48 protein-coding genes, 3 rRNA genes and 3 pseudogenes (2 of these 54 cut by a window edge) are annotated in these 56822 nt (G+C 69.6%); 21 read left to right on the top strand and 33 right to left on the bottom strand.

The features are described from left to right. Positions 1 to 325, top strand: the 3' portion of a protein-coding gene (locus tag V4Y04_RS06990) for a sterol-binding protein (protein WP_332426420.1). 23 nt of this gene lie to the left of the window's left edge; 325 of the gene's 348 nt are visible here — the last part of the coding sequence; its start codon lies off the left edge, out of view; it ends in the stop codon at positions 323 to 325. Here V4Y04_RS06990 and V4Y04_RS06995 read toward each other — a convergent pair. From V4Y04_RS06995 to V4Y04_RS07010, 4 genes are all read right to left on the bottom strand, one after another. Then, positions 309 to 1316 (bottom strand): ABC transporter ATP-binding protein, encoded by a 1008-nt coding sequence (locus V4Y04_RS06995; protein ID WP_332426421.1) that lies wholly within the window; start codon positions 1314 to 1316, stop codon positions 309 to 311. The two genes, V4Y04_RS06990 and V4Y04_RS06995, sit on opposite strands and share 17 nt — an antisense overlap. After that, positions 1313 to 2350 (bottom strand): FecCD family ABC transporter permease, encoded by a 1038-nt coding sequence (locus V4Y04_RS07000; protein WP_332426422.1) that lies wholly within the window; start codon positions 2348 to 2350, stop codon positions 1313 to 1315. The genes V4Y04_RS06995 and V4Y04_RS07000 overlap by 4 nt, the downstream gene beginning before the upstream one ends. Next, on the bottom strand, positions 2347 to 3393 hold the full coding sequence (locus tag V4Y04_RS07005; protein ID WP_332426423.1) for a FecCD family ABC transporter permease: 1047 nt from the start codon (positions 3391 to 3393) through the stop codon (positions 2347 to 2349). The genes V4Y04_RS07000 and V4Y04_RS07005 overlap by 4 nt, the downstream gene beginning before the upstream one ends. A gap of 126 nt (positions 3394 to 3519) precedes the next feature. Next, positions 3520 to 4551 carry an HAD hydrolase-like protein gene (locus V4Y04_RS07010; RefSeq protein ID WP_332426424.1) on the bottom strand — a complete coding sequence of 344 codons (1032 nt, stop codon included), beginning with the start codon at positions 4549 to 4551 and terminating at the stop codon, positions 3520 to 3522. Between the two features lie 71 nt (positions 4552 to 4622). Here V4Y04_RS07010 and V4Y04_RS07015 point away from each other — a divergent pair, with 71 nt between their 5' ends. After that, a complete protein-coding gene (locus tag V4Y04_RS07015; protein ID WP_332426425.1) occupies positions 4623 to 5915 on the top strand; it encodes a DUF1015 domain-containing protein in 1293 nt (430 codons plus the stop codon). Between the two features lie 113 nt (positions 5916 to 6028). On the opposite strand, the gene V4Y04_RS07020 is transcribed toward V4Y04_RS07015, so the two are convergent. The 7 genes and pseudogenes from V4Y04_RS07020 to V4Y04_RS07050 form a co-directional block, all read right to left on the bottom strand. Beyond that, positions 6029 to 6853, bottom strand: coding sequence for a tetratricopeptide repeat protein (locus tag V4Y04_RS07020; protein WP_332432737.1), 825 nt, complete (start codon positions 6851 to 6853; stop codon positions 6029 to 6031). 615 nt (positions 6854 to 7468) lie between these two features. Next, positions 7469 to 8359, bottom strand: a pseudogene (locus tag V4Y04_RS37695) (hypothetical protein); the annotation flags it as partial. Between the two features lie 140 nt (positions 8360 to 8499). Beyond that, a 5S ribosomal RNA gene (gene rrf, locus V4Y04_RS07030) occupies positions 8500 to 8616 on the bottom strand. 103 nt (positions 8617 to 8719) lie between these two features. After that, positions 8720 to 11840: ribosomal RNA gene (locus V4Y04_RS07035) — 23S ribosomal RNA — on the bottom strand. Positions 11841 to 12149: 309 nt separating this feature from the next. After that, a 16S ribosomal RNA gene (locus tag V4Y04_RS07040) occupies positions 12150 to 13678 on the bottom strand. Together the 16S, 23S and 5S rRNA genes form the textbook arrangement of a ribosomal RNA operon. 740 nt (positions 13679 to 14418) lie before the next feature. Further along, positions 14419 to 15030, bottom strand: coding sequence for a DNA-3-methyladenine glycosylase (locus tag V4Y04_RS07045; protein ID WP_332426426.1), 612 nt, complete (start codon positions 15028 to 15030; stop codon positions 14419 to 14421). Between the two features lie 14 nt (positions 15031 to 15044). Further along, a pseudogene (locus V4Y04_RS07050) lies at positions 15045 to 15302 on the bottom strand (DNA-3-methyladenine glycosylase); the annotation flags it as partial. 162 nt (positions 15303 to 15464) lie between these two features. Between V4Y04_RS07050 and V4Y04_RS07055 the strand changes: the two are divergent. The 3 genes from V4Y04_RS07055 to V4Y04_RS07065 all read left to right on the top strand — a co-directional run bounded on the left by V4Y04_RS07055 (position 15465) and on the right by V4Y04_RS07065 (position 17533). After that, a complete protein-coding gene (locus tag V4Y04_RS07055) occupies positions 15465 to 16247 on the top strand; it encodes a sporulation protein (protein WP_332426427.1) in 783 nt (260 codons plus the stop codon). Positions 16248 to 16291: 44 nt separating this feature from the next. Beyond that, positions 16292 to 16831: a YbhB/YbcL family Raf kinase inhibitor-like protein gene (locus V4Y04_RS07060; protein ID WP_332426428.1), complete on the top strand. Its 540-nt coding sequence runs from the start codon at positions 16292 to 16294 to the stop codon at positions 16829 to 16831. A gap of 195 nt (positions 16832 to 17026) precedes the next feature. Continuing rightward, positions 17027 to 17533 (top strand): HNH endonuclease, encoded by a 507-nt coding sequence (locus V4Y04_RS07065; RefSeq protein WP_332426429.1) that lies wholly within the window; start codon positions 17027 to 17029, stop codon positions 17531 to 17533. A gap of 103 nt (positions 17534 to 17636) precedes the next feature. Here the strand turns inward: V4Y04_RS07065 and V4Y04_RS07070 are convergent, their stop codons facing one another. From V4Y04_RS07070 to V4Y04_RS07080, 3 genes are all read right to left on the bottom strand, one after another. Further along, on the bottom strand, positions 17637 to 18590 hold the full coding sequence (locus tag V4Y04_RS07070) for an SPFH domain-containing protein (RefSeq protein WP_332426430.1): 954 nt from the start codon (positions 18588 to 18590) through the stop codon (positions 17637 to 17639). 181 nt (positions 18591 to 18771) lie between these two features. After that, positions 18772 to 19203 (bottom strand): NfeD family protein, encoded by a 432-nt coding sequence (locus tag V4Y04_RS07075; protein WP_332426431.1) that lies wholly within the window; start codon positions 19201 to 19203, stop codon positions 18772 to 18774. Between the two features lie 175 nt (positions 19204 to 19378). Beyond that, complete coding sequence (locus tag V4Y04_RS07080) at positions 19379 to 20176, bottom strand: ABC transporter ATP-binding protein (RefSeq protein WP_332426432.1); 798 nt, start codon at positions 20174 to 20176, stop codon at positions 19379 to 19381. A 151-nt stretch (positions 20177 to 20327) separates the two neighbouring features. Here V4Y04_RS07080 and V4Y04_RS07085 point away from each other — a divergent pair, with 151 nt between their 5' ends. Next, positions 20328 to 21116: a hypothetical protein gene (locus V4Y04_RS07085; RefSeq protein ID WP_332426433.1), complete on the top strand. Its 789-nt coding sequence runs from the start codon at positions 20328 to 20330 to the stop codon at positions 21114 to 21116. A 128-nt stretch (positions 21117 to 21244) separates the two neighbouring features. Here V4Y04_RS07085 and V4Y04_RS07090 read toward each other — a convergent pair whose 3' ends face one another. The 3 genes from V4Y04_RS07090 to V4Y04_RS07100 form a co-directional block, all read right to left on the bottom strand. After that, positions 21245 to 21490 (bottom strand): chaplin, encoded by a 246-nt coding sequence (locus V4Y04_RS07090; protein WP_332426434.1) that lies wholly within the window; start codon positions 21488 to 21490, stop codon positions 21245 to 21247. 437 nt (positions 21491 to 21927) lie between these two features. Then, positions 21928 to 22569: a response regulator transcription factor gene (locus tag V4Y04_RS07095; RefSeq protein WP_332426435.1), complete on the bottom strand. Its 642-nt coding sequence runs from the start codon at positions 22567 to 22569 to the stop codon at positions 21928 to 21930. After that, positions 22562 to 23743 (bottom strand): GAF domain-containing sensor histidine kinase, encoded by a 1182-nt coding sequence (locus V4Y04_RS07100; protein WP_332426436.1) that lies wholly within the window; start codon positions 23741 to 23743, stop codon positions 22562 to 22564. The genes V4Y04_RS07095 and V4Y04_RS07100 overlap by 8 nt, the downstream gene beginning before the upstream one ends. A 465-nt stretch (positions 23744 to 24208) precedes the next feature. On the opposite strand from V4Y04_RS07100, the gene V4Y04_RS07105 reads away from it, so the two are divergent. After that, a complete protein-coding gene (locus tag V4Y04_RS07105; protein WP_332426437.1) occupies positions 24209 to 24994 on the top strand; it encodes a transglycosylase SLT domain-containing protein in 786 nt (261 codons plus the stop codon). A 113-nt stretch (positions 24995 to 25107) separates the two neighbouring features. On the opposite strand, the gene V4Y04_RS07110 is transcribed toward V4Y04_RS07105, so the two are convergent. Further along, the gene (locus V4Y04_RS07110; RefSeq protein ID WP_332432738.1) at positions 25108 to 27630 is read right to left on the bottom strand and encodes an ABC transporter ATP-binding protein/permease; all 2523 of its coding nucleotides are present in this window, start codon (positions 27628 to 27630) and stop codon (positions 25108 to 25110) included. A gap of 251 nt (positions 27631 to 27881) precedes the next feature. Between V4Y04_RS07110 and V4Y04_RS07115 the strand changes: the two genes are divergently transcribed. Both V4Y04_RS07115 and serB read left to right on the top strand, forming a co-directional pair. Further along, positions 27882 to 29972, top strand: coding sequence for a streptophobe family protein (locus V4Y04_RS07115; RefSeq protein WP_332426438.1), 2091 nt, complete (start codon positions 27882 to 27884; stop codon positions 29970 to 29972). A gap of 133 nt (positions 29973 to 30105) precedes the next feature. After that, positions 30106 to 31314: a phosphoserine phosphatase SerB gene (serB, locus tag V4Y04_RS07120; RefSeq protein ID WP_332426439.1), complete on the top strand. Its 1209-nt coding sequence runs from the start codon at positions 30106 to 30108 to the stop codon at positions 31312 to 31314. 170 nt (positions 31315 to 31484) lie between these two features. On the opposite strand, the gene V4Y04_RS07125 is transcribed toward serB, so the two are convergent. From V4Y04_RS07125 to V4Y04_RS07140, 4 genes are all read right to left on the bottom strand, one after another. After that, positions 31485 to 32003 (bottom strand): SixA phosphatase family protein, encoded by a 519-nt coding sequence (locus V4Y04_RS07125; protein WP_332426440.1) that lies wholly within the window; start codon positions 32001 to 32003, stop codon positions 31485 to 31487. A 64-nt stretch (positions 32004 to 32067) separates the two neighbouring features. Beyond that, complete coding sequence (locus V4Y04_RS07130; protein WP_332426441.1) at positions 32068 to 32274, bottom strand: hypothetical protein; 207 nt, start codon at positions 32272 to 32274, stop codon at positions 32068 to 32070. A gap of 177 nt (positions 32275 to 32451) precedes the next feature. Further along, on the bottom strand, positions 32452 to 32568 hold the full coding sequence (locus V4Y04_RS07135; RefSeq protein WP_095534108.1) for an SGM_5486 family transporter-associated protein: 117 nt from the start codon (positions 32566 to 32568) through the stop codon (positions 32452 to 32454). Positions 32569 to 32649: 81 nt separating this feature from the next. Next, a complete protein-coding gene (locus V4Y04_RS07140; protein ID WP_443079969.1) occupies positions 32650 to 34086 on the bottom strand; it encodes a CynX/NimT family MFS transporter in 1437 nt (478 codons plus the stop codon). A 73-nt stretch (positions 34087 to 34159) separates the two neighbouring features. On the opposite strand from V4Y04_RS07140, the pseudogene V4Y04_RS07145 reads away from it, so the two are divergent. After that, positions 34160 to 34852, top strand: a pseudogene (locus V4Y04_RS07145) (FadR/GntR family transcriptional regulator). Here V4Y04_RS07145 and V4Y04_RS07150 read toward each other — a convergent pair. From V4Y04_RS07150 to V4Y04_RS07170, 5 genes are all read right to left on the bottom strand, one after another. Further along, a complete protein-coding gene (locus V4Y04_RS07150) occupies positions 34830 to 35210 on the bottom strand; it encodes a hypothetical protein (RefSeq protein WP_332432739.1) in 381 nt (126 codons plus the stop codon). The pseudogene V4Y04_RS07145 and the gene V4Y04_RS07150 overlap by 23 nt on opposite strands. 190 nt (positions 35211 to 35400) lie before the next feature. Then, positions 35401 to 36168 (bottom strand): enoyl-ACP reductase FabI, encoded by a 768-nt coding sequence (fabI, locus tag V4Y04_RS07155; RefSeq protein ID WP_332426443.1) that lies wholly within the window; start codon positions 36166 to 36168, stop codon positions 35401 to 35403. 5 nt (positions 36169 to 36173) lie between these two features. Next, positions 36174 to 36878: a 3-oxoacyl-[acyl-carrier-protein] reductase gene (gene fabG, locus V4Y04_RS07160; RefSeq protein WP_332426444.1), complete on the bottom strand. Its 705-nt coding sequence runs from the start codon at positions 36876 to 36878 to the stop codon at positions 36174 to 36176. Between the two features lie 160 nt (positions 36879 to 37038). After that, the gene (locus V4Y04_RS07165; RefSeq protein WP_332432740.1) at positions 37039 to 37425 is read right to left on the bottom strand and encodes a type II toxin-antitoxin system VapC family toxin; all 387 of its coding nucleotides are present in this window, start codon (positions 37423 to 37425) and stop codon (positions 37039 to 37041) included. Between the two features lie 5 nt (positions 37426 to 37430). Next, a complete protein-coding gene (locus V4Y04_RS07170) occupies positions 37431 to 37715 on the bottom strand; it encodes a type II toxin-antitoxin system Phd/YefM family antitoxin (RefSeq protein WP_332426445.1) in 285 nt (94 codons plus the stop codon). Positions 37716 to 37789: 74 nt separating this feature from the next. Between V4Y04_RS07170 and V4Y04_RS07175 the strand changes: the two genes are divergently transcribed. From V4Y04_RS07175 to tyrS, 4 genes are all read left to right on the top strand, one after another. Beyond that, complete coding sequence (locus tag V4Y04_RS07175; protein ID WP_332426446.1) at positions 37790 to 38050, top strand: DUF397 domain-containing protein; 261 nt, start codon at positions 37790 to 37792, stop codon at positions 38048 to 38050. 65 nt (positions 38051 to 38115) lie between these two features. Then, the gene (locus V4Y04_RS07180) at positions 38116 to 39639 is read left to right on the top strand and encodes a TldD/PmbA family protein (RefSeq protein WP_332426447.1); all 1524 of its coding nucleotides are present in this window, start codon (positions 38116 to 38118) and stop codon (positions 39637 to 39639) included. After that, a complete protein-coding gene (locus V4Y04_RS07185; RefSeq protein ID WP_332426448.1) occupies positions 39636 to 41039 on the top strand; it encodes a metallopeptidase TldD-related protein in 1404 nt (467 codons plus the stop codon). Before V4Y04_RS07180 ends, V4Y04_RS07185 begins: the two co-directional genes overlap by 4 nt. Positions 41040 to 41120: 81 nt before the next feature. Further along, positions 41121 to 42389 carry a tyrosine--tRNA ligase gene (gene tyrS, locus V4Y04_RS07190; RefSeq protein WP_332426449.1) on the top strand — a complete coding sequence of 423 codons (1269 nt, stop codon included), beginning with the start codon at positions 41121 to 41123 and terminating at the stop codon, positions 42387 to 42389. A 179-nt stretch (positions 42390 to 42568) separates the two neighbouring features. On the opposite strand, the gene V4Y04_RS07195 is transcribed toward tyrS, so the two are convergent. Then, positions 42569 to 42847, bottom strand: a complete 279-nt coding sequence (locus V4Y04_RS07195) for a GlsB/YeaQ/YmgE family stress response membrane protein (RefSeq protein WP_332426450.1) — start codon at positions 42845 to 42847, stop codon at positions 42569 to 42571. Between the two features lie 277 nt (positions 42848 to 43124). Here V4Y04_RS07195 and V4Y04_RS07200 point away from each other — a divergent pair, with 277 nt between their 5' ends. Both V4Y04_RS07200 and V4Y04_RS07205 read left to right on the top strand, forming a co-directional pair. Continuing rightward, positions 43125 to 43553 carry a DUF3099 domain-containing protein gene (locus tag V4Y04_RS07200; RefSeq protein ID WP_332426451.1) on the top strand — a complete coding sequence of 143 codons (429 nt, stop codon included), beginning with the start codon at positions 43125 to 43127 and terminating at the stop codon, positions 43551 to 43553. Between the two features lie 259 nt (positions 43554 to 43812). Beyond that, positions 43813 to 44037, top strand: a complete 225-nt coding sequence (locus V4Y04_RS07205) for a hypothetical protein (protein ID WP_332432741.1) — start codon at positions 43813 to 43815, stop codon at positions 44035 to 44037. A gap of 48 nt (positions 44038 to 44085) precedes the next feature. On the opposite strand, the gene moaA is transcribed toward V4Y04_RS07205, so the two are convergent. The 3 genes from moaA to V4Y04_RS07220 all read right to left on the bottom strand — a co-directional run bounded on the left by moaA (position 44086) and on the right by V4Y04_RS07220 (position 47224). Next, a complete protein-coding gene (gene moaA, locus V4Y04_RS07210; protein ID WP_332426452.1) occupies positions 44086 to 45075 on the bottom strand; it encodes a GTP 3',8-cyclase MoaA in 990 nt (329 codons plus the stop codon). A gap of 167 nt (positions 45076 to 45242) precedes the next feature. Then, a complete protein-coding gene (locus tag V4Y04_RS07215) occupies positions 45243 to 46871 on the bottom strand; it encodes a solute symporter family protein (protein ID WP_332426453.1) in 1629 nt (542 codons plus the stop codon). Further along, entirely contained in the window at positions 46868 to 47224 is a 357-nt protein-coding gene (locus V4Y04_RS07220; RefSeq protein ID WP_332426454.1) for a DUF485 domain-containing protein, read from the bottom strand. The genes V4Y04_RS07215 and V4Y04_RS07220 overlap by 4 nt, the downstream gene beginning before the upstream one ends. A gap of 265 nt (positions 47225 to 47489) precedes the next feature. On the opposite strand from V4Y04_RS07220, the gene V4Y04_RS07225 reads away from it, so the two are divergent. Beyond that, entirely contained in the window at positions 47490 to 49052 is a 1563-nt protein-coding gene (locus V4Y04_RS07225) for a S8 family peptidase (RefSeq protein ID WP_332426455.1), read from the top strand. Positions 49053 to 49271: 219 nt separating this feature from the next. Here the strand turns inward: V4Y04_RS07225 and V4Y04_RS07230 are convergent, their stop codons facing one another. Further along, positions 49272 to 50477, bottom strand: coding sequence for an RNA-guided endonuclease InsQ/TnpB family protein (locus V4Y04_RS07230; RefSeq protein ID WP_332426456.1), 1206 nt, complete (start codon positions 50475 to 50477; stop codon positions 49272 to 49274). 148 nt (positions 50478 to 50625) lie between these two features. On the opposite strand from V4Y04_RS07230, the gene V4Y04_RS07235 reads away from it, so the two are divergent. Both V4Y04_RS07235 and V4Y04_RS07240 read left to right on the top strand, forming a co-directional pair. Further along, positions 50626 to 52113, top strand: a complete 1488-nt coding sequence (locus tag V4Y04_RS07235) for a CoA transferase (RefSeq protein ID WP_332426457.1) — start codon at positions 50626 to 50628, stop codon at positions 52111 to 52113. Positions 52114 to 52227: 114 nt separating this feature from the next. Beyond that, on the top strand, positions 52228 to 53235 hold the full coding sequence (locus V4Y04_RS07240; RefSeq protein ID WP_332426458.1) for a CopD family protein: 1008 nt from the start codon (positions 52228 to 52230) through the stop codon (positions 53233 to 53235). Between the two features lie 122 nt (positions 53236 to 53357). Here the strand turns inward: V4Y04_RS07240 and V4Y04_RS07245 are convergent, their stop codons facing one another. Next, positions 53358 to 54038, bottom strand: a complete 681-nt coding sequence (locus V4Y04_RS07245; protein ID WP_332426459.1) for a VIT1/CCC1 transporter family protein — start codon at positions 54036 to 54038, stop codon at positions 53358 to 53360. Between the two features lie 316 nt (positions 54039 to 54354). Here V4Y04_RS07245 and V4Y04_RS07250 point away from each other — a divergent pair, with 316 nt between their 5' ends. After that, complete coding sequence (locus V4Y04_RS07250) at positions 54355 to 55341, top strand: DEDDh family exonuclease (protein ID WP_332426460.1); 987 nt, start codon at positions 54355 to 54357, stop codon at positions 55339 to 55341. A 983-nt stretch (positions 55342 to 56324) separates the two neighbouring features. Further along, on the top strand, positions 56325 to 56822 hold the beginning of the coding sequence (locus V4Y04_RS07255; RefSeq protein ID WP_332426461.1) for a metallophosphoesterase family protein. Its footprint extends 771 nt past the window's final position; the window shows 498 of its 1269 coding nt (coding positions 1-498); it begins with the start codon at positions 56325 to 56327; its stop codon lies beyond the right edge, outside the window.

Here is a 56822-nt window from a genome sequence, read left to right on the forward strand (position 1 = left end):
TGCCGCACTCGGCAGACTGTCCGACTCCATGCAGCGTGCCGAGGGCGACGTCGGCGCGGCCGCGGCGATGGACCGCTCGGTCAGCTGCCATGTCACCGACCTGGATGTGACCTTCGCCGGCCGGCTCACCGGCGGGCGGATCGAGGTGCGCGAGACCCTCGAGGGCCCTCCGCGTGAGCGGGCGCAGCTCAGGCTCGCCATGCGGGGGGACGACCTGCTGGCCCTGGTCGACGGCGAACTGCACTTCGCCAGGGCATGGGGGTCGGGCCGGGTGAAGCTGGAGGCAGGTCTGCGCGACCTGCTCCACCTCAGGAAGCTTCTCTAGCTCCCACCTTCGCCGTGTTCTGCTTGCCCATAGCCTGCTCGACCGTCGCCTGCTCGACCGTCGCCTGCTTGTCCGTCGCCTGCTCGACCGTCGCCTGCTTTGCCGCGGTCGCGGTCCGCTTCCTGCGGGCGGCCGGCACGATCAGGGGCGTACCCGTCTCGGGGTCGTCGATCACCTGGCAGCTCAGACCGAAGACCTGCTCGACCAGATCTGCGGTGACGATCTCCTTCGGAGCGCCCTGCGCGATGACCTTCCCTTCGCGCAGGGCGATGAGGTGGGTGGCGTACCGGGCGGCGTGGTTGAGGTCGTGCAGGACGGCGACGAGGGTGCGGCCCTGTTCCTCGTGCAGTTCCGCGCACAGGTCCAGTACGTCGATCTGGTGCTGGATGTCCAGATAGGTCGTCGGCTCGTCGAGCAGCAGCAGCGGGGTCTCCTGGGCGAGTGCCATGGCGATCCACACGCGCTGCCGCTGCCCGCCGGAGAGTTCGTCGACATGGCGTTCGCCCAGGTCGGCGATGCCGGTCCGGGCCATCGACTCCTGGACGACCCTCTCGTCCTCGGTGGACCACTGGCGCAGGATGCCCTGGTGCGGATACCGGCCGCGCCCCACCAGGTCGGCGACGGTGATCCCGTCGGGCGCGATCGACGACTGGGGCAGCAGTCCGAGGGTGCGGGCGACCTTCTTCGCGGGCATCGACTGGATGACCTGACCGTCCAGCAGCACCCGCCCGTGGCTGGGCTTGAGCATTCGGGAAAGCGCCCGCAGGAGCGTCGACTTGCCGCAGGCGTTCGGGCCGACGATCACGGTGAAGGAGTTGTCCGGTATCTCCACCGACAGCCGCTCGGCGATGACACGCTGGTCGTAGGCGAGGGTGACGTCCTCGGCGGACAGTCGGTTCACGGTGCTCCTTCGGTTGTTCGGCCCACCGGTCCGCCGGTCGGCCGGTCCGTTGCTCGGTCCGCTGGCCGGTCCGCTGGTCGGTCGCTTCATATCCGGCCCGCCCTGCGTTCGGTGACCAGGAGCCACAGCAGGTAGACGCCGCCGAGCACGCCGGTGACCACGCCCACGGGCAACTGTCCGGCCCCGAAGGCCCGCTGCGAGATCCAGTCGGAACTCACCAGCAGGGCGGCCCCCATGCACATCGACGGCACCAGGTTCGGTCCGGGCGAACGGGTCAGACGCCGGGCGAGCTGCGGCGCGGTGAGCGCGACGAAGCCGACCGGCCCGGAGGCGGCCGTCGCCGCCGCGGTGAGCAGGACCGCGGACAGCATCAGCACCAGCCGTACGCGCTCGACCCGGACTCCGAGGGCGTAGGACACGTCGTCGCCCATCTCCATCATCCTGAGCCCACGGGAGTTGGCGAGGACCAGCGGTACGAGGACGGCGCACAACGCGAGCAGGGGCCAGACCTGGTCCCAGTCACGGCCGTCGAGGGAACCGGTCATCCACACGACCGCGCGGGCCGCGTCGATGATGTCGGACTTGGTGAGCAGATAGCCGTTGACGGCGGTGACGATCGCGGAGACACCGATACCGACCAGCACCAGCCGGTATCCGTGCACGCCCCGCTTCCAGGCGAGCACGTAGATGGCGAACCCGGTCGCCAGTCCGCCGACCAGCGCGCCGAGGGCGACCTGGTTGGCGCTCCCGGAGAACAGCACGATCATCACGAGCGCACCGGCCGTGGCGCCCTGCCCGAGGCCGAGGACGTCCGGACTGCCCAGCGGGTTGCGGGAGATGGACTGGAACAGCGCGCCGGCGAGACCGAGCGAGGCGCCGACGAGGAGTCCGACCAGGACCCGGGGCAGCCGTAGTTCGGTGACGATGAACTCCTGGCCGGGGTCACCCTCGCCCAGCAGTGTCCGGACCACGTCGGCGGCCGGTATCGGGAAGTCACCGGTGCCGATCAGCACCACGCTCGCGGTGAGCGCCACGAGCAGCAGCAGGGTGCCGACGACGAGAGTCCGCACGTCCACCCGGAGCGAGAGGCCGCCGGGGGTACGCACGGCACGGTTGGTCTTCACAGCTGGGCCGTCCTCCGCCGTCGTACGAGATAGATGAACACCGGGCCGCCGATGATCGCGGTGACGATGCCGACCTGGAGTTCGGCGGGCCGGGCCAGGACGCGGCCGATCACATCGGCGCCGAGCAGCAGTACGGGCGACAGGACGGCCGTGTACGGCAGGATCCAGCGCATGTCGGGTCCGGTGAACGAGCGCACCACGTGCGGCACCATCAGGCCGATGAAGGCGATCGGCCCGCAGGCGGCCGTCGCGGCCCCGCAGAGCAGGGTCGCGGCGAGCATGGCCAGCCCTCGTGTGCGGTTCAGGTTGGCGCCCAGGGCCTTGGCGGTGTCGTCGCCCATGGCCATGGCGTTCAGCGGCCGGGCCAGCAGCGGCATCAGGAGGAAGCCGGCCAGCAGGAACGGAAGTACCTGCTGGATGATCGAACCGTTCGCCGAGGACAGCGATCCGACCGTCCAGAAGCGCATCCTGCCCAGGGCGGCCTCGTCCAGGATCATGACCGCCTGGAGGTAGCCGAACAGCGCGGCGGTGATCGCGGTGCCGGCGAGGATCAGGCGCACCGGTGTGGCGCCCCGGCTGCCGCCCAGGAACCACACCAGTGCCCCGACCGCCGCCGCCCCGCAGAACGCGAACCACACGTAGCCGGACAGCGAGGTGACGCCGAAGAAGGTGATGGCCGTGACGACCGCCGCGGACGCGCCCGCGTTGATGCCGAGCAGTCCAGGATCGGCCAGCGGGTTACGGGTCAGCGCCTGGAGCACCGCTCCCGCCAGGCCGAGTGCGGCACCGGCGAGCACGCCGAGAACGGTCCGTGACAACCGGTCGGCGACGACGGCATCGCCGTAGGTGCCCGAATCCTCGAACAGGCCGTGCCAGACCTGCTGCAGGGACAGGTCCTTCGCCCCGATCGCGATACTCGCCAGGGCGACGAGCACCAGGATCACGGCGGAGAGGAACAGCCCCAGGACACGGAGCAGCGCCCGGCGGTTCGGATGCGCGGGGACGGTGTCCGCGCGCTGTTCGGGGGGACTCTCGACCAACACCCGGTTAGGTTAGCCTACCCTCCTATTCGATCACGATTCCTCGGATCCCCGGGGATCGGGGGATCGGGTACGGGGCGTTCGGATGCCGGGCGTTCGGATGCCGGGCGTTCGGATGCCGGGCGTCCCTCACAGTCCCAGCCGTGCCAGCGCCTTCCCGCCGTCCAGCCGGCACCCGCCGTCGCCCGCCGCCGTCCACGCCGCCGCGCACAATGCCCGCAGCCCGTCCAGAGCCGTACCCTCCCCGTCCAGCTCCAGGCGCTCACCGGCCGCCGTCGCCGTCCAGCCGTCGCACCGGAACCCGCCGCCGTCCGCCGCGACGACCTCCGGCTGCCCGGTGAGCATCCCGCGCAGATCGGCGTCGACGAAGGTCGGACGGTGCTGTGGCGGCGCGGCCAGCAGCTGCGCCCCGTCGGTCACGCCCGTGAGCACCAGCAGGGAGTCGACACCGCCGTTGAACGCGCCCTCGATGTCCGTGTCCAGCCGGTCGCCCACCACCAGCGGCCGCTCGGCGCCCGTCCGCAGAATGGTCTCCCGGTGCATCGGCGGCAGCGGCTTGCCCGCCACCTGCGGCTCGGCTCCCGTCGCGATCCGTACGACCTCCACCGCCGCCCCGTTCCCCGGCGCGATGCCCCGGCCGCTGGGGATCGTCAGATCCGTGTTGGACGCGAACCACGGCACCCCACGCGCGATCGCGTAACTCGCCTCCCCGAACCGCCCCCACGGGAAGTCGGGACCGCCGTACCCCTGCACCACCGCCGCCGGGTCGTCGTCCGCCGACTCCACGGGCGTCAGCCCGCGCTCGCTCAGCGCCACCCGCAGGCCCTCGCCACCGATCACCAGCACCCTGGCCCCCGGCGGCACCTGTTCGCTCACCAGCCGCGCGACCGCCTGCGCCGATGTGATCACATCGCCGGCCTCCGTCGGTATTCCCAGCTCCGTCAGATGCGCGGCGACGGTGTCCGGTGTGCGCAGGGCGTTGTTCGTCACGTACGCCAGGTGCATGCCCCCGGCGCCGGCCACGGCCAGCGACTCGACCGCGTGGACGATCGCCTTCCCACCCGCGTACACCACACCGTCGAGGTCCAGCAGCGCCGTGTCGTACGCCTCACTCAGGGCCTGCCCACTGCCCCCGGGCCTCGTCCTGACGCTTCGGCTCATTGTGCATCGCTCCTCGCTCGACGGCTTTCCCCGATCATCCCCCATGTCACCGGCACCCGTACGATGCCTGGATGAAGACTGCAGGTCCCTCGGAAGCGAAGGCGCGCCGAGGCCTGGAACTCACCCCGTTCCGAGGCCTTCGTTACGACCCCGACCGGGTCGGCAGCCTGGCCGCCGTGACATCCCCGCCGTACGACGTCGTCGTCCGCCCCGACGGTCTGCATCACCTGCAGTCCGCCGACCCGTACAACATCGTCCGGCTGATCCTGCCCGAGGCCGACACCTCCGAAGCCCGCAATGCCCAGGCCGCCGAGACCCTGAACCGCTGGCGGGCCGAGGGCGTCCTGACCACGGACCCCGAACCCGGTCTCTACGTCTATGAACAGCGCGACGGCGACGGTCTGCTGCAGCGCGGGATCATCGGCGCCCTGCGCGTGTCGGACCCCGACGAGCAGCTGGTCCTGCCGCACGAGGACGTCATGCCGCACATCGTCGCCGACCGCGCGGCTCTCATGCTGGCCGCCTCGGCGAACCTCGAGCCTCTGCTGCTGACCTACCCCGGCGACGGATCGGCAGCCGCCACCGCCGACCTGATCGAGCGCACGGCCAAGACGCCTCCCCTCCTCGCGACCACCACGGAGGACGGCTTCCACCACCGGCTGTGGTCCCTCACCGACCCCGAGGACCTGGCCACCGTACAGACCGACCTGGCCGGCCTGCAGGCGCTCATCGCCGACGGCCACCACCGCTGGGCGACCTACCGCCGCCTGCGCGCGCAGCACCCCTCCCCCAGCCCTTGGGACCACGGCCTGGTGCTCCTCGTCGACACGGCCCGCTACCCGCTGCGCGTCCGCGCCATCCACCGCCTGCTGCACGGCCTGCCCGTCACGGACGCGTTGGCGGCCCTCGACGGCCTGTTCCGGGTCCGCCGCGTCGACGCCGCGTTGCCGGAGGCCATGGAGGTGCTGGCCGAGGCGGCCGGTGCGGGCAACGCCTTCCTCCTGGCCGGCGACGGCGCCTTCCACCTCGTCGACCGCCCGGACCCGGATCTGCTGGCCCGCACGGTCCCCGCCGACCGCCCGGAAGCCTGGCGCACCCTGGACGCGACGGTCCTGCACTCCACGCTCCTGGAACAGGTGTGGCACGTCCCCGAGGACTCCCCGGCCCACATCGCCTACATCCACGACACGACCGCGACCGTCGAGAAGGCGGAACGCGACGGCGGTACGGCGGTGCTGATGCATCCGGTCCGCGAGGAGGTCGTCCGCGACCTCGCCCGCCAAGGTGTCACGATGCCCCGCAAGTCGACGTCCTTCGGCCCCAAGCCGGCCTCGGGGCTGGTGCTGCGCGCGTTCGACACGTGACGCGCCGCCGGTAACGTACGAAGGGGTGGGATCCCCGGTCACCGACCGGGGATCCCACCCCTTCGTACGTCCGGACGCACAGGCGCCGGGTGGCAGGCTTCAAGCCTCAGATGTCAGTCCTTGTCGACGTCGGTCTCGGCCTTGGCGGCGTCGGTCTCGGCCTTGTCCGCACCGCCGTTGTCCGGGTCCGTGCGCACGTCCTCGGTCTCGGCCTCGTCGGCCGAGGTGTCGGAAGCGGCGTCGACGTCCGCGTCGGCCTCGTCATGCACGTCGATGAACTCCACGCCGTCCATCTCGGCCAGCCGGTCCGAGGCGTCGGTGCTGCCGTCCCGGTCGGCCTCCACGGCCTTCGCGAACCACTCCCGGGCCTCGTCCGCCCGGTCGGCGGCGAGAAGCGCGTCGGCGTACGCGTACCGCAGCCGCGCGGTCCACGGCTGTACGGCGTGGGACGCCAGCTCGGAGCTCTGGAGCGTCACAATGGCGGCGTCCAGTTGCCCCATGTCGCGCCGCGCACCGGCCGCGACGAGCCGCATCTCGACCTGCCCGGCCTTGTCCAGCTTCTGCACCTCGGGGGCACCTGCCATGTCCAGCGCCTTCTCCGGCCGCCCGAGCCCACGCTCGCAGTCGGCCATGAGGGGCCACAGCTCCGTGGTGCCGGTCATCCTCCGCGCCGCCCGGAACTCGGCCAGCGCCTCGGAGTACTTCTGGTTGGCGTACGCGGCGAAGCCGGCGGCCTCCCGTACGGCGGCGACGCGCGACGCCAGCCGCAACGCCACCTTGGAGTAGCCGTACGCGCCCTCGGGGTCCTCGTCGATCAGCCGGGCGACCATCACCAGGTTCTTGGCAACATCCTCCGCGAGCGTCTTGGGCAGGCTCTGCAACTCCTGCCGTACGTCCTTGTCGATCTCCTCGCCCGTGACCTCCTCGGGGATCGGCAGCCGCTTGATGGGCTCCCGGTCCCGCTCCCGCTCCTCACGGAACCCGCCGCCACCATGCCGGTCATCGCGCCCACGGAACCCACCGGACCGCTCGCCCCGGTCGTCCCGGCCACGGAATCCGCCCCGGTCGCCGCCACGGCTGTCATCGCGACGGAAACCACCACGGTCTCCACCGCGGCTGTCGCCTCGACTTTCCTCCCGGCCACGGAACCCGCCCCGGTCACCACCGCGGCTGTCGCCCCGGCTGTCGTCCCGGCGGAAACCACCCCGCTCGCCGCCGCCCCGGTCGTCCCGGCCACGGAATCCGCCCCGGTCGCCGCCACGGCTGTCATCGCGACGGAAACCACCACGGTCACCACCGCGGCTGTCACCACGGCTGTCGTCCCGGCGGAACCCGCCCCGCTCGCCGCCACGGCTGTCACCGCGGCTGTCGTCCCGGCGGAACCCGCCCCGGTCACCACCGCGGCTGTCACCGCGGCTGTCACCACGGCTGTCGTCCCGGCGGAACCCGCCCCGGTCACCACCGCGGCTGTCACCGCGGCTGTCCTCGCGACGGAACCCGCCCCGCTCGCCGCCGCGGCTGTCACCACGGCTGTCCTCGCGACGGAACCCGCCACGGTCACCACCGCGGCTGTCACCACGGCTGTCCTCGCGACGGAACCCGCCCCGCTCGCCACCGCGGCTGTCACCACGGCTGTCGTCCCGGCGGAACCCGCCCCGGTCACCACCGCGGCTGTCACCACGGCTGTCCTCGCGACGGAACCCGCCCCGCTCGCCACCGCGGCTGTCGTCCCGGCGGAACCCGCCCCGGTCACCACCGCGGCTGTCACCACGGCTGTCGTCCCGGCGGAACCCGCCCCGCTCGCCGCCACGGCTGTCACCACGGCTGTCATCGCGACGGAAACCACCACGGTCACCACCGCGGCTGTCACCACGGCTGTCGTCCCGGCGGAACCCGCCCCGCTCGCCGCCACGGCTGTCACCACGGCTGTCATCGCGACGGAAACCACCACGGTCACCACCGCGGCTGTCACCACGGCTGTCGTCCCGGCGGAACCCGCCCCGCTCGCCGCCACGGCTGTCACCACGGCTGTCATCGCGACGGAAACCACCACGGTCACCACCGCGGCTGTCACCACGGCTGTCGTCCCGGCGGAACCCGCCCCGCTCGCCGCCACGGCTGTCACCACGGCTGTCATCGCGACGGAAACCACCACGGTCACCGCGGTCGTCACTGCGCCGGTCACCACGGTTGTCATCGCGGCGGAACCCGCCCCGCTCGCCACCGCGGCTGTCACCCCGGTTGTCGTCACGCCCGCGGAAACCGCCCCGCTCCGGCCGGCCGGCGCCTCGGTCGTCGCGCCGATCGTCCCGGCGGACCCCACGGTCGCGGTCGCTGGATCGACGCGGGTCGGCACCCCGCTGGCCGCCTCGGTCCGAACGGTCACCACTGTCCCGTCGCCGCTGGTCGCGCTCCGGTCGGTCGTCGGGAGAGTTGGTGGACATCGATGACTCCTGTCTTCGGTACCGCATTTCTTCGGTACCGCAAATATTCTCGCGCAGCCGAACATCCGGCGCGCTCCAGAAAATACAAAAGGACCCATGGTCCCAGCTGAACGCTGGGACCATGGGTCCTTCCAAAGATTGTTCGGCGGCGTCCTACTCTCCCACAGGGTCCCCCCTGCAGTACCATCGGCGCAATAAGGCTTAGCTTCCGGGTTCGGAATGTAACCGGGCGTTTCCCCTACGCTATGACCACCGAAACCCTAATGGTTTCGAGCGAACAAGCACACTTTTCTTTTATGTTCTGCTCAAAGCCGACAACCGTTCGTTGTCTCAGAACTAACACAGTGGACGCGAGCAACTGAGGACAAGCCCTCGGCCTATTAGTACCGGTCAACTCCACACGTTACCGTGCTTCCATATCCGGCCTATCAACCCAGTCGTCTACTGGGAGCCTTACCCCATCAAGTGGGTGGGAGTCCTCATCTCGAAGCAGGCTTCCCGCTTAGATGCTTTCAGCGGTTATCCCTCCCGAACGTAGCCAACCAGCCATGCCCTTGGCAGGACAACTGGCACACCAGAGGTTCGTCCGTCCCGGTCCTCTCGTACTAGGGACAGCCCTTCTCAAGACTCCTGCGCGCGCAGCGGATAGGGACCGAACTGTCTCACGACGTTCTAAACCCAGCTCGCGTACCGCTTTAATGGGCGAACAGCCCAACCCTTGGGACCGACTCCAGCCCCAGGATGCGACGAGCCGACATCGAGGTGCCAAACCATCCCGTCGATATGGACTCTTGGGGAAGATCAGCCTGTTATCCCCGGGGTACCTTTTATCCGTTGAGCGACGGCGCTTCCACAAGCCACCGCCGGATCACTAGTCCCGACTTTCGTCCCTGCTCGACCCGTCGGTCTCACAGTCAAGCTCCCTTGTGCACTTACACTCAACACCTGATTACCAACCAGGCTGAGGGAACCTTTGGGCGCCTCCGTTACTCTTTAGGAGGCAACCGCCCCAGTTAAACTACCCATCAGACACTGTCCCTGATCCGGATCACGGACCCAGGTTAGACATCCAGCACGACCAGACTGGTATTTCAACGACGACTCCCCCACCACTGGCGTGATGGGTTCACAGTCTCCCAGCTATCCTACACAAGCCGAACCGAACACCAATATCAAACTGTAGTAAAGGTCCCGGGGTCTTTCCGTCCTGCTGCGCGAAACGAGCATCTTTACTCGTAGTGCAATTTCACCGGGCCTATGGTTGAGACAGTCGAGAAGTCGTTACGCCATTCGTGCAGGTCGGAACTTACCCGACAAGGAATTTCGCTACCTTAGGATGGTTATAGTTACCACCGCCGTTTACTGGCGCTTAAGTTCTCAGCCTCGCCACCCCGAAGAGTGACTAACCGGTCCCCTTAACGTTCCAGCACCGGGCAGGCGTCAGTCCGTATACATCGCCTTACGGCTTCGCACGGACCTGTGTTTTTAGTAAACAGTCGCTTCTCGCTGGTCTCTGCGGCCACACCCAGCTCACCGAGTAAATCGGATCACCGGACATGGCCCCCCTTCTCCCGAAGTTACGGGGGCATTTTGCCGAGTTCCTTAACCATAGTTCACCCGAACGCCTCGGTATTCTCTACCTGACTACCTGAGTCGGTTTAGGGTACGGGCCGCCATGAAACTCGCTAGAGGCTTTTCTCGACAGCATAGGATCATCCACTTCGCCACAATCGGCTCGGCATCGGGTCTCACCCCCATGTCATCCGGATTTACCTGGATGACGGGCTACACCCTTACCCCGGGACTACCACCGCCCGGGCTGGACTACCTTCCTGCGTCACCCCATCACTCACCTACTACAAGTCTGGTCCGCCGGCTCCACCACTTTCCTTTCCCCGAAGGGTCCGGAACGGCTTCACGGGCTTAGCATCGCCTGATTCAATGTTTGACGCTTCACAGCGGGTACCGGAATATCAACCGGTTATCCATCGACTACGCCTGTCGGCCTCGCCTTAGGTCCCGACTTACCCTGGGCAGATCAGCTTGACCCAGGAACCCTTAGTCAATCGGCGCACACGTTTCTCACGTGTGTATCGCTACTCATGCCTGCATTCTCACTCGTCAACCGTCCACCACTGCCTTCCGGCGCGGCTTCACCCGGCAGACGACGCTCCCCTACCCATCACAGCGGGCGTTGGCCCTATAGCTGCAATGACACGACTTCGGCGGTACGCTTGAGCCCCGCTACATTGTCGGCGCGGAATCACTAGACCAGTGAGCTATTACGCACTCTTTCAAGGGTGGCTGCTTCTAAGCCAACCTCCTGGTTGTCTGTGCGACTCCACATCCTTTTCCACTTAGCGTACGCTTGGGGGCCTTAGTCGATGCTCTGGGCTGTTTCCCTCTCGACCATGGAGCTTATCCCCCACAGTCTCACTGCCGCGCTCTCACTTACCGGCATTCGGAGTTTGGCTAAGGTCAGTAACCCGGTAGGGCCCATCGCCTATCCAGTGCTCTACCTCCGGCAAGAAACACGCGACGCTGCACCTAAATGCATTTCGGGGAGAACCAGCTATCACGGAGTTTGATTGGCCTTTCACCCCTAACCACAGGTCATCCCCCAGGTTTTCAACCCTGGTGGGTTCGGTCCTCCACGAAGTCTTACCTCCGCTTCAACCTGCCCATGGCTAGATCACTCCGCTTCGGGTCTTGAGCATGCTACTGAGACGCCCTGTTCGGACTCGCTTTCGCTACGGCTTCCCCACCCGGGTTAACCTCGCAACACACCGCAAACTCGCAGGCTCATTCTTCAAAAGGCACGCAGTCACGAGAATGAGGCAAGCCTCATTCCGACGCTCCCACGGCTTGTAGGCACACGGTTTCAGGTACTATTTCACTCCGCTCCCGCGGTACTTTTCACCATTCCCTCACGGTACTATCCGCTATCGGTCACCAGGGAATATTTGAGGCTTGGCGGGTGGTCCCGCCGGATTCACACGGGATTTCTCGGGCCCCGTGCTACTTGGGTGTCTCTCAAACGAGCCGTTGACGTTTCGGCTACGGGGGTCTTACCCTCTGCGCCGGACCTTTCGCATGTCCTTCGCCTACATCAACGGTTTCTGACTCGTCTCATGGCCGGCAGACCATGAAAGAGAGATCCCACAACCCCGTAGGCGCAACCCCTGCCGGGTCTTGCACGCCTACGGTTTGGCCTCATCCGGTTTCGCTCGCCACTACTCCCGGAATCACGGTTGTTTTCTCTTCCTGCGGGTACTGAGATGTTTCACTTCCCCGCGTTCCCTCCGCATACCCTATGTGTTCAGGTATGGGTGACAGCCCATGACGACTGCCGGGTTTCCCCATTCGGACACCCCCGGATCAAAGTCTGGTTGACGACTCCCCGGGGACTATCGTGGCCTCCCACGTCCTTCATCGGTTCCTGGTGCCAAGGCATCCACCGTGCGCCCTTAAAAACTTGGCCACAGATGCTCGCGTCCACTGTGCAGTTCTCAAACAACGACCGACCACCCGTCACACACCGCTTGCGCGGTGCTGTACCGGGGTCGGCATCGAGGAGCGGGCCTTGCGGCCGTGCCCTCAGACACCCAACAGCGTGCCCGGCACCCCCTGGCGTCTCCTCCGCCGTTCCACGCCCCGAAGGGGCAGTACTGGAAGGAGAAGACGAGCGGGAGTGCCGAAATAATCAACGTTCCACCCATGAGCTGACCACCGCCGGACGGATGCCGGCGTAGTGGCTCTGGCCGCCTTGCGGCAGCTAGATGCTCCTTAGAAAGGAGGTGATCCAGCCGCACCTTCCGGTACGGCTACCTTGTTACGACTTCGTCCCAATCGCCAGTCCCACCTTCGACGGCTCCCTCCCCGCAAGGGGTTGGGCCACCGGCTTCGGGTGTTACCGACTTTCGTGACGTGACGGGCGGTGTGTACAAGGCCCGGGAACGTATTCACCGCAGCAATGCTGATCTGCGATTACTAGCAACTCCGACTTCATGGGGTCGAGTTGCAGACCCCAATCCGAACTGAGACCGGCTTTTTGAGATTCGCTCCACCTTGCGGTATCGCAGCTCATTGTACCGGCCATTGTAGCACGTGTGCAGCCCAAGACATAAGGGGCATGATGACTTGACGTCGTCCCCACCTTCCTCCGAGTTGACCCCGGCGGTCTTCTGTGAGTCCCCATCACCCCCGAAGGGGCATGCTGGCAACACAGAACAAGGGTTGCGCTCGTTGCGGGACTTAACCCAACATCTCACGACACGAGCTGACGACAGCCATGCACCACCTGTACACCGACCACAAGGGGGCGCCTGTCTCCAGACGTTTCCGGTGTATGTCAAGCCTTGGTAAGGTTCTTCGCGTTGCGTCGAATTAAGCCACATGCTCCGCTGCTTGTGCGGGCCCCCGTCAATTCCTTTGAGTTTTAGCCTTGCGGCCGTACTCCCCAGGCGGGGAACTTAATGCGTTAGCTGCGGCACCGACGACGTGGAATGTCGCCAACACCTAGTTCCCACCGTTTACGGCGTGGACTACCAGGGTATCTAATCCTGTTCGCTCCCCACGCTTTCGCTCCTCAGCGTCAGTATCGGCCCAGAGATCCGCCTTCGCCACCGGTGTTCCTCCTGATATCTGCGCATTTCACCGCTACACCAGGAATTCCGATCTCCCCTACCGAACTCTAGCCTGCCCGTATCGACTGCAGACCCGGGGTTAAGCCCCGGGCTTTCACAACCGACGCGACAAGCCGCCTACGAGCTCTTTACGCCCAATAATTCCGGACAACGCTCGCGCCCTACGTATTACCGCGGCTGCTGGCACGTAGTTAGCCGGCGCTTCTTCTGCAGGTACCGTCACTTTCGCTTCTTCCCTGCTGAAAGAGGTTTACAACCCGAAGGCCGTCATCCCTCACGCGGCGTCGCTGCATCAGGCTTTCGCCCATTGTGCAATATTCCCCACTGCTGCCTCCCGTAGGAGTCTGGGCCGTGTCTCAGTCCCAGTGTGGCCGGTCGCCCTCTCAGGCCGGCTACCCGTCGTCGCCTTGGTGAGCCGTTACCTCACCAACAAGCTGATAGGCCGCGGGCTCATCCCTCACCGCCGGAGCTTTCAACCCCCGTCCATGCGGACGCGGGTATTATCCGGTATTAGACCCCGTTTCCAGGGCTTGTCCCGAAGTGAGGGGCAGATTGCCCACGTGTTACTCACCCGTTCGCCACTAATCCCCACCGAAGTGGTTCATCGTTCGACTTGCATGTGTTAAGCACGCCGCCAGCGTTCGTCCTGAGCCAGGATCAAACTCTCCGTGAATGCTTTCCCGGCGGTGTCCGGTTAAGGACTGCCGGAAGAACACACACGAGAGCGGAACGGTCGGGCGGAATAGGCCCGGCCGTTCACAGCGTCCTCGCTGTGTTTTTTTCAAAGGAACCTCGCCCCGGCCGTGGGCCGGGAACGGGGTATCAACATAATCTGGCGTTGATTTTTGGCACGCTGTTGAGTTCTCAAGGAACGGACGCTTCCTTTGTACTCACCCTCTCGGGCTTTCCTCCGGGCGCTTCCCTTCGGTCTTGCGTTTCCGACTCTATCAGATCTTTGTGATCCGGTTTCCTCGGGGTTTCGCCTTCCGGGTTTCCGCTTTTCGCGTTTCCCTTTCCGGCGGCTCCGACCCTATCAGACTCTTTCGGGCCTGATTCCCAGTCGATGGGGTTGTCGGTACGCTTTGGGCTTTCGCCTGTCGGCCTTTCGACATTCACTACGCTAGCCGATTCCCTCGCTCGATTCATAATCGGGCTTCACCGGTTCGAAATTCAGACATGAGGACATGACGAATTCGACCCTCTTGAGGGTGATCTTGAGTAGTGGGTTGACCGCTTCCGGCTGCAGGCGAACGCCGTACCCGGTTCAGCGGCTCGGACCACACTACGCATCTTCCGAAGCCGAGTCAACTTCTTCGGCGCTTCGGGCCATGGGCCCGATACCGGCTCACGGTCGGGTCCCCGGCCGCCCCAGAACCGACTCACCGGCGAGCTGCAGGCGAGGCGTACAACGGCTCAGGCTCCGGCGGACGGCTTGGCTCTCGGGCTCAGTCGGTACGCCGAGACCGTTGGATCGTCGGCGAGGTAGAACCGGTGCTGCCAGTCGTGGGCTCTGCTCACGCCTACCCGAGGGCCGGCCCGGATGAGTGCGGCGGGTACTGGCTCGCCCTCGGACAGCGCGACCGAGGCGCCTGTCAGTAGGTCCGTGCCGTTGTGCTCTGCCGCGATGCCGAGCGCTCGGCAGAAGTTCCCCGGCCCCCGCGCGAGACGTGGACTCTCGACCTTGTCCCCTCGCCGCTTGCGTGCCAGGCCTTCCCCTTCGATGACCCTGCCTGCCCGGATGAGGACAGCTGAAGCGATGCCGTCTGTCCCGGTGACGATGTTGGCGCACCAGTGGAGGCCGTGAGACCGGTAGACGTACAGGTGTCCTGCGGGTCCGAACATGACGGCGTTTCGGGGTGTCCTGCCTCGGTAGGCGTGGGAGGCGGGGTCGGCCGTACCGGAGTACGCCTCGGTCTCCGTGATGGTGATGCTCACGGTTCCCTCGGGGGACTCGTGGGTGAGGATGGCGCCGAGCAGCTTGGGGGCGACTTCTTCAGCGGGGTGAGCGAGATCCACAACGTTCATACCGACCGCCTTGCCATGCCATAGGTGAAGCAGACGTACACAGGGCCGGGCGGACCGAACATCACGCTGTTGCGGGCGGTGCGACCCCGGTAGGCGTGGGAGCCGGGATCGTTGGGGCCGTCGTATGCCTCGGCCTCCGTCGGGCGGAGGGCTGTCGGACCGTCCGGCGTGCTACGGACGACGAGCCGACCGAGCAGGTCGGGGGCGACCTCGAGGACGGGGCGGTCGAAGAACTCCCTGGGCGGAGGCGTACGGTCGGGGGTCGCGATCATGGCGTCCGAGAGTACTCCAGGCGGGTTCCGCCACAGGGTGGTCACAGAACGCCGCGCTTGCAAGGGTGACGGACACGGAACCGGCCAGAGCCGGATCGCGTTGTTAGGGATCGAAGGTCCACATGTGGCAACGACGCGATAGAGAACAACAAGGGGAGAGACATGGCGTTCAAGAAGCTGCTCGCGAGCCTGGGAGCCGGCGGGGCTTCGGTCGAGACGGTGCTGCACGAGGTCAACGTCGTTCCGGGCGGGGTCGTCCAGGGTGAGGTACGGATCCAGGGCGGGTCCGTGAATCAGCAGATCGAGGGTCTGGCGGTCGGGCTGCAGGCGAAGGTCGAGGTCGAGAGCGGCGACGAGGAGTACAAGCAGAACATCGAGTTCGCCAAGTCGCGGCTCGGTGGCGCCTTCGAACTCGAGGCCGGTGCCGTCCACGCGGTCCCGTTCGGGCTGGAGATCCCCTGGGAGACGCCGATCACGACGATCGACGGGCAGCCGCTGCGCGGGATGAACATCGGTGTGACCACGGAACTCGCGATCGCGCGGGCCGTGGACTCCGGTGACCTGGACCCGATCAGTGTGCACCCGCTGCCGGCGCAGAAGGCGATCCTGGACGCGTTCATCCAGCTGGGCTTCCGGTTCAAGAGCGCGGACATGGAGCGCGGCCATGTCCGGGGCACCCGGCAGAAGCTGCCCTTCTACCAGGAGATCGAGTTCTTCCCGCCGCAGCAGTACCACGGGCTGCAGCAGGTCGAGCTGACCTTCGTGGCCGACGACCAGGCGATGGATGTCGTGCTGGAGATGGACAAGAAGCCCGGTCTGTTCAGTGAGGGCAGCGACACCTTCCGGTCCTTCAAGGTGGGGCTGAACGACTACCAGGGCACCGACTGGGCCGCCTACCTCAACCAGTGGCTGTCGGAGGTCGGCAGCAAGCGGAACTGGTTCTAGGCTCGGTTCCCACCGAACGTAGGCGATCAGCAGGAGGTACCGAGGTGACCGAGCTCGAGCGACGTCCGCTCCCCCATGACTTCCACCCGCCCGTGCCGTCGTTCACGGTGACGAGCGGGGAGGTCGAGGAGGGTGCCACGCTCCAGGAGGCCCAGGTGTACGCGGGCGGCAACACCTCGCCGCAGTTGCGCTGGACGGGCTTCCCGCCGGAGACCAGGAGCTTCGCCGTGACCTGCTACGACCCGGACGCCCCGACGGGGAGCGGGTTCTGGCACTGGGTGGTGTTCGACATCCCGGCCTCGGTGACCGAGCTGCCGACCGGTGCGGGCAGCGGCGGGTTCGCGGGGCTGCCCGAGGGCACGATCCAGGCTCGCAACGACTACGGCACCAAGGACTTCGGCGGTGCGGCGCCGCCGCCCGGTGACGGACCGCACCGGTATGTGTTCACGGTGTACGCGGTGGATCAGGAGAAGCTCGGTCCGGGCTCGGACGCGTCCCCTGCGGCCGTGGGCTTCAACCTGCGTTTCCACACGCTCGCGCGGGCCCGGCTGATCGGTGAGTACGAGGTGCCCGCCGGCTCCTGACCCGATCCCGGCGTTCACGGAACGTTTGCCCGCCCCTGGTCTTGGAATTGATCAGGGGCGGGCATTTTTGTTGCCGGGGGCGGGGGACACCTCCCGTGAAGCAGCAGATATTGCGTTGTCCATCTCGGCGTGCCCGGCCAGAGTTGATCCCAGTCCGCCGAGGGGTGGGCCGGTGGGCACGGAAGGTGGGCTGACATGCGGGACACGCTGGTACTGAACGCGAGCTTCGAGCCGTTGTCGACGGTGACGTTGAACCGAGCCGTCGTTCTGGTGCTTCAGGACAAGGCGGTCGTCGAGCAGGCCCATCCCGAGCTGCGGATGCGGGGAGCCGCGGTCGACATACCGGCGCCGCGGGTGATCAGGCTCTGCCAATACGTCAGGGTGCCGTTCCGAAGACGGGCGCCATGGTCGAGGCGGGGTGTGCTGGTGCGTGACCGGAACCGGTGCGCGTACTGCGGGCGGCGGGCCACCACCGTGGACCACGTGGTGCCGCGGTCGCACGGTGGTCGGGACACCTGGCTGAACACGGTGGCCTCGTGCGCGGAGGACAATCACCGCAAGGCGAACCGGACTCCGGAGCAGGCGGGGATGCCACTGCTGCGGCAGCCGTTCGAGCCGACTCCGGCGGACGCGATGCTGCTTGCTCTGGGGCGGGAGGACTTGGAGGCGCTGCCGGAGTGGCTGGCTCAGCCCGCGGCCTAGACCTGTTTCTCGTACGAGTACGGCGGGGCCCGCTTCCCTGGGGAAGCGGGCCCCGCCGTACTTCCGGCCTCGTGCTGCTCGTCGCGTTCTGCCCGTCGTCGGGTCAGTCGATGGAGGGCTTCTCCCGGCGTTCCGTGGTGGCGCCCGAGTCGCCGTTGCCACCGCCCTGGCCGCCCCCGCCGAAGTTACCGAAGTTGCCCATGGCGCCGGACAGGCCCTTGAGCGCGTCGCCGATCTCGCTGGGGACGATCCAGAGCTTGTTGGCGTTTCCCTCGGCGATCTTCGGGAGCATCTGGAGGTACTGGTAGGAGAGCAGCTTCTGGTCGGGGTCGCCCGCGTGGATCGCCTCGAAGACCGTCCGGACGGCCTGGGCCTCGCCCTCGGCCCTGAGGGCCGCCGCCTTGGCCTCGCCCTCGGCCCGCAGGATCTGGGACTGCTTCTCGCCCTCGGCGCGCAGGATCTCGGACTGCCGGACGCCTTCGGCCTGGAGGATCGCGGCGCGCTTGTCGCGGTCGGCGCGCATCTGCTTCTCCATCGAGTCCTGGATGGAGGTGGGCGGCTCGATCGCCTTGAGCTCGACGCGGTTGACGCGGATGCCCCACTTGCCGGTGGCCTCGTCGAGGACGCCGCGCAGGGCCGCGTTGATCTCCTCGCGGGAGGTCAGGGTGCGCTCGAGGTCCATGCCGCCGATGATGTTGCGCAGGGTGGTGACAGTGAGCTGCTCGATCGCCTGGATGTAACTGGCCACCTCGTAGGTGGCGGCCCGCGCGTCGGTCACCTGGTAGTAGATGACGGTGTCGATGTTGACGACCAGGTTGTCCTGGGTGATCACCGGCTGCGGTGGGAACGGGACGACCTGTTCGCGCAGGTCGATCCGGTTGCGAATGGTGTCGATGAACGGGACGACGATGTTGAGGCCCGCGTTGAGGGTGCGCGTGTAGCGGCCGAAGCGCTCGACGATGGCCGCGCTCGCCTGCGGGATGACTTGGATCGTCTTGATCAGGGCGATGAAGACCAACACCACCAGGATGATCAGAACGATGATGACCGGTTCCATCGTCGGTTCCCCGTACCCTTCTTCGTCTCGGCGCCTTCGGAAGATCTTATGCCTGTTGAAGATCTTGCTGGTCGAGTCTGCCAGACCGTAGTACAACTCGCTGGCGGTTCGGTCCAGTTGTTGTCCCGTGGGAGCACGTCGTACGAGGTCGATCGCACAGGTCGTGCGGTCGGTCGTGCGGTCACATGACGATCGCCGTGGCTCCCTCGATCTCCACGACGTCCACTTCCTGGCCGACTTCGAAGGCGCGGCCGGCTTCGAAGGCGCGTGCGGACCAGATCTCGCCGGCGAGTTTGATCCGGCCGCCGGAGCCGTCCACCCGCTCCAGTACGACCGCCTGTTTGCCCTTCAAGGCGTCCACGCCGGTGGCGTATCGGGGGCGTTGTGTGCGTTGTCGCTTCGCGATGGGCCGTACGACGGCGATGAGAGCGGTCGAGACGACGGCGAAGACCACGACCTGGAGCACGGCACCGCCACCGAAGACGCCGGAGACCACCGCGGCGGCGACTGCGCCCACCGCGAGCATGCCGAGTTCGGGCATCGCGGTGATCACCAGCGCGATGCCGAGTACAGCCGCGCCGATCAGCCACCAGAGCCATGCGTCGATGTCCACATCGTCATGGTAGGACCGCGCACCGGCCACCGACAGAGCGCCGGGGTATGAACGGACCTTCTCGGCCCGGTGTTTGAGGAGGACCTGTCCCGACGTGTCCGTGAACTCCTGGGCCTGCTGCTCCCTGAATCCCCCAAGAGCAGAGCAGGGCCGGGCCCGGTTCGGGTCACCGGCCTCAGGCCATCGGAAGCCCCTGTGCCGTCCAGCGGTCACCGACCTGCTCCACGACCAGCGGAAGGCCGAAGCAGAGGGAGAGGTTGCGAGAGGTGAGCTCGAGTTCCAGCGGGCCGGCGGCGAGAACCTTTCCCTGACGGATCATCAGCACGTGGGTGAAGCCCGGGGCGATCTCCTCGACGTGGTGCGTGACCATGAGCATGGAGGGGGCGATCGGGTCGCGGGCGAGGCGGCCGAGACGGCGTACGAGGTCCTCACGGCCTCCGAGGTCGAGGCCGGCGGCGGGCTCGTCGAGGAGCAGCAGCTCCGGGTCGGTCATCAGCGCGCGGGCGATGAGGGTGCGCTTGCGCTCGCCCTCGGAGAGGGTGCCGAATGTGCGGTCCACGAACTCGGACATGCCCAGACGGTCGAGGAAGGCGTGGGCGCGCTGCTCGTCGACCTCCTCGTACTCCTCCTGCCAGCCGGCGGTCATGCCGTAGGCGGCGGTCAGTACGGTCTGCAGGACCGTCTGGTTCTTGGGGAGTTTGTCGGCCATGCCGTTGCCGGCGATACCGATGCGCGGGCGCAGTTCGAAGACGTCGGTGCCGGGGGTGCCGAGGGTCTCGCCGAGAACGGTGGCGGTGCCGCTGCTGGGGAACAGGTAACTGGAGGCGATATTGAGGAGAGTGGTCTTGCCGGCGCCGTTGGGGCCGAGGATGACCCAGCGCTCGCCCTCCTTGACCGACCAGGACACCTGGTCCACCAGAGCCCGGCCCTCACGGACCACGGATACGTCCTGAAGCTCCAGAACATCGCTCATGAGCGCGTTGTCTCCCCTTGCAGTGTGGCCGGGTCCCGGCTGTGTCGTACGCCTGTGATCGGTCCGCCGCCCCCGTGGGCGCAGCCCTCCATGAAATCTACGCCACCGGTCGGCCCGGACATCCCATAGGTCCTGTCCTTAGGGTGGAGGCATGCTCTCCGAACCACGTTCAGGACGTCTCACCTCATGGGGAAATGCCCTTTTCTCCGGTCTTGTCTCCCCTGATGACGCCGTGCTCGCCATCGTCGGCGACGACGCGGTGCACCGGGTGGAGGGAGTGCCGGGCGAGCCCGCGCCGGTGGGCCTCACGCTGGCGCTGGGCCGGCTGCGGGCGCTCGGGGTGACCGGGCTGCGGATCGCGCTGCCCACTCCTGGGCATCCGCTGGGGCTTAGCGGGCCGCCGGAGTTCAACGCGCGGGCGCTGGAGGCCGGGGAGGCGGTGGTCGGTCACGGGGCCGCCCTGGGGTTGGTGCCCGAGGTCCGGGAGGCCGGGCCCGAGGGTGATGTGCGTGTGGAGGTCGTCTGGCACTGCCTGCCGGTGCGGGAGGCACCGCCCGCCGATGTGCCCTCGCTCGGCGAGGCGGAGCGGGAGCTGGCGGAGGCGCTGCGGGAGGCGACCGAGGTCCTGACGCGGCTGGACGTGGCCGGGTCGGGGCCGGTGGCCGAGGCGGCGCTCGACGCCTACCGGGCGCGGGTGGAGCCGGGGCGTCAGGTGCTGGCGCCGGGATATCCGCCGCGGGCGGTGCGGGTGCTGGAGCTGGCGCAGCGGGTCGGGGCGCTGGTCTCGCTGGCCCGTACGAACGGGCACGGGGGTGCGGTGAGCGCATCGGAGATGGCGGCCCGCGGGGAGGCTCTGCGTCCGGTGGAGCGGACGGCCCGGCGGGCACAGGTCGCCGCGTACGGCTCCGTGGTGGAGGAGCGGGAGCGGGGCGTCGGGTGAGTGCCGGTTCGTCGGTGACCGGGAGAACGGTCCTTGTGTCCCCGGTGCCCCGGACAGTGGCGACCACGCCTCCCGGCCTCCCGGGTGAGGCCGGGAGGCCGGGGTCGTCACCGGTTCGGTGACAGGCGTCAGCCGTTGACCGCCACGTTGCCGAAGGCGGGGTTCAGCAGGCCGATCACGTTGACGCTGTTGCCGGACACGTTGACCGGGACGTCGACCGGGACCTGGATGACGTTGCCCGAGACGACGCCCGGGGAGCCCACGGCCGTGCCGTCGGCGTGCGCGCCGTCGGTGGCGGAGGCCATGCCCGTACCGGCGGCGAGCAGTCCGCCGACCGCCATCGTCACGGCCGCTGCCTTCTTCAGGTTCTTCACTTTCCGAGCCCTCCTCGCGGTCCCCGCGGCAGGCGCCGCGGTACGTACGGGACAACGGCGGGGGCCGAAGAAGGATGCGCCATCCGGGCGGCATTCCCACGACAGTATGAATCTCGGACCGGAGGGGAACCGTCCGCACGGTCCCGGACGTCACGGCGCCGGGTGTCATGCGCCCAACCGCCTGGCCGCCAGGCCTGTCCGGCGAATCTCGGCGGAGGTGATCGGCGGTATCCGTCCCGCCGGGGTGAGCGGGGACCGGTGCGTTCGGCTGCGAGGCCGGGGAGGGCGTCGACACGACGGGGCCCCCTGCTCGAAGAGCTCGTGGGAGAGCCTGCAGGTCCCCGCGTCTCCGGCACGATCCACCGGACAGGCCCTGGTCGGGCCCTCGGACGTCCGGAAGCACCCGAGGGCCCAGGCCCCTCAGGTACTCAGGCCCCTCAGGTGCTCAGCCCGTGGCGTACGGCCCACAGGGCGGCCTGGGTGCGGTCCGACAGGTCGAGTTTCATCAGGATGTTCGAGACGTGGGTCTTCACGGTCTTCTCGGAGAGCACGAGGGCTCGGGCGATCTCCCGGTTGGAGCGTCCGTCCGCTATGAGGCCGAGCACCTCGCGTTCCCGCTCCGTGAGCGAACCGGCGCGGCCCTGACCGGAGTGGGTCTCCTCCTGGGCCAGCAGGGCACCGGCGACCTCGGCCTGGAGAAGGACGTGTCCCGCGTGCACGGAGCGGATGGCCCCGGCGAGCGCGTCGGGGTCGATGTCCTTGTACACGTATCCGGCGGCGCCCGCGCGCAGGGCCGGGACCACGGTGCGCTGCTCGGTGAAGCTGGTGACGATCAGCACGCGCGCGTGGTGGTCCAGTTCGCGGAGCCGGCGCAGGGCCTCCACCCCGTCCATGCCCGGCATCCTGACGTCCATCAGGATCACGTCGGGCCGCAGTTCGTCGGCGAGGGCGACTCCTTCGGCGCCGTCCGCGGCCTCGCCGACGACCTCGATGTCGTCCTGCACCTCCAGGAAGGTGCGCAGGCCCCGACGGACCACCTGGTGGTCGTCGACCAGCAGCACCCTGATCGCGTCAGCCACCGGGAACCTCCATCTCGATCGTGGCGCCCTTGCCGGGCGCCGATTCCACGGTCAGGCTGCCGCCTGCCCCGCTCGCCCGGTCGCGCATGGAGACCAGGCCGAGGTGGCGTCCCGCGCGGCGGATGATCCCCGGGTCGAAGCCCTTGCCGTCGTCGGCGACCCGCAGGACGGCGCCGTTGCCCCGGCGTTCCAGGGTGACATCGACCTGGCCGGCCTCCGCGTGCCGCAGCGCGTTGTGCAGCGCTTCCTGCGCCACGCGCAGCACCGCCTCCTCCTGGGTGGCGGGCAGGGCGCGCACACCGCGGGCGGCGAAGGTCACCCGCGCGCTGTGCGCGCGGTCGAGGACCTGGACCTGGGTGCGGAGGGTGGCGACGAGGCCGTCCTCGTCGAGGGCCGCGGGGCGCAGTTCGACGACCGCGGCGCGCAGTTCCTCGGCGGCCTCGGCCGCGAGTGCGGCGACCTGCTGGAGTTCCCCCTTGGCCCGGGACGGGTCGCGGTCCACGAGGCGGGCAGCCGCCTGGGCGGTGAGGCGCAGGGAGAACAGTTTCTGGCTGACGGCGTCGTGGAGCTCGTGTGCGAGGCGGGAGCGTTCCTCGGCGATGGTCAGTTCGCGGCTGCGTTCGTAGAGCCGGGCGTTGGTGAGGGCGATCGCGGCGTGCTGGGCCAGGATGCCGAGGACGTCCTCGTCGTCCTGGGTGAATCCGCAGATGCCGTCCGGCTCGGGACCTCCCGGGGTCTGGGGCGGGTGTCCCCCCGCGGGCCTCAGCTTGTTGGCGAGGAAGAGGGCGCCGATGACCTCGTCGCCGTCGCGGATGGGCAGGCCCAGGAAGTCGACCAGGTCGGGGTGGGCGCTGGGCCAGCCCCCGAAGCGGGGGTCCTTGCGCACATCGGCGAGGCGCTGGGGTCCGTCCTCGCGCAGCATCGCGGCGAGCACGCCGTGCTGGCGCGGAAGGGGACCGATGGCCTTCCACTGGCCTTCGCTGACTCCGTCGACGACGAACTGGGCGAAGCCGCCGTGGTCGTCGGGGACGCCGAGTGCGGCGTACTGGGCGTCGAGCAGCTCACGCGCCGAGGCGACGATCGTCTTGAGGACGTCGCGCACCTCGAGGTGCCTGCTCATGGCCAGCAGCGCGGTGCTCACCGCGGCGAGGCCGGACGGGGGACCGTGGCTCATGTCCTCACGGTACCGGCGGGTCCCGCCACCGCGGATCCGTCCGGTGGCGGCGGTGACCTGGGCCGGAGGTCGTAGGACCTCGGTCCTGCCGAGAGCCCTCCGACGGCCTGCCGGAGCACCGGTCGAATCCCCTCACAGAGCGACTTGCTCCAGCAACTCTCGGTGAGAATCGAGGGGGCTCGATGTGAGGCCAGGCATAGGGCGTACATCACGTACGAAGGTACATAGGAGAGAAAAGCGGGCATCCCGGCGGGGCGGATAGTCCGATTCGCCCCTCATGCCCCTACCCTGATCCACTATCCGCCTTCGTACGTCACACCTTTGCCCCGCTATTTTGCGGCCGCTAAGAATGGCTCCCGTCGCTCAGCGCCGTGGGTTGTCCCCTCGCGGCGTTCGTGCCGGAAGAACCACTGTCCCCGCCGGACGTTGAGCGACCTCCGCGCTAGTCGAAGAGGTCTCCCACCCATGTCGAAGAACTTCCTCATCCGTGGTCATGCCCGTGCGTTGAACCGCCATCACAAGATCGCCGCCGCCGGTGTCGCCGCCCTCGGTGCCGCCGCCATCGGCTTCTCGGCCGCGCCGAGCGACGCCTCGACGACCACCACGAGCGAGGCGGCCCCCGCCGCGCGGATCTCGTACAGCACCGAGCCGATCAAGGACGTCAAGGGCACCGTCACCGACCAGCTGGCCGGCTCCGGTGTGAAGACCGAGCTGATCGCGGCGAAGAAGCAGGCCGCCGCCGACGCCGCCGCCGACGCCGCGGCCGAGAAGAAGGCCGACGCTGCCGCCGCGAAGAAGAAGGCCGACGCTGCCGCCGCAAAGAAGAAGGCCGAGCAGGAGCGCGAGGCCGGGGAAGCGGCCAGCCGCTCCGGCGACCGCCACTGGGGTGGCGAGCGCGGCGAGACCGGCAAGCCCGCCCAGGAGAGCTACGCCGACAACCTCGACGGCTGGATCCGTAAGTCCCTGGACATCATGAACAAGCGTGGTATCCCGGGCTCGTACGAGGGCATCCACCGCAACATCATCCGGGAGTCCTCGGGCAACCCGAAGGCCATCAACCTGTGGGACATCAACGCCCAGAACGGCATCCCGTCCAAGGGTCTGCTGCAGGTGATCCCGCCGACGTTCTCGGCGTACCACGTCCCGGGCACGTCGAAGAACATCTACGACCCGGTCGCGAACATCACCGCCGCCTGCAACTACGCGGCCGACCGGTACGGCTCCATGGACAACGTCTACAGCGCGTACTGAGGTCGGCGCGGACCTCTTCACGCGATCTGACGCGAACGGACACGCCGAAGGGCGGCACCCTCCTGACAGGGTGCCGCCCTTCGGGGCGTACGGCGCGCGGGCGGCCGCTCCGGTTACTTGCGCATGACCTCGGGCTCGTGCCGGCGCAGGAAGCGGGCCACGAAGAAGCCGCAGATCACGCCGAGGGCGATGAGCGCGCCCATGTCCATGAGCCAGGTCCCGGCGGTGTGCTCCCACAGCGGATCGGTGTCGCCCGGCGTCTCCGGCGGGCTGATCAGGTTGAAGTCCAGCGTGGCACCGGAGGCGGCGACCGCCCAGCGCGACGGCATCAGGAACGAGAACTGGTTGACGCCGACCGTGCCGTGCAGCGCGAACAGGCAGCCGGTGAACACGACCTGGATGATCGCGAACATCACCAGCAGCGGCATGGTCTTCTCGGCGGTCTTCACCAGCGCGGAGATGATCAGACCGAACATCATCGAGGTGAAGCCCAGCGCCATGATCGGGATGGACAGCTCGAGCAGGGTGAAGCCGCCGAGGACCAGCCCCTCCTCGGGAATCTCCCGGCTGGAGAAACCGATGACGCCGACCAGCAGGCCCTGCAGCACGGTGACCATGCCGAGCACGAACACCTTGGACATCAGATACGCCGAGCGGGACAGCCCCGTCGCGCGTTCCCGCTCGTAGATGACCCGTTCCTTGATCAGCTCACGTACGGAGTTCGCGGCGCCGGAGAAGCAGGCGCCGACCGCGAGGATCAGCAGGACCGTGGCGGCGGTGCCGTTGGGACGGATCTGGCCGGCCTGGTTGGGCAGGTTCGGCAGCAGCCCCTTGTCGGGGTCGATGAGCAGACTGACCGCGCCGAGAACGGCCGGCAGGATCACCGTCAGGGCGAGGAAGCCCTTGTCGGAGGCGATCACCGAGACGTAGCGGCGCACCAGTGTGACGAACTGCGACATCCAGCCCTGTGGCTTCGGCGGCCGCAGCGCCTGTACCTGGGGGGCCGGTACGGACTGCGGCGCGACCGCGTCGATGTCCGCGGCGTACATCTGGTAGTGCTGCGAGCCCTTCCAGCGGCCCGCCCAGTCGTAGTCGCGATAGTTCTCGAATGCGGAGAAGACGTCGGCCCAGGTGTCGTAGCCGAAGAAGTTCAGCGCCTCGTCGGGCGGGCCGAAGTAGGCGACCGAGCCTCCTGGAGCCATCACCAGGAGCTTGTCGCAGATCGCCAGCTCGGCCACGGAGTGGGTGACCACGAGGACGGTGCGCCCGTCGTCGGCGAGTCCGCGCAGCAGCTGCATGACGTCGCGGTCCATGCCCGGGTCGAGGCCCGAGGTCGGCTCGTCCAGGAAGATCAGTGACGGCTTGGTGAGCAGCTCCAGTGCCACCGAGACCCGCTTGCGCTGGCCGCCGGAGAGGGACGTGATCTTCTTGTCCTTGTGGATGTCGAGCTTCAGCTCGCGCAGCACCTCGTCGATGCGGGCATCGCGCTCGGCGGCCGTGGTGTCGGCCGGGAAGCGGAGCTTGGCCGCGTACTTGAGGGCCTTCTTGACGGTCAGCTCCTTGTGCAGGATGTCGTCCTGCGGGACCAGACCGATGCGCTGACGCAGCTCGGCGAACTGCTTGTAGAGGTTCCGGTTGTCGTAGAGGACCTCGCCCCGGTCGGCCGGCCGGTACCCGGTGAGCGCCTTGAGCAGGGTCGACTTGCCGGAGCCGGACGGGCCGATGACCGCGATCAGCGACTTCTCGGGCACGCCGAAGGAGACGTCCTTGAGGATCTGCTTGCCGCCGTCGACCGTGACGGTCAGGTGCCGGGCGGAGAAGGACACCTCGCCGGTGTCGACGAACTCTTCGAGCCGGTCACCGACGATCCGGAACGTCGAGTGGCCGACGCCGACGATGTCGGCCGGGCCGAGCAGTTGCGTCCCGCCCTTGGCGATCGGCATACCGTTGACGTAGGTGCCGTTGTGCGAGCCCAGGTCGCGGATCTCCATGCGACCGTCGGGCGTCGAGTGGAACTCGGCGTGGTTGCGGGAGACCTGCAGGTCGGAGACGACGAGGTCGTTCTCCAGGGCACGGCCGATCCGCATCACGCGGCCGAGTGAGAACTGGTGGAACGTGGTCGGACTGCGGTCGCCGTACATCGGTGCCGCCCCCGCGGCGCCCCCGGGGCCCTGCTGCTGCGGCACGTGCGGCGCGGGCTGCTGCGGCCTCGGCGACTGCGGCGGCTGCTGCTGCCAGCCGCCCTGGGCCTGCTGCTGCCCCTGCTGGACCCAGCCCGGGGTCGCCCCCTGCACCCCCTGCGCGGCGTACGGCTGCTGCGCCTGCGGCGAGGCGGCCGGGGCCGCGGCGCCGGACAGGGTCACACGCGGCCCGTCGTTCGCGTTGCCCAGGTTCAGCGCCGTGTCGGAGCTGATCTCCAGATGATGGATCCGCTGGCCCTGCGCGAACGTGCCGTTGGTGCTGCCGTGGTCCTCGACGACCCAACTGCGCCCGTTGAAGCTGATCGTGGCGTGACGCCAGGAGACCCTGGCATCGTCCACCACGACGTCTCCCTGCGGATCACGTCCCAGGGTGTACGACCTGGACGGATCGAGCGTCCAGGTCCGTCCGTTTGATTCCAGTACGAGTTCCGGCACTCCATGCCCCACTGAGTTGTCCCCCGAATTTCCCCCATCGCAGGGAGTCTAGGGATGTCGAACATCGGGGGGAACTATTTCAGGCTCGGCCCTCTGACCGAAAGTCGGGCCTTGCGAAGCGTGCGCCCGACGCTTCGAACGCCGCCGTTGACGGTGTTGAAACCGGGCCGGAGAGTGGTAAACCACGCGAGGGGGACATGCGCGGCCACCTCGCCGCGGAGCGGATCGGGGGGTCTGCCATGAGTGCTGCCATGAGTGCTGCCACGGGCGTCGGTACCAGGGGGCACGGCACGCGCGTGCCGTGGGTGGACGTCGTGATGTCCGCGGTCGCCGGGGTGAGCTGGGCGCTGATCGGGATGGCGGGGACGGCGGCGCTCGGGCTGCGTCTGCTGGACGCGGACTCGGCGGGTTCCCTGGGGCCGATGACGGCCGCGGTGGTGGCACTGGCGGCCGGCGGCTCGGTCACCCCGTCCGGGGATGTGTCGGCGTTCGGGGTGTCGGGCGCGGAGGCGAGTACTGCCGTCGAGATCACGCCACTGGGGGTGAGTCTGGTCGGTGCGCTGCTGTTGTCGTATTTCTTCCTACGGTCCCTGCGGGCCGCGGATGCCGTGTTGTCGCCGGCCGAACTCGTCGCCCGCGCGGGCACGGTCGTAGCGCTCTTCGTGGGGATGTCGGGCGGGCTGGTGTGGGCGGGCCACGACGTCGTGACGATCGACGGGGGCGCGCTGGGGCCGGCCGGCCTGCCGGGCGGTGGAGGCGGCGGGCCGGCGATTCCGGGGCTGGGGGACATCGGGGACATCGGGGGTCTGCTGCCGGACCGGGTCGGCGACCTCGTCGACGCTCAGGCGACGGTCGGGTTCACCGTCGAGACGGTGCCGACTCTGCTCGGCGGCCTGGTCTGCTCGGTCGGCGTCCTGGCCGTCGCGTTGCTCGCGTCCCGGCGCACCCCGCTGCCACGCGGCTGGGAAGCCGTGCACCGGGTCGTACGGCCTGCCGTGTCCGCCCTGGTCATGGTGGGGTTGGTGGCGGTGGCGGCGGGGTACGCGGCGGCGGGGTACGCGGCGATCGACGACGCCCATCCCCGGCGGATCGCCGGAGCGGCTCTGCTGGGCGCCCCGAACGGGGTATGGCTCGGCGTCCCGATCGGGCTGTTCGTGCCCTGGGACGGGCGGGCGACGGGTGCGCTGCTCGGTGTTCTGCCACACCCTGTGGACGACCTGCTGCGCATGGGCTCCGGGCAGCCGCTCACGCTGGCCCGGCTGGCCGGACTCGACGGGCGGGTGTGGCTGCTGGGGGTGGCGGCCGCGGTGATGATGCTGCTGGCCGGTGTGCTGGTCGCGGTACGAACGCCGCTGGAGGCGGCGGCCGGGCCGGGGAATCCGGGCGGCGGGGTGCCGGGCGCACCCGGCACCGGTGGTGCGGGTGCCCTACGGGAAGGGGGCGCCGCGGGGTTCGCCGGGCGGTGCGCGCTGCGGCTGGGGGTCGCGACGGCGTTGGCCCTGCCTCTGCTGGCCCGGCTGACAGAGGTGTCGGCGAACGCCTCCCTGTCCGTGCTCGGCTTCGACGTGTTCGGCGCGGGCATCGAACTGCACGGGAACCTCGGCATGGCGCTGCTCATGGGTGCCGTCTGGGGGTCGGGCGCGGGTGCCGCGGGGGCGCTGCTGGCGTGGGTGAGCGGGGCCGCGGGACGGCGGGCGGCACCGCCGGCGCGAGCGGCGGCCCCGGTCCGGGTGGATGTCCGGGCGGGGAAGGGCACGGCGGACGCGGCGGGTACAGCGGGGGCAGCGGGCGTCGGCGGTACGGAGGCCGTACGGGGCTCCGGGGCTGTCGGCCCTGCCGAGGGCGGGCCGTCGTCCGGGGCGGGAGCCGGACCGTCGTCCGGGGCGGGAGCCGGGCCGTATGCGCCGGGGATGCCGTACCGGCCACCGAATCCGGACACCAACCCCTACCTGACCGTGCCCGAGGAGCTGTGGGGGCCGCAGGACGCGCGCCCGTCCGGAGAGGGGCGGCAGCGGCCCGGTCCCCCACCGGCACTCGGTGACATGCGGCCGCCCGGCCGGGCGGCGGGCGAGCCTCCCCGGGACGACGGTGGACCGGGCGAACCGGGCGACGGTGGACCGGGCGAACCGGGCGAGGGCGACATCTCCGATGCTCCTACCGTGATCCGTCCCGTCGAACCGCCTCCGCGCGGCCGGCCCCGGGGCGGGGGGTCCGGGAGCGGGGGGTCCGGGAGCGGCTCCGGGTCCTCGGCCGCGAGGCGGTCGCCGTTGTGGCCGGACGAGGGGCCACCGCCCCCTCAGCCTCCTCCCCCGGCGCCGCGCGGGCCCGGTGGCGGACGGTGAGAAAGGCGCGGTGGGGGAGACAGCACCCGGAGCACGTAAGGTCCGGGACACCTTGGGGACGCCGAGAGTTCGCTGTCCGCCAGACGGACCTCGGGCGCGCGGGGCACTGCGTGCCGGATACGGTGGGAACACCATGAGCGCATCGCAGACCTCGGACGTTCCCACGCTCCTCGTCAAAATCTTCGGCAAGGACAGGCCGGGCATCACAGCCGGCCTCTTCGACACCCTCGCCGCCTACTCCGTCGATGTGGTCGACATCGAGCAGGTCGTCACCCGTGGCCGAATCGTGCTGTGCGCGCTCGTGACCGAGCCGGCGCAGGGCCTGGAGGGCAATCTGCGGGCGACCGTCCACAGCTGGGCGGAGTCCATGAAACTGCAGGCGGAGATCATCTCCGGCATCGGCGACAACCGCCCGCGCGGACTCGGCCGTTCCCTGGTCACCGTGCTGGGCCACCCTCTCACCGCCGAGACTGCGGCGGCGATCGCCGCGCGGATCACCCGGTCCGGCGCCAACATCGACCGTGTCTTCCGGCTCGCCAAGTACCCGGTGACCGCGGTGGAGTTCGCGGTGTCCGGCACGGAGACGGAGCCGCTGCGCACCGCCCTGGTGACCGATGCGGCGAAGCTCGGCGTCGATATCGCCGTCGTCGCGGCCGGACTGCACCGGCGCGCCCAGCGCCTGGTCGTCATGGATGTGGACTCCACGCTCATCCAGGACGAGGTGATCGAGCTCTTCGCCGCCCATGCCGGGTGCCAGGACAAGGTCGCCGAGGTGACCGAGGCGGCAATGCGCGGGGAACTGGACTTCGAGCAGTCGCTGCACGCACGCGTGCGGTTGCTGGCGGGACTGGACGCGTCCGTGGTGGACAAGGTGCGCAGCGAGGTACGGCTGACACCGGGCGCCCGTACCCTGGTCCGCACGCTGAAGCGGCTCGGCTACCAGGTGGGTGTGGTTTCCGGGGGGTTCACCCAGGTCACGGACGATCTGAAGGAGCGGCTCGCGCTGGACTTCGCCCACGCCAACACCCTGGAGATCGTCGACGGGAAGCTGACCGGCAGGGTCACGGGCGAGATCGTGGACCGGGCGGGCAAGGCGCGGCTGCTGCGCCGGTTCGCCGCCGAAGCGGGGGTCCCGTTGTCGCAGACCGTGGCGATCGGCGACGGCGCGAATGATCTGGACATGCTCAACGCGGCAGGGCTCGGTGTCGCTTTCAACGCCAAACCGGTGGTACGTCAGGCCGCCCACACGGCCGTGAGCTTCCCCTTCCTGGACACGGTCCTGTATCTGCTGGGCATCACGCGTGAAGAGGTCGAGGCGGCGGACATCCTCGACCTGGACTGAGCCGCGCGGAGGGTTCACGGGCCCCCGGCCGCACCACAGCCGATCCGTCCGGTCCGCGGCCTCCCCGTTTACGGCCCTCCTGCCCTCGGCCGCCGGTTCCCTCGCGGGGAACGGGGCCCGTCACCTGGTCCACACCGTCGGTGCCGGGCCCCGCCGTCACGCCGGGTGGGTCACTCGCTGGGAGCCCAGTAGTCGAGCAGGGTGGCGACGCCCGGTTCCAGGGACTTCCAGGAGCCGGTGAAGGACAGCACGGCGAACGCGGCTGCCGGGTAGCCGCGGCGGCTCATTCGCTCGCCCGCGTCCCCCTCGGCCGATCCGGCGAGGATCTCGGCGGCTGCCTGGATCCCGGGATTGTGGCCGACCAGGAGCACGTTCTGCGCGTCGTCCGGGGTTTCGTTCAGCAGGGCGATCAGCTCACCGGGCGAGGCCTCGTAGATCCGCTCCTCGTACACCGTCTTCGGTCGCTGCGGGAACTCGTGAACCGCGATTTTCCACGTCTCCCGGGTCCGGCTCGCGGTGGAGCACAGGGCCAGATCGAAGGCGATGGCGGAGTCGGCGAGCTTGCGTCCGGCGACTGCGGCGTCAGTCCTGCCACGCTCTGCGAGCGGGCGCTCATGGTCGGTCACCGGGGGCCAGTCGGCCTTCGCATGCCGGAAAAGGACAATCCTGCGGGGTTCTGCGACGCTCATGTGACCCAGCTTCGCACGAAACAGGCCATGGGGCGCAGGTAGTTGACGGTCACTTCCAGGGTGCTCAGCGGGCCATGAGCCGCTGTGCCCGCTCGATGAGGTGGGTGATCCCGGGCTCGGCGGTCGCCGCGTGCGCGTCTGCGGGGTTCAGGAGCAGGGTGAGCAGCGCGACGAAGGCGAGCGCGGGCAGGGCGAGGGCCCACCACGGCAGCCGGATGTCGACGCCGCCCCGAGGGGCCGGGCGGGGCCGGGTGTGCGTGCGCGCCGACATGGGGGCCTCCGCTCTTCGAGTGTCCGCGTCCGCGTCTCGCGGCCACATCTCGAAGGTATGTACTCCCGGGCTTCCCGCCCATCCGGTGACCCACCTACTTGCCCCTGAGCCTGGCCCCCTAGGGGATGGGGGTGCCAGCACCCCCATGGACCCCGGGACGGGATGGCGGCGGGGGTGTCACGGCGCCAGAATGCTCGCGATCACACCGATGACGATGAAGATGGCGAAGAACGCGCCGAAGACGAGCAGCATCTTCTTCTGGCCGTTCTGGGGGTTCGGGTCGAGGACTGGCATGGGGCAAGTCTCGCATCCGTCACCGGTCCGGCGGGCCCCGGGGCGGGGCGGGGCGGGTCGGAAAACCGGAAGGCCGCGGGTTCAGCGGCCGGCCGCCGCCTCTTCCTCCACCGTGCGGTCGCGGCCCGCCAGCACGCCCGCGACCATCTGCGGGATGAGCAGGGCGGACATGAGCGCCAGCGGCAGGTCCCAGCCGCCGCTGTGCTGGTAGAGGACGCCCACCAGGAGGGGGCCCGGGATGGAGATCAGATAGCCGGTGCTCTGCGCGAAGGCCGACAGCTTGGCCACACCCGCGCCGGACCTCGCCCGCATCCCGACCATGGTGAGCGCGAGCGGGAAGGCGCAGTTGGCGATGCCCAGCAGCAGCGCCCAGACCAGGGCGCCGGTGGCGGGCGCGAAGTACAGCCCGGCGTATCCGGCCAGGCCGCTCATGCCGAGCACGACCACGATCGAGCCCTGCCGGGGCAGCCGCGCGGCGATGCGCGGGATGACGAAGGAGAGCGGCACGCCCATCATCATGATGCCCGCGAGCAACAGCCCGGCCGTGCTCGCGGGCACGCCCGCGTCCCGGAAGATCTGCGGCATCCAGCCCATGGTGATGTAGGCAGCGGTCGCCTGGAGCCCGAAGAAGACGGCCAGCGCCCAGGCCGTCCGGCTGCGGGTGATCCGCAGCCCGGGTGCGGGCTCCTGCTCCCGTGACGGACGCCGGCCGGACGCCCGCTCTCCCGGCGTTCCCTCTCCCGGCGTGTGTCGCTCCGCCCTGTGCCGCTCTCGCGCGGACGTCCGCTCCGCCGGTGCCCTGCCCCGCTCCCCCACGAACGGGAGCCAGAACAGTACGGCAGCCGCGGCGAGCGCCGCCCACAGGACCAGTCCCGACTTCCAGTTCCCGCCCAGCGCCTCGGTCGCCGGCACGGCCACCGCGGCGGCCAGGGCCGTACCGAGGGCGAGGGCCATCGAGTACAGGCCGGTCATGGGACCGACCCGGTCCGGGAACCACTGCTTGACGATGACCGGCATCAGGACGTTGCTGACGGCGATGCCCATGAGCGCGAGGGCGCTGACCGCCAGGAAGCCCGCCACGCTCCCCGTGAACGGGCGTATCAGCAGGCCCGCGCAGATGGCGGCCAGGCCGACGCAGACCACCGTGCCCGATCCGAAGCGGCGGGCCAGACGCGGAGCGGTGACTCCGAAGACGGCGAAGCACAGTGCGGGCAGGGAGGTGAGCAGTCCGGCCACGCCACCGCTCATGCCGAGCCCGGTACGGACCTCCTCGAGCAGCGCGCCGAGGCTGGTGATGGCGGGGCGGAGGTTCAGCGCCGCCATCACGATGCCGACGACGAGCAGCCGTACCGTCCACGCGCGCGTGCCGGACCTCCCTGCTTCCCGGCCGCCGGGATCCGGGCCGCCGGTTCTCCCGGCCGTCGCCCCGACGCTCCCGGGGCCGCCCGGCTCCGGAGCCGCCGCGCACACGGTCGTGGACGCGGGCGTCCGGGATTCCTCACCAGCTATGAAACCCATCATGGAATCATAGGATGATCGGTTGCCCACGCTTGGAGCGCCGCCCGGTGCCTCCGTCGTGCGCAGGTGTGTCATGCCCCTGAGCCATCCCCGTCGTTCCGTCCTGTCCGAGCAGGTCATCGCCACTCTGCGCGCCCAGATCACCTCGGGCGAGTGGCCGGTCGGCTCCCGCCTCCCGCCCGATCCGGAGCTGGTCGAGCAACTGGGGGTGACCCGTAACACGGTCCGCGAGGCCGTCCGCGCGCCGGCGCACAACGGGCTGCCGGACATTCGCCAGGGCTCGGGCGCGTAGGTCGTCGCCACGAGCGAACCGGCGGGTGTGACGCACCGCCGTTTCACCGACGCCGGCCCCGGGCACCTCGCGGAACTGTGCTCCACCCTGGAGGCGTCCGCGGCACGGCCGGCCGCCCGGCGGCGCACCGAGAAGGAGCTCGAGCAGCTCGACACGCTGCTGCTGCGCCGCGAGGAGGCCTGGGAATCGGGTGAGGCGGAACCGTTCGAGGCGGCGGACGCCACCTTCCACCTCGCCGTCGTGGCCGCGTCCCACAACGACGTGCTGACCACGCTGTACGCGGACCTGAGCGAGGTCCTGCGGGACTGGCTGCGCGACGACGTGGGCCAGGAGCTGACCCCGGAGACGCACGTGGACCACGCGCGGTTGGCGGACGTGATCCGCGCGGGTGACGCGGCGACGGCGGCCGAGGAGGCCGCCGCCTGTCCGCTCGTGTGCCGTCCGAGGCGCGTCAGCCCTCCTTCCGGTGGCTGATCCACGCCGTTCCGACCGCATTCCAGCAGCGTCCGGCGAGCCGCACGGTCTGCGCGGGTCCGGCGGCCACCGGGGCGCTGTCGCTGTCGAGGTCCCACCATCGGACGCATTCGATGTGCAGGCGCACATGGTCGGTGTCCGGGTAGGGGTTGTGGCAGTACGCGGTCACCCAGGACCCGTCGACACCGATCCGGCAGGCGGCCCCGAACGGATCGTCGGCCGCCGCACCGTCCGGCCCGGCGTCGTCCGGTCCCGCGTCGGCGGGGTGCACGCGCGCGTGCGGCATCGCGTCGTACGGCATCGCGTCGTACGACAGGATCGGCACGAGGCCGATACCGGCGGCGACGGTGATGGTCATCGAGACCAGGCGGTAGAAGCGCACAAGGGGACCTCCTCGGCCGTGCTGGGGAGGGGGATCACGCGGCGAACGCGTACTCCACGGTCCCTCGTCGGCACCGGACCCCGCCTGTCCTGCTGAGCCGGTCGGGTGACATGGCCGAGGGCCCGCACCCCCAGGGGTACGGGCCCTCGGCAGGACGTGGGTGACCCTAGGCGCCGACGGCGTGCAGTCCGCCGTCCACGTGGACGATCTCGCCCGTGGTCTTCGGGAACCAGTCGCTCAGCAGAGCGACCACACCGCGGCCGGCCGGCTCCGGGTCCTTCAGGTCCCACTCCAGCGGGGCACGGCTGTCCCACACGGAGGCCAGCTCGCCGAAGCCCGGGATGGACTTGGCGGCCATGGAGCCGATCGGGCCGGCCGAGATGAGGTTGCAGCGGATGTTCTGCTTGCCCAGGTCACGCGCCATGTAGCGGCTGGTCGCCTCCAGGGCGGCCTTGGCCGGGCCCATCCAGTCGTACTGCGGCCAGGCGTACTGCGCGTCGAAGGTGAGGCCGACGACGGAACCACCGTTCTGCATCAGCGGCAGGCAGGCCATGGTCAGCGACTTCAGGGAGAACGCCGAGACGTGCATGGCCGTGGAGACCGACTCGAACGGCGTGTTGAGGAAGTTGCCGCCGAGCGCGTCCTGCGGCGCGAAGCCGATGGAGTGCACGACGCCGTCGAGGCCGCCGAGCTCCTCGCCCACGACGTCGGCCAGCCGGCCGAGGTGCTCGTCGTTGGTCACGTCGAGCTCGATGACCTTGGTGGGCTTGGGCAGCTTCTTGGCGATGCGCTCGGTCAGCGTGGGCCGCGGGAACGCGGTCAGGATGATCTCGGCGCCCTGCTCCTGGGCCAGCCTGGCCGTGTGGAAGGCGATGGAGGACTCCATCAGTACACCGGTGATCAGGACGCGCTTGCCCTCGAGAATTCCGCTCATGTCGTTCAGTGACCCATTCCCAGTCCGCCGTCAACGGGAATGACGGCTCCAGTGATGTACGAGGCGTCGTCCGAGGCGAGGAACCGCACCGCGGCGGCGATCTCCTCGGGCTGCGCATACCGGCCGAGCGGCACCTGCGAAACGATGCCCGCCCGCTGCTCGTCGGTGAGCACCTTGGTCATGTCGGTGTCGACGAAACCGGGCGCGACGACGTTGAAGGTGATGTTGCGCGAGCCCAGCTCACGGGCGAGGGAGCGCGCGAAGCCGACCAGACCGGCCTTGGACGCGGCGTAGTTCGCCTGTCCCGCCTGGCCTGCCAGGCCCACCACCGAGGAGATCAGGACGACCCGGCCCTTACGGGCGCGCAGCATGGCACGGTTGGCGCGCTTGACGATCCGGAAGGTGCCGGTGAGGTTGGTGTCGACGACCGAGGTGAAATCCTCCTCGGACATGCGCATCAGGAGCTGGTCCTTGGTGATGCCGGCATTGGCGACGAGCACCTCGACCGGGCCGTGCTGGGCCTCGATCTCCTTGTAGGCCTGCTCCACCTGCTCGGAGTCGGTGATGTCGCACTTGACCGCGAGGAATCCCTCGGGGGGCTCGCCCGAGCGGTACGTGATCGCGACCTTGTCACCGGCATCGGTGAACGCGCGGGCGATGGCGAGGCCGATGCCCCGGTTACCTCCGGTGACGAGAACCGAGCGGCTCAACGGACACCCTTTCGATAGCGGTCTGGAGCCCCTGCCCGAGGCAGGCGCCTTCTCCGAAAACCTATCGGTCGGAACACCCCCCGGAGCAATCGGGCACCGACAGTGACACACGGGGGCAACTGTCGGATTCCTACAGTTGCCAGCCTCTGAGCAGACGAGGTCAGTCCGCCATTCCCGGCGCGTGCGCGGCCAGCCCTTCGGTGCGAGCGGTCTCGAGCATCCTGCGGTCGTAGGTCACCAGAGCGGTCAGGTCGTCCCGCAGCGACATCGCACTGGCCACATGGACGGCGTCCGGCGTCCTCAGACGCCCGACAAGCAGGGCCGCTTTGTCACGCACCTCTCGCGTGAGGAGGATCTCGGTGATCCGGGCATCCAGGTCCTCCATCGCCTTGGGGAAATGCCCCATGAGGTCCAGGGTCCGTACGGTCTCCACGAAACCGAGCGTGCTGGTGGCCAGCGGCTCCGTGACTCGCTGTTGAAGGAAGGCGTCCAATGCTCCCCAGTGACTGCGCCGGGTCATCCAGGTGACCAGCGCCGATGTATCCATGTAGATCAACGGTCGTCCTCTTCGCGCTCGGCCAGCAGCAGTGCCACGGGGTCGACATCTTCCGGCACCTCGTAGTGCGGCATGCTGTGGCGCTCAGCGGCGGTGACCGCCTTCAACTTGATCTTCCCCTGCGCCACCAGGTGCGCGTACCGCTCCATCGGACCACCGGCCGGTGACAGTATCGCGATCACATTGCCGTGCCGGGTGACCTCGATCGCCTCACCCTTCTCGACACGGGCGAAAACCGCGCTGGGGTTGTACGAGAACTCGCGTACGGAAATGGTGCTCATGACGCCCGCCTCCAGCCGGCCGGAAGAATGTACCTACATTGCACCGAGTGTACCCACAGCTAAGACCTGAGACAGTGACCGATCGCAAGACCGACCTGTACGCCATGGACCTCACGGGCGCCGGCTGGCGCAAGTCCTCCGTGAGCGGGGCGGAGAACGACTGCGTGGAGATCGCCACACTGTCCGGTGGCGGGCGGGCCGTGCGTGACTCGAAGAACCTCGGCCGGGAACCACTGCGGTTCACCGCCTCGGAGTGGGCGGCGTTCCGCGCGGGAGTGATATCCGGGGAACTCCGAGCGGAGGCCGACGAGAGGCAGCCTGCCGCCTCGGCCTGACGGCGCACGCGTGATTCACTGCCTTCGACGGTCCGTCGGTGAGCGTTCGAAGGGAATTCCCGCCCGTGCCCCATGAAGTTGATCAGTCGTTCCTCGCGCTGCCCCTGCGCCCCCTCGCCGACGCGGCGCTCGCGCGGGCGCGCTCGCTCGGGGCGGAGCACGCGGATTTCCGGCTGGAGCGGGTGCGCAGTGCGTCCTGGCGGCTGCGGGACGCCAGGCCCGCCGGGTCGTCGGACACCACCGATCTCGGGTACGCGGTGCGCGTGGTGCACGGCGGGACGTGGGGTTTCGCGTCCGGCGTGGATCTCACCCCGGACGCCGCCGCCAAGGTCGCGTCGCAGGCCGTGGCGATGGCGAGGCTGTCCGCCAAGGTGATCCGGACCGCAGGGTCCGAGGAGAAGGTCGAGCTGGCGGACGAGCCGGTGCACGCCGAGAAGACCTGGGTGTCGTCGTACGAGGTCGATCCGTTCGCCGTGCCCGACACGGAGAAGGCCGGGCTGCTGGGCGAGTGGAGCGCGCGGCTGCTGGCGGCGCGCGGGGTGGACCATGTGGACGCCTCGCTGCTGACCGTGCACGAGAACAAGTTCTACGCCGACACGGCGGGCACCGTCACCACCCAGCAGCGGGTGCGGCTGCACCCGGTGTTCACGGCCGTGTCGGTGGACGAGTCGAGCGGGGAGTTCGACTCCATGCGTACGCTCGCGCCGCCGGTGGGCCGTGGCTGGGAGTACCTGAGGGGCACCGGCTGGGACTGGGACGACGAGCTGGAGCGGATGCCCGAGCTGCTCGCCGAGAAGATGCGGGCGCCGAGCGTGGAGCCGGGGTTGTACGACCTGGTCGTCGACCCGTCCAACCTGTGGCTGACCATCCACGAGTCCATCGGGCACGCCACCGAGCTGGACCGGGCCCTCGGCTACGAGGCGGCCTACGCGGGCACCTCGTTCGCCACCTTCGACCAGCTGGGGAAGCTGAAGTACGGCTCGGAGCCGATGAACGTCACGGGCGACCGCACCGCCGAGCACGGTCTGGCGACGGTGGGCTACGACGACGAGGGGGTCGCGGCGCAGTCCTGGGACCTGGTGAAGGACGGCACACTGGTCGGCTACCAGCTGGACCGGCGGATCGCGAGGCTGACCGGGTTCGAGCGGTCCAACGGGTGCGCGTTCGCGGACTCCCCCGGGCACGTCCCGGTGCAGCGCATGGCCAATGTGTCGCTGCGGCCCGACCCCGCCGGGATGTCGACCGAGGATCTGATCGGGAGCGTGGACCGGGGCATCTATGTCGTCGGTGACCGGTCGTGGAGCATCGACATGCAGCGGTACAACTTCCAGTTCACCGGGCAGCGTTTCTTCCGGATCGAGAACGGGCGGCTCACCGGGCAGGTGCGGGATGTCGCCTACCAGGCGACGACCACCGACTTCTGGGGCTCGATGACGGCGGTCGGCGGCCCGCAGACGTACGTCCTCGGAGGCGCCTTCAACTGCGGCAAGGCCCAGCCGGGGCAGGTCGCGGCGGTCTCGCACGGCTGCCCGTCCGCCCTCTTCAAGGGAGTCGGCATTCTCAACACCACCCAGGAGGCGGGTCGATGAGCGCTCGCATCACCAAGCCGCACGAGCTCGTCGAGCGTGCTCTGGAGCTGTCCCGGGCCGACGGCTGTGTCGTGATCGCCGACGAGCAGTCGACCGCCAATCTGCGCTGGGCGGGCAACTCGCTCACCACCAACGGTGTCACGCGCGGGCGCACGCTCACCGTCATCGCGACGGTGGATGGCCGGGAGGGTACGGCGTCCGGCGTCGTGTCCCGGTCCGCGGTGACCGTCGACGAACTGGAGCCCCTGGTGCGAGCCGCCGAGGCCGCCGCGCGAGGCGCCGGGCCGGCCGAGGACGCCCAGCCACTGGTCACGGGAGCGGCGAGGACGACCGGATCTCCCGATTTCGCCGAGGCCCCCGCGGAGACCTCCTCCGCCGTGTTCGCCGACTTCGCACCGGCCCTCGGTGAGGCGTTCGCACGCGCGCGTGCGGGCGGCCGGGAGCTGTACGGCTTCGCCCTCCACGAGCTGGTCTCCAGCTATCTCGGCACGTCCACGGGGCTGCGGCTGCGGCACGATCAGCCGAGCGGGACGCTGGAGCTGAACGCCAAGTCGCCGGACCGTACGCGCTCGGCGTGGGCGGGCCGCTCCACGCGGGACTTCAAGGACGTCGATCCGGGGGCGCTCGACGCCGAGCTGGCCGTGCGGCTGGGCTGGGCCGAGCGGCGGCTCGAGCTGCCCGCGGGCCGGTACGAGACGCTGCTGCCGCCGACCGCCGTGGCGGACCTGCTGATCTACCAGCTGTGGTCGGCCTCCGGCCGGGACGCGGCCGAGGGCCGCACGGTCTTCTCCAAGCCGGGCGGCGGCACCCGGGTCGGCGAGCGGCTGACCGGGCTGCCGCTGAGCCTGCGCAGCGACCCCGCCGAGCCGGGACTGGAGTCGGCGCCCTTCGTGATCGCCCACTCCTCCGGGGGCGACCGGTCGGTGTTCGACAACGGGCTGCCGCTGACGGCCACCGACTGGGTGCGCGACGGCGAGCTGAACCGGCTGACCACCAGCAGGCACAGCGCGGCCCTCAGCGGGCTGCCGGTGGCGCCGGCGATCGACAACCTGATCCTCGACGGGGGCGAGGACCGCTCCCTGGAGGACATGGTCTCCGCCACCGGGCGCGGCTTGCTGCTGACCTGTCTGTGGTACATCCGCGAGGTGGACCCGGCGACGCTGCTGCTCACCGGTCTGACCCGGGACGGCGTCTACCTCGTCGAGAACGGCGAGGTCGTCGGCGAGGTCAACAACTTCCGGTTCAACGAGTCGCCGGTGGACGTACTGGGCCGTGCCACGGAGGCGGGGCGTACGGAGAGGACGCTGCCCCGGGAGTGGGGCGACTGGTTCACCAGGGCCGCGATGCCGCCGCTGCGCGTCCCCGATTTCAATATGAGTTCTGTCAGCCAGGGCGTATAACCTCGTAGGCGTTCGCCCTCGGCGGTCACCCGACCGGCCGAGGATCGGCGAACCGCAGATCACCGAGGAGACACGAGAACCGTGACGGACATCGTCGACGAGCTGAAGTGGCGCGGGCTGTTCGCCCAGTCCACCGACGAGGACGCTTTGCGCAAGGCGCTCGCGGACGGTCCCGTCACGTTCTATTGCGGCTTCGACCCGACCGCGCCGTCACTGCACGTGGGGCACCTGGTGCAGGTGCTCACCCTGCGCCGGCTCCAGCAGGCCGGTCACCGGCCGCTGGCGCTGGTCGGCGGGGCCACGGGCCAGATCGGCGACCCCCGCCCGACCGCCGAGCGCACGCTGAACGAGCCGGCGACCGTCGCCGGCTGGGTCGGGCGGCTACGCGGCCAGATCGAGCCGTTCCTGACCTTCGAGGGCGAGAACGCGGCCACGATGGTCAACAACCTCGACTGGACGCAGAACCTGTCCGCGATCGAGTTCCTGCGGGACATCGGCAAGCACTTCCGCGTCAACAAGATGCTGACCAAGGACTCGGTCGCCCGGCGTCTGGAGTCCTCCGAGGGCATCAGCTACACGGAGTTCAGCTACCAGCTGCTCCAGGCGATGGACTTCCTCCAGCTGTACCGGCACCACGGCTGCACGATGCAGCAGGGCGGCAGCGACCAGTGGGGCAATCTCACGGCGGGCCTGGACCTGATCCACCGCCTGGAGCCGGACGCCGCCGTCCACGCCTACGCCACGCCGCTGATGACGAAGGCGGACGGCACCAAGTTCGGCAAGACCGAGGGCGGCGCCGTCTGGCTCGACCCGGAGATGACCACGCCGTACGCGTTCTACCAGTTCTGGCTGAACACGGACGACCGGGACATCTCGGGCTACACGCGGATCCTGTCCTTCAAGTCCCGCGAGGAGCTGGAGGAGCTGGAGCGGCAGACGGCGGAGCGTCCGCAGGCTCGTGCCGCCCAGCGCGCCCTGGCCGAGGAGCTGACGACCCTGGTGCACGGTGCCGACCAGACGGCCGCCGTGATCGCCGCCTCGAAGGCGCTGTTCGGCCAGGGTGAGCTGGCGGAGCTGGACGACCGCACGCTGGCGGCGGCCCTCTCCGAGGTGCCGCACGTCGAGGTGACCGAGCTCGGTCCGGTCGTCGACCTGTTCGCCGAGGTGGGCCTGGTGGCGAGCAAGTCGGCCGCGCGGCGCACGGTGAAGGAGGGCGGGGCCTACGTGAACAACGTCAAGGTCACCGCCGAGGACGCCGTCCCCGCGAAGGAGGATCTGCTGCACGGCCGCTGGCTGGTGCTGCGCCGGGGCAAGAAGAACCTGGCGGCGGTGGAGGTCACGACCGCCTGAGCACACCGTTCGGGCGTATCACGTGAACGTCCTCGGGCGATGTGACGGTGGCGGGCTGCGACGGGGTGTGGGGTGTCCCACGCTGCCGGAGGCCGCCCCCGTCGTCGCATCGCCAGGGCCCGGTGTCTCGTGCCCGGCGTACGCGGCGGCCCCGGTGTGCGTCGGGTCCGCCGGGTGCGTCAGGTCCGCTGGGTGCGCCTGCCCTTCATCTGCATGTACAGCATGTCGACGACGAAGACGATGACGACCGCCGCCACCACCTGGAAGATGTGCCGGATCCAGTCGATGCCCGACGTCGCCTCGACCCCGAAGCCACGCGCGATGGCGTTTCCCGCGATGGCGCCGAGAATGCCGCAGATGGTGGTCAGCCACAGTGGGCTGTGCTGCTTCCCCGGGATGATCGCCTTCGCGATCAGACCCAGCACGAACCCCACGATGATCGCCCACAACCAGCCCATGACTGCCTCCTGGTACACCTTGACGCGAGCATTACGGCCAGTGTCGGCCCGGACCCGGTACGCCGCATGTCGGCCGTGCCATACGCACTACGGCGCAGGCCGGACGGGGAACCCCGGGTACGGGCCCGAAGCGCGGACGGGGACACGGGCCCGGGTGACCCGACCGCGTGGGCGGTGGGGGTGCGGCGTAACGTGGTGATGTGCGGGCCCGGGTCCCGGCCGGTCGCAGGACGGCCGGAGGCAGGGAGAGTCCGATTCGGGCGGATGGTGGAATGCGATGCGGAAGCAGCATGGCAACGGCGGCGTCCAGGTGTTCCGGATCACCGGCGCCAGAGCGGGTCTTCAGGAGGATGTGCGCGGGCGGCAGCGCCGGTACGTGATCTCGATGATCGTTCGTACGATTTCGGTCGTCCTCGCGGCCACGCTCTGGAACGTGGAGCGGCACGTCGCGATCGTGGCGCTGGTGATCGGCATGCTGCTGCCGTACATCGCGGTGGTGATCGCCAACGCCGGGCGCGAAAACGCGCCGTCGCTGCCTTCGACTCATCTGACGCCGCAGATGCGGCCGATGATCACATCTTCACGGACGAATGACGGTCCGGCGGAATCCGGGACGGAAGATGTGACGCCCGAGCCCGCCCCCGGCGTACGAACGGAGCGGTCCGAGCCGTCATGGCCTTCGGGACATGACCATGACGGGCTGTAAGCGGAAGACGTTAACCCGCCAAGCTCAAGAAAAGCTCAGATCAATCATGTTGTTCCGGTGCCGGGCGCGGGGCGACCCGTGACATACTTCGTACGCGCTCCGCATCCCCCGTCGGAGCGACGGACCGACGCCGGGCAGCTCCCCCCGTGGCTGCTCGGCGTCGCCTTTTCTCCCCGCTTTCGCCCTTTACCGCGGGATTTCCCGCAGGATTTCCCGCGGGATTTCGCACTGCGCCTACCGGGTTAGGGTCGGCGGTGTGATGGACCCTGATCCCGAGACGCCGATCTGTTCCGCGAAGGGCTGCCGTGCCGCCGCCGTGTGGGTGCTCGCCTGGAACAATCCGAAACTGCACACGCCGGAGCGCCGCAAGACCTGGCTCGCGTGCGAGGAGCACCGGGAGCATCTGGCGCAGTTCCTCGGTGTGCGCGGGTTCCTGAAGGACGTCGTGCGCTTCGAGGAGTGGGAGGCGCCCGAAGGGGCGTAGGCCCCCCAGGCCGCTCCGCGAGCTCTCGGGCTCCCTCGTCGACGACCCTCAGCCGCCGATCGCCGACATCGGGCGGTCCGGCTGGACGAAGGACGGGTCGTCGAGGCCGGCGCCCGCCTTCTTGCCCCACATCGCCAGCTTCCAGATCCGGGCGATCTCCTCGTCGGGGGCGTCGGAGCGCAGGGCGGCGCGCAGGTCCGTCTCCTCGGTGGCGAACAGACATGTGCGTATCTGTCCGTCGGCGGTGAGGCGGGTGCGGTCGCAGGCCGCGCAGAACGGCCGGGTGACGGAGGCGATGACGCCCACGCGGTGCGGGCCGCCGTCCACCAGCCAGCGCTCGGCCGGAGCCGAGCCCCGGGCCTCGTCGCCCTCGGGGGTCAGTTCGAAACGGGTGCGCAGGGAGGTGAGGATGTCGCCGGCGGTGATCATGCCGTCGCGCTTCCAGCCGTGCTGGGCGTCCAGCGGCATCTGCTCGATGAAGCGCAGCTCGTAGTCGTGCTCCACGGCCCAGGCGAGCAGGTCGGGGGCCTCGTCGTCATTGAGCCCCGGCATCAGGACCGAATTGACCTTCACCGGGGTCAGGCCGGCCTCGCGGGCCGCGTACAGGCCGTCGATCACGTCCTGGTGGCGGTTGCGGCGGGTGAGTGTCTTGAAGACGTCCGGACGGAGCGTGTCCAGGGAGACGTTGACCCGGTCCAGGCCGGCCTCCTTCAGGGCCGCCGCCGTGCGCCGCAGGCCGATGCCGTTGGTGGTGAGAGACATCTGGGGGCGGGGCTCCAGGGCGGCGACGCGCTCGACGACGCCGACCAGACCGGGGCGGAGCAGGGGCTCACCGCCGGTGAAGCGGACCTCCTCGATACCGAGGGAGGTGACGGCGATGTCGATGAGGCGGACGATCTCGTCGTCCGTCAGCAGGTCGGGCTTGGCCAGCCACTGCAGGCCCTCCTCGGGCATGCAGTAGGCGCACCGCAGATTGCACCGGTCGGTCAGTGACACCCTCAGGTCGGTGGCCACCCGGCCGTACGTGTCGATGAGCACGTGGGCCCCCTCCCTCCGCTCGGATCACTCATGCTCCGTCTCTGTGAGCCTACGTGACGCCACCGACAAGCCGCAGCGCCCCGATGGCCACGAGATGCACGACGGCCGCGTCGCAGGAACCCGCGAGGTCCCTGTAACGCGGCCGGAAGGGGTGTCGAGCGGGTCGGTCAGTGGGCGCCGGTGCCGGTCAGTGACCGGACCTCCAGCTCCGCGAACTTCTTGACGTCGGGCTCCTCCTTCGACAGGACGGTGCCGAGCCAGCCCATCAGGAAGCCGAACGGGATGGAGATGATGCCCGGGTTCTTCAGCGGGAACCACGCGAAGTCGACGCCGGGGAACATCGCCTTGGGGTCGCCGGAGACGACGGGCGAGAACAGCACCAGGCCGACGGCGACGATGAGACCGCCGTAGATCGACCACAGGGCGCCCTGGGTGGTGAACCGCTTCCAGAACAGGCTGTAGAGGATCGTCGGCAGGTTGGCGGAGGCGGCGACCGCGAAGGCGAGCGCGACCAGACCGGCCACGTTCAGGTCGCGGGCGAGGGCGCCGAGCGCGATGGAGACGACGCCGATGAGGATGGTCGCCAGGCGGGCCGCCTTCATCTCCTCCTTGTCCGTGGCCTTCCCCTTGCGGATGACGTTGGCGTAGATGTCGTGCGCGAAGGAGGACGACGAGGCCAGGGTGAGGCCGGCGACCACGGCGAGGATCGTGGCGAAGGCGACCGCCGAGATGGTGGCGAGCAGGATCGCGCCCCAGGTCGAGTCGACACCGCCCAGGTGCAGGGCGAGCAGCGGCGCGGCCGTGTTGCCGGACGGGTTCGAGGCGATGATCTCGTCCCGCGAGATGAGCGCGGCGGCGCCGAAGCCGAGCGCGATGGTCATCAGGTAGAAGCCGCCGATGATACCGATGGCCCAGTTCACGGACTTACGGGCGGCCTTGGCGTTGGGCACCGTGTAGAAGCGGATCAGGATGTGCGGCAGGCCGGCGGTGCCGAGCACCAGGGCGATGCCGAGGGAGATGAAGTCCAGCTTGGTGGTACCGCTCGCGCCGTACTGCAGGCCGGGCTCCAGGAAGGACGCGCCCGCGCCGCTGTTCTCGGCGGCCTTGCCCAGCAGGTCGGAGATGTTGAAGTTGAACTTCAGCAGCACCAGGAAGGTGATCAGGATGGTGCCGCCGATGAGGAGCACGGCCTTGACCATCTGCACCCAGGTGGTGCCCTTCATGCCGCCGATGGAGACGTACACGACCATCAGGACGCCGACCAGGGCGACGATCAGGATCTTGCCGGTGTCGGAGGTGATGCCGAGCAGCAGCGAGACGAGCACGCCGGCGCCCGCCATCTGGGCCAGCAGGTAGAAGATCGAGACGATGATGGTGGAGGTGCCGGCGGCGGTGCGCACGGGCCGCTGGCGCATGCGGTAGGCGAGGACGTCGCCCATCGTGTAGCGGCCGGAGTTGCGCAGGGGTTCGGCGACCAGGAGCAGGGCGACCAGCCAGGCGACGAGGAACCCGATGGAGTAGAGGAAGCCGTCGTAGCCGAAGAGGGCGATGGCGCCCGCGATGCCGAGGAAGGACGCGGCCGACATGTAGTCGCCGGAGACCGCGAGACCGTTCTGGAAGGCGCTGAACTGGCGTCCGCCCGCGTAGAAGTCGGCGGCGTCCTTGGTCTGCCGGCCCGCCCACACGGTGATGCCGAGGGTCGCGAGGACGAACAGCGCGAACAGGGTGATGATGAGCGGGCGGTGCTCGCTCGCCTCGTTCGCGGCGAGCTGGACGGTGGTGATCGAGGGGCTCATGCGCCACCCTCCATACGCGTCTTGATGGCCTCGGCCTTGGGGTCGAGGTTGGTGGCGGCGTGCCGGGAGTACCACCACGCGATGAGGAAGGTGGTGACGAACTGCAGGATGCCGAAGACGAGGGCGACGTTGATGTTGCCGAACAGCTTGGTGCCCATGAAGCCGCCCGCGTAGTTCGAGAGCAGCACGTACAGCAGGTACCAGATGATGAAGCCGACGGTCACGGGGAAGGCGAAGGAGCGGTAGGAGCGGCGCAGTTCACCGAACTCAGCGCTCTCCTGCACCTGGGTGAACTCCTCGGGTGTGGGGAGTTTGTGTTCCTCTGCTGAGGGGGGCGGTGCTTCGGCGGCCACGAAGTCTCCTCGCGTTGTGGGTGCGTTCGGACGGGGACGGGGGCGAGTGTCCTCGCGCTCCCTGCACAACGTCACGGCGCCACGCGAGGACCGGTTCAACCCCGCATGCTTCTTTCGCGCGGACGTTCGCCGAAGACACGGCCGGGAAACCGTTGCTGGCCGGTGGGCGCGCGGGATAGCTTCGCACTGCACCACCCGTCATGTACCTGCCCGAGCACCATCTGTGCCTCGGGCCGGTTTTGTTTCCGGATGATGTGGAGATCCCATGGCTCATCTGCGTTCCAGACGCCGCCTCGCCCTCGCCGTACCCGTCGCGCTGTCCCTGACCGTCTCGCTCGGTTTCCTGCCGACGGCGGCCTCGGCGGCTCCGCAGGCGGCATCGACGGCAGCCGAACGGGCGAACGAGCAGGCGACGGAGCGTGCGACGAACACCCCCGCTCTGGCGTACGTCGTCAACACCAGGACGGACCGCCGCACGATCGCGTCGGTGGAGAAGGCGGTCGCCGCGGCCGGCGGGACCGTCGTGGTCACGTACGACCGGATCGGTGTGATCGTCGTCCACTCGGCGAACCCCGGCTTCGCCCAGGAGATGCGCACCGTGCGCGGGGTGCGGTCGGCCGGTGCGACCCGCACCGCACCGCTGGCTCCCGCGGGGACGATGGACGAGGGTGCGGCGGACTATGTGACGGCCGCGGAGGCCGCCAGGACGCGGGCCGCCTCCGCGAAGACCCCCGGCAGCGAGCCGCTCGAGGCCGACCAGTGGGACCTGCGCGCGATCGGCGCCGACAAGGCCGCGCGGATCGACCCGGGCAGCCGCAAGGTGACCGTCGCCGTGATCGACACCGGCGTGGACGACTCCCACCCCGACCTCGAACCGAACTTCTCCGCCGCCCAGTCGGCCAACTGCGTCGGCGGCAAGGCGGACACCAGTGAGGGCGCCTGGCGCCCGTACACGGACGAGGACTACCACGGCACCCACGTGGCCGGTGAGATCGCCGCGGCCCGCAACGGCATCGGCGTCGCCGGTGTCGCGCCAGGCGTCAAGGTCGCGTCCATCAAGGTGAGCGACCCGGACAACGGGCTGTTCTACCCGGAGAACGTCGTCTGCGCCTTCGTGTTCGCCGCCGACCACGGCGTGGAGATCACGAACAACAGCTACTACGTCGACCCGTGGCTCTACAACTGCATGGACGACCCGGACCAGCGGGCGATCCTCGACGCGGTCGACCGGGCCCAGAAGTACGCCCAGCGCAGGGGCACCCTGCACGTCGCCTCGGCCGGCAACTCCAACCACGACCTGGCCTCGGACGCGATCGACGACGCCTCCAGCCCCAACGACACCACACCGGTCGAGCGCACCATCGACCCGTCCGAGTGCCTCGACCTGCCGACCCAGCTCCCGGGCGTGGTCACGGTCAGCGCCACGGGCGTGCAGAACCTCAAGTCGTACTACTCCACGTACGGCAAGGGGGTCGTCGACGTGGCCGCGCCCGGCGGCGACGGGCGCTACCAGACGCCCGACACCCCGTCGAAGAACGGCCGCATCCTGTCCACCATGCCGAACGGCCAGTACGCCTTCCTGCAGGGCACGTCGATGGCCGCGCCGCACGTCGCCGGTGTCGCCGCACTGCTGAAGTCCAGGTACCCGTGGGCGCCCCCGGCCCAGTTGCAGGCGCTGCTGAAGGCGCAGGCGAACAACCCGGGCTGCCCAGAGTCCTACGACCAGAACGGCGACGGTGTGCAGGACGCGACGTGCGAGGGCGGCAGCCGGGTCAACGGCTTCTACGGCGCCGGCATCGTCGACGCGCTGCGCGCGGTGAAGCGGTGACGCAGTGAAGCGGTGACGCAGTGACGCAGTGACGCAGTGACGCAGTGACGCAGTGACGCAGTGACGCAGTGACACGTTATTCGTCCTGCGGGGCCTGTGGGCCTACGGGTGAGTGGGAGGGGGCCGGGCGATCATTCGTCCGGTCCCCTTTCCGCTGCCCGCCGGCCGATACCGCATAGTGCACCCTTGACTTCCTCCCCCTCGTGAACGGGGGGATTCCTACGGCTCGCGCCGTGGGGGTTTCTGCTTCGTCGCCGACCGCCCGCCCGGAGAACTCCGTTGAGGTCTTACACCGGCTCCACAGACAGACACGGCCAGCCCGGCCGCCAGAAGGTTCTTCGCCGCGTTCACGTCCCGGTCATGGACCGTGCCGCAGCCCTCGCACGTCCAGGTACGGACGCTGAGCGGCATCTTCTTCTGCAAGGTGCCGCAGGCGGAGCACAACCTGGAGGAGGGGAAGAAGCGGTCGACCGCGATCACTTCCCGCCCGTACCAGGTGGCCTTGTACTCCAGCAGGGAGCGGAACTCGCTCCAGCCCGCATCCGAGATGGCCCGGGCGAGCGTGTGATTTTTGACCATGTTGCGCACGGTCAGATCCTCGATCACGAGCGTTTGGTTCTCACGCACGAGTCGAGTGGTCAGCTTGTGCAGCAGGTCCCGACGCCGGTCGGCGATCCGGGCGTAGATCTTCGCGACCCTGATCCGGGCCTTGCGCCGGTTGGCTCCGTCCCCTCTGGCCTTCTTCGCCAGAGCCCGCTGGGCCTTGGCAAGACGGATACGGTCACGGCGCTCGTGCCTCGGGTTGGCGATCTTCTCGCCGGTGGAGAGGGTCAGCAGGTGCTCCAGACCGACGTCGACGCCGACCGCCGTATCCGCGGCGGGCAGCGGTTTCACGGTCGGGTCCTCGCACAGCATCGACACGAACCAGCGCCCGGCCGCGTCCTGCGACACGGTCACCGTGGAGGGCGTCGCGCCCTCGGGGAGCGGACGGGACCACACGAGGTCGAGCGGCTCGGCCATTTTCGCCAGCGTCAGCTTCCCCTCGCGGAAGCGGAAACCACTGGTGGTGTACTCGGCGGACCTGCGCGACTTCTTCCGGCTCTTGAAGCGCGGGTACTTGCACCGCTTGCCGAAGAAATGGGTGAACGCCGTCTGCAAGTGACGCAGCGTCTGCTGCAACGGCACGGAGGACACGTCGTTGAGGTAGGCGAGTTCCTCGGTCTTCTTCCACGCGGTCAGCATCGCCGAGGTGGCGTTGTAGTTGACCCGCTCCTGCCGCGCCCATGCCTCGGTACGGGCGGCGAGGGCCAGGTTGTAGACCTTGCGCACGCAGCCGAACGTGCGCGACAGCTCCGCCGCCTGCGCATCGGTCGGATGGAAGCGGTACTTGAACGCCCGCTTCACACACGTCGCGGTCACGCTCACAAACTAGTGGTATTGCGACTTAAGCCCAAATCCGCGGGTCAGAACACTGCGATCCACCCTGACGGCGCATCGCAGCCCGTTGCCCTGCTCCGCGGGAACTTCATTTCCTCCCCCGACTGAAGCCGGGGGTATCCACGAAGGAGGCCAGATGACCGACAACGACCGCTCCTCCCCCGGCTCCCGCACCGGCCCCGGCCTCGCCGCCGCCTGGTCGTCGTTGGGCGGGGATCCGGCCCTCCTCGCGCGCGTGGCGGCCGTCGAGCGGCCCGAGGCGCTTCCCGCGCGGCTGCCGGTACGGGAGCTGGCGCGCGCCTGCGTGGGCGCGTGCGGGCTGGCCGCGGCCGAACTGGGCGCGCGACGGGCGGGACCCGCTCGTCCCGGTCACCCGCCGGACCTCGAAGTGCCCGCCGTGCGTGTGGACGACGGGGCGGTGGCGGCGGCGTTCGTCAGTGAACGGCATCTGCTGGTCGACGGGCGGGCCCCGGTGTTCTTCGCCCCGCTGTCGCGCTTCTGGCGCACGGCGGACGGGTGGGTGCGCACCCACGCCAACTACCCTCACCACCGGGCCCGGCTGCTCGCCGCGCTGGGGACGTCCGACGCCCCGGAGGCGGTGGCGGCGGCGCTCGCCGAGCGGTCGGCCACGGAGGCCGAGGAGGCCGTGTACGCCGCCGGAGGCCTCGCCGTGGCCCTGCGGACGCCCGCCGAGTGGGCGGCGCACGAGCAGGCGGCGGCGGCGGCGCGGCGCCCGCTGGTGGAGCGCGGGCGGCTGGATTCCGCGCCCGCGCGGATACTCACCCCCGTGGACCGCGATCCGCTGCTGCCCGCGGCGGGACTGCGGGTGCTGGACCTGACCCGGGTCGTCGCGGGCCCCGTCGCCACCCGTACCCTCGCCCTGCTCGGCGCGGACGTGCTGCGCCTGGACCCGCCGGGGCTGCCCGAACTCCCCGACCAGCACACCGACACGGGGTTCGGGAAGCGCTCGGCCCTGCTGGATCTGCCGGCCGGCCGGACCATGTTCGAGGAACTGCTCGCGACGGCGGACGTGGTGGTCACCGGGTACCGGCCGGGGGCCCTGGACCGTCTGGGGCTGAGCGCCCGGGCACTGGCCGAGCGCCGTCCCGGGGTGGTCGTGGCCCAGCTGTCGGCGTGGGGGGCGTACGGGCCGTGGGGCGACCGGCGCGGCTTCGACAGTCTGGTGCAGGCGGCCACGGGGATCGCGGTGAGCGAGGGGGCGGCCGGGCGGCCGGGGGTGCTCCCGGCACAGGCCCTCGACCACGGCACCGGGTATCTGCTGGCGGCGGCGGTGCTGCGGGCGCTGACCGAGCAGACGGACGAGGGCGGCAGCCGGTTCGTGCGACTGGCGCTGACGCGGACGGCGGCCTGGCTGCTGGAGGGGGACGCGCCCACGCGTGCGCCGGGCGGCGACCGGACCGTGGCAGGCCTCGGCCCTGCCTCCGCCTCAGCCCCTGCCCCGGCCCCGGCTGCGGGCGGGGCCGCCGACGACTGGCTCACGCAGACGGACAGTTCCCTGGGGAGACTGCGGTACGCCCGGTCCCCGGTGTCGTTCACCGGTGGCCCCCGTGACTGGGCCCGTCCGCCCGGACCGTGGGGTGCCGACGCGGCCCGGTGGGGGTGACGGGACCGGTGACGGGCAGTCGGCCGGGGCGGCAAATGCCACCTTGACGGGAAATAAACCCCTGCCTTCCACCCCGTGCTTGCCCGTTCTGTGAGCCCTTGTGAAGATCCTGGGGTGACTCTGACCAATCCCACGTCCGGGACGACCGGCGCACACAGGGGCGCGCGGCGTCCCGGCACCGGCCCGGCCGTCGCCGTCCTCGTTCTGGTGGCGCTGGCCGCGCTGATACCGCTCCTCGGCCCGTCCCCGGCCCTGCACCACACCGGTGAGGCCGCCGCTCCCGGCACCGGTGGCATCGCCCTGCTCCGGACGGTGCTGTTCGCGGCGCTGGCCGTGCCCGTCGGCGAGCTCTTCGTGAGACGGCTGCTGCGTTCCGTGCCCGACGCTCCTCCGGCCGTGCCGCGCGCCTGGTCCACCGCGGCGAACTCCGTCGGTTTCGTGGCCGCTCTCGGACTCGCCTGCGTCGTGGCCACCGGGAACCTGATTCCCGACAGCCTCGCCGCCATCGACGTGGGCAGTCTGTACGACTCGCGGGAGGGCAGGCTCGCCCTCCTGGAGGTCAACGCGTTCCTCGCCGCCGCCCTGTGCGCCGCCTCCGGCCGTCCGGGTACGCAGGTCTGGCCACTGGCCGCGATCGTCGTCGCCGAGGCCCTGCGCGCGCACCCCGGGACCGAGTACACCCCGCTGATCGGCTCCGGGCTGACGTTGATCCATCTGGTCTGCGCTTCGCTCTGGGTGGGTGGTCTGCTGTACGTGCTGCGCACGATGCGCGCGTGGCGGGGCTCGGCGGCGGGCGCCGTGCTGCTGGGACTGTACGCGCGCGTGGCGGCCGTTCTGCTCGTCGCCATCACGGCGACCGGGGTGTGCAGTTCACTGCGCCGGATGCCTCCGGAGTCGATCCTGGAACAGCTGACGGACACGGCGTACGGGCGGGTCCTGCTCGCCAAGGTGATCCTGATGGCCGGGGTCGCGGCCCTCGCCCTGTGGGCCAGGATCCGGCTGGCCCGCGCGGCCGATCCGCTGAGCGCCCGTGCCCCCGCGCGGGCGGAGGCGTACGTCCTTGCCCTGGTGGTGGCGGTGTCGGGGCTCCTGACGGCGCTGCCGGTGCCGATCCGCTGGTGAGGCCGGGCGGCGGGGCCACCCGGCCGGCCCTGGGCATGAACACCTGAGCACGGGCGTCCGTGCAGGGGGTATCCATGCACGGGTATGTGAGCACGGGCACAAGCACTCCGGCCGGGGCATGGCTACCCGCCCGTGGCCCCCAGCAGCGTTCCCGCCAGGTAGGTCAGGCCCATGGCCAGGGCGCCGCCCGCCACATTGCGCAGGACCGCCCTTCCGGGTGCCGCTCCGCCCAGGCGGGCGCTGCTCCAGCCCGTGAGGACGAGGGCGGCCAGCGTGGACACGACCGTCACCGGAAGCCGCAGGCCGGCCGGCGGCAGCACGATGGCCGGCAGGGGCAGCAGCGCCCCCACGGTGAACGCCAGGAAAATCGCGCCGGCCGCGTGCCAGGCGTTGGCGAGCGCGTCGGGATCTATCCCGTGCTCCATGTGCGCGTGCGCCCGCAGGGCGTCGCGCTCCGTCAGCTGGACGGCCGCGTCCCGGGCCACTTCCCGCGACAGCCCGCGTTCTTGGAGCAGTTGGGTCAGTTCCTCCGGCTCGGCCTCAGGCTGCTCCCTCAGCTCCTGCCGCTCGGTCTTGAGGGCGGCCTTCTCCGAGGCGCGCTGGGAGGAGACGGCGACGTACTCGCCCGCCGCCATCGAGGTGGAACCGGAGATCAGGCCGGCCAGTCCGGCGGTCAGCAGGGCGGTACGGTCACCGGTCGCGCCGAGGACCGCCGCCCGCAGCCAGTTGCGCCGTGCCGCCATGGAGCCGCCGGACACTTCCCCCTCGCGTCCCGCCGGGCGTCTCCTCGGCTGCCTCGCCATGCGTCGGTTCTGTCACGCCGGAAGCATCCCCCTCGGGCCACGCCCCCCCACACTCCGACTGCGCGGCTTTCCCGTCCGCGCACACGCGTTGCCGCCGTCCGCGCGGCGGCCGGCCGGTGCGCGGTCCCGAACCGTCCCGCGGAACAAGGCGTTTGCCCCGGGCCGGGACCGGCCGGCCGCCACGAGCGGCCACCCGGAGGGTGCCGGAGGCCGCACCGCGTGCGCCTCTCCCGGGATGCGCGGCACCCGCACAGGCGGTCCCCGCAGCGCACCTGTCGGACGGGGCTGTCAGCCGTGGCCCGTATCCTCGTGAACCATGCTCGATGACCTCACGACCGCAGCGTCCTCCCCCAGCGTGTGGCCGGCCGCGTATCCGCAGGGATACGCGGTCGTCGACGTGGAGACCACGGGCCTCGCCCGGGACGACCGCATCATCTCGGCGGGCGTCTACCAGCTGGACGCGCGCGGGGAGGTCGAGGACCACTGGTACACGACGGTCAACCCGGAGCGGGACCCCGGCCCGGTGTGGATACACGGCCTGACGGCCGACGCGCTCGAAGGGGCGCCCCTCTTCGCCGACATCGCCGGTGAGTTCGCCACCCGGCTGGAGGGCCGGGTGCTCGTCGCGCACAACGCCGTCTTCGACTGGCAGATGATCGCCCGCGAGTACGCCCGTGCCCGCACGCAGGCGCCGGTGAAGCAGCGGCTGTGCACGATCGCCCTCTCCAAGGAGCTGGCGCTGCCGCTGCCCAACCACAAACTGGCGTCGCTCGCCGCGCACTTCGGCGTGGTGCAGCAGCGCGCGCACCACGCGTTGGACGACGCGCGAGTGCTGGCGGAGGCGTTCCGGCCGAGCCTGCGTACCGCGGCGGCGCGGGGCGTACGGCTCCCGCTGCACGAGTGCCTGCCACTGACGGAGTGGACGGACCAGCCCCGCCCCGGGCAGCAGGCGGGCCACGGGGGCGGCTACCGGCCCACCAGTTGGCGCCCGTCCCGCAAGCGGCCCGCCTGCCCGTATCCCAACCCGGGCCGCTACGAACCGGACAAGCCACTCAAACAGGGCATGCGGGTCGCCTTCTCCGGCGACACCTCCGTGGAGCGGGACCTGCTGGAGGACCGGGCGACGGAGGCCGGGCTGCATGTCGCCACCAGCATCTCCCGGCTGACCAGCCTCCTGGTCACCAACGATCCGGACTCGGGCACGTCCAAGGTGGTCAAGGCCCGGCAGTACGGCACCCCGGTCGTGGACGAGGCCGCGTTCGGACAGCTGCTCGGCGATGTCGCCCCCGCGTCGGAGGCCTGACCCCGGGCGCGGGGCTGTTCACAGGCAGAAGAGCGGTCCCCCGGATGGGGAGCTGTTCGCCGGGCGGGGAGCTGTTCGCCGTATGCCGGCGGGGCGCCCCCGTCACCCGGCGGGACGCCCCCGTCACATAGTGGGCCGCCCTCCGGTTGGCGCCGAGGCCGACCCTGCGGATGGGTGATTGCCGGGCGAGTCGCCCGCCGCCCGCTCGCCCTCGCCGGGCCGACGGCCCGCCCTGTGGCCCATGGCGACATATGGAGGCGGCCGCCCGCCACGGTGTCCGGGTCGAGATGGTGCGGCGCCCGACGGGCAGCGCGGCTTCACCGTGCCGGCCCGCCGCTGGGCGGTCGAGCTCACTCCATCGTGGACCTGCCGGCGACGCCGGTGCGTCCGCGACTACGAGCGCTAACCGGAGCGCCACGAGGCCATGGTCCGTTGGTCGGTGATCCTCCTGATACGACGCCACCTCGCCCGCACCATCAACCCGTCAACGCCGAAATGATCAATGGACAGGCACTCAGGAACATCGGCCGGGCCGGGCACTGCGAGTGTCCGAAGATCGAGGGCACCCAACGCCTGCCTACGGGCCCTGGCACTGTGCGGTCGCAGGTTCGAACCTGGCGCCGCGCTCTGCGCTGATCGTGCTGCCGAGGATCCAGCAGCACCATGTGTACGCCGTTCGCTTCGGTCGCCGTGCATCAGCCGAAGGCCTCGGTAAGTATCCCCGGTATGACCCTCGGCAAGGGGAGGGGCCGGCGTCCAGGGTTCTCGAATGGAGGAACGCGAACATGATGCACCGGATGGTCGTCCTCGCCCTGATGAGCGTGCTGGCCGCGGCGCTCTCGGCCGGGGCGGCTCCCGCAGGGACCACACCTGATGGCGGATGGCCGAAGCCGCCTGGGCCAACCCCTCCACCAGGAGCCGGGCCCAGTGGCGAGGCATGGGCATGGACCCAGCTGACCAGTCGCGGCACCCAGATCCGCTACGTGACCACCGACACCACCCTTACGTGCCCCACCGTGCGGTACACCGTGGGCGCGAACAGGGGTTCCTTCCCGATGCACCTGGTGAGCACCCCGGCGCAGCCGCAGTTCCTCACCACCGTGTGCGAGTTGGGCGTGCCTCTCGAGGCATCCAACGCGGTGCTCCAGCAATCGACGGTCCGGGCGGCCGTGGTGCACCCCGCGAACCGTCAACTCCCCTTGCCGAACTGGACCGCGACCACACGTCCCGGCACCATCGGCGTCATCGGCGACACCGGCTGCCGGGTCACGACGGCGGGTCCCGACCAGGACTGCGCGAACCATCAAACCGGCTGGCCGTTCCCGCAGATCGCGACCAGCGCTGCCACTGTGACGCGACCGGACCTCGTGATCCATGTCGGCGACTACCTCTACCGCGAGGACCCGGGCCAGGCGAACGACACGGCGGCCAATCCGGGCTGCACGACGAGGGCGGACAGATTCAGCTGGCCGTGTGTCGTC

It is taken from the genome of Streptomyces sp. P9-A2 (genome assembly GCF_036634175.1).
Classification (GTDB): domain Bacteria; phylum Actinomycetota; class Actinomycetes; order Streptomycetales; family Streptomycetaceae; genus Streptomyces; species Streptomyces pratens.

Bases quoted from the DNA above. Each gene is read 5' to 3' on its own strand.
- V4Y04_RS06995 (WP_332426421.1), bottom strand. From the start codon at position 1,316: ATGAAGCGACCGACCAGCGGACCGGCCAGCGGACCGAGCAACGGACCG.
- V4Y04_RS07010 (WP_332426424.1), bottom strand. From the start codon at position 4,551: ATGAGCCGAAGCGTCAGGACGAGGCCCGGGGGCAGTGGGCAGGCCCTG.
- V4Y04_RS07015 (WP_332426425.1), top strand. From the start codon at position 4,623: ATGAAGACTGCAGGTCCCTCGGAAGCGAAGGCGCGCCGAGGCCTGGAA.
- V4Y04_RS07045 (WP_332426426.1), bottom strand. From the start codon at position 15,030: ATGAACGTTGTGGATCTCGCTCACCCCGCTGAAGAAGTCGCCCCCAAG.
- V4Y04_RS07055 (WP_332426427.1), top strand. From the start codon at position 15,465: ATGGCGTTCAAGAAGCTGCTCGCGAGCCTGGGAGCCGGCGGGGCTTCG.
- V4Y04_RS07065 (WP_332426429.1), top strand. From the start codon at position 17,027: ATGCGGGACACGCTGGTACTGAACGCGAGCTTCGAGCCGTTGTCGACG.
- V4Y04_RS07070 (WP_332426430.1), bottom strand. From the start codon at position 18,590: ATGGAACCGGTCATCATCGTTCTGATCATCCTGGTGGTGTTGGTCTTC.
- V4Y04_RS07080 (WP_332426432.1), bottom strand. From the start codon at position 20,176: ATGAGCGATGTTCTGGAGCTTCAGGACGTATCCGTGGTCCGTGAGGGC.
- V4Y04_RS07085 (WP_332426433.1), top strand. From the start codon at position 20,328: ATGCTCTCCGAACCACGTTCAGGACGTCTCACCTCATGGGGAAATGCC.
- V4Y04_RS07100 (WP_332426436.1), bottom strand. From the start codon at position 23,743: ATGAGCCACGGTCCCCCGTCCGGCCTCGCCGCGGTGAGCACCGCGCTG.
- V4Y04_RS07105 (WP_332426437.1), top strand. From the start codon at position 24,209: ATGTCGAAGAACTTCCTCATCCGTGGTCATGCCCGTGCGTTGAACCGC.
- V4Y04_RS07115 (WP_332426438.1), top strand. From the start codon at position 27,882: ATGAGTGCTGCCACGGGCGTCGGTACCAGGGGGCACGGCACGCGCGTG.
- serB (WP_332426439.1), top strand. From the start codon at position 30,106: ATGAGCGCATCGCAGACCTCGGACGTTCCCACGCTCCTCGTCAAAATC.
- V4Y04_RS07125 (WP_332426440.1), bottom strand. From the start codon at position 32,003: ATGAGCGTCGCAGAACCCCGCAGGATTGTCCTTTTCCGGCATGCGAAG.
- V4Y04_RS07130 (WP_332426441.1), bottom strand. From the start codon at position 32,274: ATGTCGGCGCGCACGCACACCCGGCCCCGCCCGGCCCCTCGGGGCGGC.
- V4Y04_RS07135 (WP_095534108.1), bottom strand. From the start codon at position 32,568: ATGCCAGTCCTCGACCCGAACCCCCAGAACGGCCAGAAGAAGATGCTG.
- V4Y04_RS07140 (WP_443079969.1), bottom strand. From the start codon at position 34,086: ATGGGTTTCATAGCTGGTGAGGAATCCCGGACGCCCGCGTCCACGACC.
- V4Y04_RS07150 (WP_332432739.1), bottom strand. From the start codon at position 35,210: ATGACCATCACCGTCGCCGCCGGTATCGGCCTCGTGCCGATCCTGTCG.
- fabI (WP_332426443.1), bottom strand. From the start codon at position 36,168: ATGAGCGGAATTCTCGAGGGCAAGCGCGTCCTGATCACCGGTGTACTG.
- V4Y04_RS07165 (WP_332432740.1), bottom strand. From the start codon at position 37,425: ATGGATACATCGGCGCTGGTCACCTGGATGACCCGGCGCAGTCACTGG.
- V4Y04_RS07170 (WP_332426445.1), bottom strand. From the start codon at position 37,715: ATGAGCACCATTTCCGTACGCGAGTTCTCGTACAACCCCAGCGCGGTT.
- V4Y04_RS07185 (WP_332426448.1), top strand. From the start codon at position 39,636: ATGAGCGCTCGCATCACCAAGCCGCACGAGCTCGTCGAGCGTGCTCTG.
- V4Y04_RS07195 (WP_332426450.1), bottom strand. From the start codon at position 42,847: ATGGGCTGGTTGTGGGCGATCATCGTGGGGTTCGTGCTGGGTCTGATC.
- V4Y04_RS07200 (WP_332426451.1), top strand. From the start codon at position 43,125: ATGCGGAAGCAGCATGGCAACGGCGGCGTCCAGGTGTTCCGGATCACC.
- V4Y04_RS07205 (WP_332432741.1), top strand. From the start codon at position 43,813: ATGGACCCTGATCCCGAGACGCCGATCTGTTCCGCGAAGGGCTGCCGT.
- V4Y04_RS07215 (WP_332426453.1), bottom strand. From the start codon at position 46,871: ATGAGCCCCTCGATCACCACCGTCCAGCTCGCCGCGAACGAGGCGAGC.
- V4Y04_RS07225 (WP_332426455.1), top strand. From the start codon at position 47,490: ATGGCTCATCTGCGTTCCAGACGCCGCCTCGCCCTCGCCGTACCCGTC.
- V4Y04_RS07235 (WP_332426457.1), top strand. From the start codon at position 50,626: ATGACCGACAACGACCGCTCCTCCCCCGGCTCCCGCACCGGCCCCGGC.
- V4Y04_RS07245 (WP_332426459.1), bottom strand. From the start codon at position 54,038: ATGGCGAGGCAGCCGAGGAGACGCCCGGCGGGACGCGAGGGGGAAGTG.
- V4Y04_RS07250 (WP_332426460.1), top strand. From the start codon at position 54,355: ATGCTCGATGACCTCACGACCGCAGCGTCCTCCCCCAGCGTGTGGCCG.